General features: G+C 71.4%; 49 protein-coding genes (2 of these 49 cut by a window edge). 22 read left to right on the forward strand and 27 right to left on the reverse strand.

Translation table 11 applies throughout. The features are described from left to right. Positions 1–915, reverse strand: partial view of a family 20 glycosylhydrolase gene (locus tag ACFXJ8_RS26980; RefSeq protein ID WP_379646753.1) — the 5' portion only. The gene continues 669 nt to the left of window position 1, outside the view; only the first 915 of its 1584 coding nucleotides appear in the window; the start codon lies at positions 913–915; its stop codon lies beyond the left edge, outside the window. Positions 916–1031: 116 nt separating this feature from the next. Here ACFXJ8_RS26980 and ACFXJ8_RS26985 point away from each other — a divergent pair, with 116 nt between their 5' ends. From ACFXJ8_RS26985 to ACFXJ8_RS27010, 6 genes are all read left to right on the forward strand, one after another. Next, positions 1032–1415, forward strand: a complete 384-nt coding sequence (locus ACFXJ8_RS26985; protein ID WP_379646754.1) for a hypothetical protein — start codon at positions 1032–1034, stop codon at positions 1413–1415. Next, on the forward strand, positions 1412–2353 hold the full coding sequence (locus ACFXJ8_RS26990; RefSeq protein ID WP_379646755.1) for an NAD-dependent epimerase/dehydratase family protein: 942 nt from the start codon (positions 1412–1414) through the stop codon (positions 2351–2353). The genes ACFXJ8_RS26985 and ACFXJ8_RS26990 overlap by 4 nt, the downstream gene beginning before the upstream one ends. 417 nt (positions 2354–2770) lie before the next feature. Next, complete coding sequence (locus ACFXJ8_RS26995) at positions 2771–5971, forward strand: ATP-binding protein (protein WP_379646756.1); 3201 nt, start codon at positions 2771–2773, stop codon at positions 5969–5971. Between the two features lie 62 nt (positions 5972–6033). Beyond that, entirely contained in the window at positions 6034–7371 is a 1338-nt protein-coding gene (locus tag ACFXJ8_RS27000) for an FAD-binding oxidoreductase (RefSeq protein ID WP_379646757.1), read from the forward strand. Between the two features lie 5 nt (positions 7372–7376). Further along, a complete protein-coding gene (locus ACFXJ8_RS27005) occupies positions 7377–8549 on the forward strand; it encodes an acyl-CoA dehydrogenase family protein (protein ID WP_379646826.1) in 1173 nt (390 codons plus the stop codon). Positions 8550–8645: 96 nt separating this feature from the next. After that, positions 8646–9191, forward strand: a complete 546-nt coding sequence (locus ACFXJ8_RS27010; RefSeq protein WP_379646758.1) for a flavin reductase family protein — start codon at positions 8646–8648, stop codon at positions 9189–9191. A gap of 673 nt (positions 9192–9864) precedes the next feature. On the opposite strand, the gene ACFXJ8_RS27015 is transcribed toward ACFXJ8_RS27010, so the two are convergent. The 5 genes from ACFXJ8_RS27015 to ACFXJ8_RS27035 form a co-directional block, all read right to left on the reverse strand. After that, positions 9865–11295: an N-acetylmuramoyl-L-alanine amidase gene (locus ACFXJ8_RS27015; protein WP_379646759.1), complete on the reverse strand. Its 1431-nt coding sequence runs from the start codon at positions 11293–11295 to the stop codon at positions 9865–9867. A gap of 125 nt (positions 11296–11420) precedes the next feature. Continuing rightward, positions 11421–12773: an alpha-L-fucosidase gene (locus ACFXJ8_RS27020; RefSeq protein WP_379646760.1), complete on the reverse strand. Its 1353-nt coding sequence runs from the start codon at positions 12771–12773 to the stop codon at positions 11421–11423. A 9-nt stretch (positions 12774–12782) separates the two neighbouring features. After that, entirely contained in the window at positions 12783–13601 is an 819-nt protein-coding gene (locus ACFXJ8_RS27025; protein ID WP_379646761.1) for a carbohydrate ABC transporter permease, read from the reverse strand. Continuing rightward, positions 13591–14427 (reverse strand): carbohydrate ABC transporter permease, encoded by an 837-nt coding sequence (locus tag ACFXJ8_RS27030; protein ID WP_379646762.1) that lies wholly within the window; start codon positions 14425–14427, stop codon positions 13591–13593. The genes ACFXJ8_RS27025 and ACFXJ8_RS27030 overlap by 11 nt, the downstream gene beginning before the upstream one ends. Next, positions 14424–15728: an ABC transporter substrate-binding protein gene (locus ACFXJ8_RS27035; protein WP_379646763.1), complete on the reverse strand. Its 1305-nt coding sequence runs from the start codon at positions 15726–15728 to the stop codon at positions 14424–14426. Before ACFXJ8_RS27035 ends, ACFXJ8_RS27030 begins: the two co-directional genes overlap by 4 nt. A gap of 93 nt (positions 15729–15821) precedes the next feature. Here ACFXJ8_RS27035 and ACFXJ8_RS27040 point away from each other — a divergent pair, with 93 nt between their 5' ends. Both ACFXJ8_RS27040 and ACFXJ8_RS27045 read left to right on the forward strand, forming a co-directional pair. Next, on the forward strand, positions 15822–16961 hold the full coding sequence (locus ACFXJ8_RS27040; RefSeq protein ID WP_379646764.1) for an ROK family protein: 1140 nt from the start codon (positions 15822–15824) through the stop codon (positions 16959–16961). Between the two features lie 106 nt (positions 16962–17067). Then, entirely contained in the window at positions 17068–20679 is a 3612-nt protein-coding gene (locus ACFXJ8_RS27045; RefSeq protein ID WP_379646765.1) for an AAA family ATPase, read from the forward strand. A gap of 181 nt (positions 20680–20860) precedes the next feature. Here the strand turns inward: ACFXJ8_RS27045 and ACFXJ8_RS27050 are convergent, their stop codons facing one another. After that, on the reverse strand, positions 20861–21508 hold the full coding sequence (locus ACFXJ8_RS27050; protein WP_379646766.1) for a class I SAM-dependent methyltransferase: 648 nt from the start codon (positions 21506–21508) through the stop codon (positions 20861–20863). 11 nt (positions 21509–21519) lie between these two features. After that, complete coding sequence (locus ACFXJ8_RS27055) at positions 21520–22479, reverse strand: NAD(P)/FAD-dependent oxidoreductase (protein ID WP_379646767.1); 960 nt, start codon at positions 22477–22479, stop codon at positions 21520–21522. 76 nt (positions 22480–22555) lie between these two features. Here ACFXJ8_RS27055 and ACFXJ8_RS27060 point away from each other — a divergent pair, with 76 nt between their 5' ends. After that, complete coding sequence (locus ACFXJ8_RS27060) at positions 22556–23167, forward strand: helix-turn-helix domain-containing protein (RefSeq protein WP_379646768.1); 612 nt, start codon at positions 22556–22558, stop codon at positions 23165–23167. A gap of 51 nt (positions 23168–23218) precedes the next feature. Here the strand turns inward: ACFXJ8_RS27060 and ACFXJ8_RS27065 are convergent, their stop codons facing one another. Continuing rightward, the gene (locus ACFXJ8_RS27065; protein WP_379646769.1) at positions 23219–24361 is read right to left on the reverse strand and encodes a mandelate racemase/muconate lactonizing enzyme family protein; all 1143 of its coding nucleotides are present in this window, start codon (positions 24359–24361) and stop codon (positions 23219–23221) included. A 148-nt stretch (positions 24362–24509) separates the two neighbouring features. Here ACFXJ8_RS27065 and ACFXJ8_RS27070 point away from each other — a divergent pair, with 148 nt between their 5' ends. The 7 genes from ACFXJ8_RS27070 to ACFXJ8_RS27100 all read left to right on the forward strand — a co-directional run bounded on the left by ACFXJ8_RS27070 (position 24510) and on the right by ACFXJ8_RS27100 (position 34082). After that, the gene (locus tag ACFXJ8_RS27070; protein ID WP_379646770.1) at positions 24510–25481 is read left to right on the forward strand and encodes a LacI family DNA-binding transcriptional regulator; all 972 of its coding nucleotides are present in this window, start codon (positions 24510–24512) and stop codon (positions 25479–25481) included. Positions 25482–25571: 90 nt separating this feature from the next. Beyond that, positions 25572–26936 carry an ABC transporter substrate-binding protein gene (locus ACFXJ8_RS27075; RefSeq protein WP_379646771.1) on the forward strand — a complete coding sequence of 455 codons (1365 nt, stop codon included), beginning with the start codon at positions 25572–25574 and terminating at the stop codon, positions 26934–26936. After that, positions 26933–27856 (forward strand): carbohydrate ABC transporter permease, encoded by a 924-nt coding sequence (locus ACFXJ8_RS27080; RefSeq protein ID WP_379646772.1) that lies wholly within the window; start codon positions 26933–26935, stop codon positions 27854–27856. The genes ACFXJ8_RS27075 and ACFXJ8_RS27080 overlap by 4 nt, the downstream gene beginning before the upstream one ends. Next, positions 27853–28698, forward strand: a complete 846-nt coding sequence (locus ACFXJ8_RS27085; protein WP_379646773.1) for a carbohydrate ABC transporter permease — start codon at positions 27853–27855, stop codon at positions 28696–28698. Before ACFXJ8_RS27080 ends, ACFXJ8_RS27085 begins: the two co-directional genes overlap by 4 nt. Before the next feature lie 21 nt (positions 28699–28719). Further along, the gene (locus ACFXJ8_RS27090) at positions 28720–31038 is read left to right on the forward strand and encodes a hypothetical protein (protein ID WP_379646774.1); all 2319 of its coding nucleotides are present in this window, start codon (positions 28720–28722) and stop codon (positions 31036–31038) included. After that, entirely contained in the window at positions 31035–33239 is a 2205-nt protein-coding gene (locus ACFXJ8_RS27095; RefSeq protein ID WP_379646775.1) for an FAD-dependent oxidoreductase, read from the forward strand. Before ACFXJ8_RS27090 ends, ACFXJ8_RS27095 begins: the two co-directional genes overlap by 4 nt. Before the next feature lie 3 nt (positions 33240–33242). Then, the gene (locus ACFXJ8_RS27100; RefSeq protein WP_379646776.1) at positions 33243–34082 is read left to right on the forward strand and encodes an NAD-dependent epimerase/dehydratase family protein; all 840 of its coding nucleotides are present in this window, start codon (positions 33243–33245) and stop codon (positions 34080–34082) included. 16 nt (positions 34083–34098) lie between these two features. Here ACFXJ8_RS27100 and ACFXJ8_RS27105 read toward each other — a convergent pair whose 3' ends face one another. Genes ACFXJ8_RS27105 through ACFXJ8_RS27115 form a run of 3 tightly spaced genes read right to left on the reverse strand, consistent with a single transcriptional unit; the run spans position 34099 to position 36322 of the window. Next, complete coding sequence (locus ACFXJ8_RS27105) at positions 34099–34575, reverse strand: MSMEG_0567/Sll0786 family nitrogen starvation N-acetyltransferase (RefSeq protein ID WP_379646777.1); 477 nt, start codon at positions 34573–34575, stop codon at positions 34099–34101. A 7-nt stretch (positions 34576–34582) separates the two neighbouring features. Continuing rightward, positions 34583–35686, reverse strand: a complete 1104-nt coding sequence (locus tag ACFXJ8_RS27110; protein WP_379646778.1) for an MSMEG_0568 family radical SAM protein — start codon at positions 35684–35686, stop codon at positions 34583–34585. 60 nt (positions 35687–35746) lie between these two features. Next, positions 35747–36322 carry a hypothetical protein gene (locus tag ACFXJ8_RS27115; protein ID WP_379646779.1) on the reverse strand — a complete coding sequence of 192 codons (576 nt, stop codon included), beginning with the start codon at positions 36320–36322 and terminating at the stop codon, positions 35747–35749. Between the two features lie 174 nt (positions 36323–36496). On the opposite strand from ACFXJ8_RS27115, the gene ACFXJ8_RS27120 reads away from it, so the two are divergent. Beyond that, positions 36497–38023: an FdrA family protein gene (locus tag ACFXJ8_RS27120; RefSeq protein WP_379646780.1), complete on the forward strand. Its 1527-nt coding sequence runs from the start codon at positions 36497–36499 to the stop codon at positions 38021–38023. A gap of 8 nt (positions 38024–38031) precedes the next feature. Next, positions 38032–39132 (forward strand): MSMEG_0565 family glycosyltransferase, encoded by a 1101-nt coding sequence (locus tag ACFXJ8_RS27125; RefSeq protein WP_379646781.1) that lies wholly within the window; start codon positions 38032–38034, stop codon positions 39130–39132. Here ACFXJ8_RS27125 and ACFXJ8_RS27130 read toward each other — a convergent pair. The 6 genes from ACFXJ8_RS27130 to ACFXJ8_RS27155 form a co-directional block, all read right to left on the reverse strand. After that, positions 39114–39476, reverse strand: a complete 363-nt coding sequence (locus ACFXJ8_RS27130; protein ID WP_379646782.1) for a nitrile hydratase accessory protein — start codon at positions 39474–39476, stop codon at positions 39114–39116. The genes ACFXJ8_RS27125 and ACFXJ8_RS27130 overlap by 19 nt on opposite strands. After that, a complete protein-coding gene (gene nthA / locus ACFXJ8_RS27135; protein ID WP_379646783.1) occupies positions 39473–40054 on the reverse strand; it encodes a nitrile hydratase subunit alpha in 582 nt (193 codons plus the stop codon). The genes ACFXJ8_RS27130 and nthA overlap by 4 nt, the downstream gene beginning before the upstream one ends. After that, positions 40051–40725 (reverse strand): nitrile hydratase subunit beta, encoded by a 675-nt coding sequence (gene nthB, locus ACFXJ8_RS27140; protein ID WP_379646784.1) that lies wholly within the window; start codon positions 40723–40725, stop codon positions 40051–40053. The genes nthA and nthB overlap by 4 nt, the downstream gene beginning before the upstream one ends. Positions 40726–40823: 98 nt before the next feature. Beyond that, positions 40824–41312, reverse strand: coding sequence for an MSMEG_0572/Sll0783 family nitrogen starvation response protein (locus ACFXJ8_RS27145; protein ID WP_379646785.1), 489 nt, complete (start codon positions 41310–41312; stop codon positions 40824–40826). 14 nt (positions 41313–41326) lie between these two features. Beyond that, on the reverse strand, positions 41327–41572 hold the full coding sequence (locus ACFXJ8_RS27150) for a hypothetical protein (RefSeq protein ID WP_379646786.1): 246 nt from the start codon (positions 41570–41572) through the stop codon (positions 41327–41329). After that, the gene (locus ACFXJ8_RS27155; RefSeq protein ID WP_379646787.1) at positions 41569–42900 is read right to left on the reverse strand and encodes an FAD-dependent oxidoreductase; all 1332 of its coding nucleotides are present in this window, start codon (positions 42898–42900) and stop codon (positions 41569–41571) included. The genes ACFXJ8_RS27150 and ACFXJ8_RS27155 overlap by 4 nt, the downstream gene beginning before the upstream one ends. A gap of 103 nt (positions 42901–43003) precedes the next feature. Here ACFXJ8_RS27155 and ACFXJ8_RS27160 point away from each other — a divergent pair, with 103 nt between their 5' ends. Then, a complete protein-coding gene (locus ACFXJ8_RS27160; RefSeq protein ID WP_379646788.1) occupies positions 43004–43594 on the forward strand; it encodes a helix-turn-helix domain-containing protein in 591 nt (196 codons plus the stop codon). 7 nt (positions 43595–43601) lie between these two features. On the opposite strand, the gene ACFXJ8_RS27165 is transcribed toward ACFXJ8_RS27160, so the two are convergent. From ACFXJ8_RS27165 to ACFXJ8_RS27190, 6 genes are read right to left on the reverse strand one after another with little or no spacing between them, the layout of a single operon-like run. After that, on the reverse strand, positions 43602–45008 hold the full coding sequence (locus tag ACFXJ8_RS27165) for a DUF1116 domain-containing protein (RefSeq protein WP_379646789.1): 1407 nt from the start codon (positions 45006–45008) through the stop codon (positions 43602–43604). Further along, positions 45005–46522 (reverse strand): lyase family protein, encoded by a 1518-nt coding sequence (locus tag ACFXJ8_RS27170; RefSeq protein WP_379646790.1) that lies wholly within the window; start codon positions 46520–46522, stop codon positions 45005–45007. Before ACFXJ8_RS27170 ends, ACFXJ8_RS27165 begins: the two co-directional genes overlap by 4 nt. Further along, positions 46519–47430, reverse strand: coding sequence for a 1-aminocyclopropane-1-carboxylate deaminase/D-cysteine desulfhydrase (locus tag ACFXJ8_RS27175; RefSeq protein ID WP_379646791.1), 912 nt, complete (start codon positions 47428–47430; stop codon positions 46519–46521). The genes ACFXJ8_RS27170 and ACFXJ8_RS27175 overlap by 4 nt, the downstream gene beginning before the upstream one ends. After that, positions 47427–48761, reverse strand: a complete 1335-nt coding sequence (locus ACFXJ8_RS27180; RefSeq protein WP_379646792.1) for a lyase family protein — start codon at positions 48759–48761, stop codon at positions 47427–47429. Before ACFXJ8_RS27180 ends, ACFXJ8_RS27175 begins: the two co-directional genes overlap by 4 nt. Next, positions 48746–49633 (reverse strand): hypothetical protein, encoded by an 888-nt coding sequence (locus ACFXJ8_RS27185; protein ID WP_379646793.1) that lies wholly within the window; start codon positions 49631–49633, stop codon positions 48746–48748. The genes ACFXJ8_RS27180 and ACFXJ8_RS27185 overlap by 16 nt, the downstream gene beginning before the upstream one ends. Beyond that, the gene (locus ACFXJ8_RS27190) at positions 49630–50397 is read right to left on the reverse strand and encodes a phosphosulfolactate synthase (protein ID WP_379646794.1); all 768 of its coding nucleotides are present in this window, start codon (positions 50395–50397) and stop codon (positions 49630–49632) included. Before ACFXJ8_RS27190 ends, ACFXJ8_RS27185 begins: the two co-directional genes overlap by 4 nt. Positions 50398–50445: 48 nt before the next feature. Here ACFXJ8_RS27190 and ACFXJ8_RS27195 point away from each other — a divergent pair, with 48 nt between their 5' ends. Together ACFXJ8_RS27195 and ACFXJ8_RS27200 are read left to right on the forward strand one after the other, a co-directional pair. Beyond that, on the forward strand, positions 50446–51399 hold the full coding sequence (locus ACFXJ8_RS27195) for an AIR synthase related protein (RefSeq protein ID WP_379646795.1): 954 nt from the start codon (positions 50446–50448) through the stop codon (positions 51397–51399). 172 nt (positions 51400–51571) lie between these two features. Continuing rightward, positions 51572–52084: a hypothetical protein gene (locus tag ACFXJ8_RS27200; protein WP_379646796.1), complete on the forward strand. Its 513-nt coding sequence runs from the start codon at positions 51572–51574 to the stop codon at positions 52082–52084. Here ACFXJ8_RS27200 and ACFXJ8_RS27205 read toward each other — a convergent pair. The 3 genes from ACFXJ8_RS27205 to ACFXJ8_RS27215 form a co-directional block, all read right to left on the reverse strand. After that, the gene (locus ACFXJ8_RS27205; protein WP_379646797.1) at positions 52074–52463 is read right to left on the reverse strand and encodes an Imm7 family immunity protein; all 390 of its coding nucleotides are present in this window, start codon (positions 52461–52463) and stop codon (positions 52074–52076) included. The genes ACFXJ8_RS27200 and ACFXJ8_RS27205 overlap by 11 nt on opposite strands. A 66-nt stretch (positions 52464–52529) precedes the next feature. Beyond that, positions 52530–52952 carry a hypothetical protein gene (locus tag ACFXJ8_RS27210; RefSeq protein ID WP_379646798.1) on the reverse strand — a complete coding sequence of 141 codons (423 nt, stop codon included), beginning with the start codon at positions 52950–52952 and terminating at the stop codon, positions 52530–52532. 38 nt (positions 52953–52990) lie between these two features. Then, on the reverse strand, positions 52991–55582 hold the full coding sequence (locus ACFXJ8_RS27215) for an ATP-binding protein (RefSeq protein WP_379646799.1): 2592 nt from the start codon (positions 55580–55582) through the stop codon (positions 52991–52993). A 111-nt stretch (positions 55583–55693) separates the two neighbouring features. On the opposite strand from ACFXJ8_RS27215, the gene ACFXJ8_RS27220 reads away from it, so the two are divergent. After that, positions 55694–56611, forward strand: partial view of an alkene reductase gene (locus tag ACFXJ8_RS27220; RefSeq protein WP_379646800.1) — the 5' portion only. The gene runs 147 nt beyond the window's last position; the window shows 918 of its 1065 coding nt (coding positions 1–918); its start codon is at positions 55694–55696; its stop codon lies beyond the right edge, outside the window.

Raw genomic sequence — 56611 nt, forward strand, 5'->3', positions numbered from 1 at the left:
CGGCATACCGAACGCCTCGTCGCCGCCGACGTGCAGGAACGGACCGGGAGTGAGCTCGGCCAGCTGGCCGAGCACCTCGGCCACGAAGCCGTCCGTCGCCTCCGCCCGCGGGTCGAGGTAGCGCAGCAACTCGTGGACGGGCTCGTCCACGCCCGCCAGCTCCGGCCGCGCGCGGATCGCCGCCTGGGTGTGTCCCGGCATGTCGATCTCGGGGACCACGGTGACGAAGCGGGCCGCGGCGTAGGCGACCAGCTCGCGGTAGTCGTCGCGGGTGTAGAACTGGGCGCCGTCGCCGTTGCGTGAGCCGTCGCCGCCCGGCCAGTTGCGCTCGTCGGTCAGCTCGGGATGGCCTGCGATCTCCAGGCGCCAGGCCTGGCTGTCGGTCAGGTGCAGGTGCAGCACGTTGAACTTGTACACGGCCAGCAGGTCGATCACGCGCTTGACCTGGTCGACGGGGAAGAACCTGCGCACGACGTCCAGCGCCAGGCCGCGCCAGCGCAGGGCCGGGCCGTCGACGACGCGCACGCCGGGAACCTCCAGGTCCTGGCCGACGAGCTGGGCGAAGGTCGTCGCCCCGCGAAACAGCCCTTCGGCCGACTCGGCGCTCACCGTGGCGCCGTCCGGGCCGACCAGCAGCTCGTAGCACTCGCGCGCCCGGTCGGGCCGGTCCAGCGGATCCACACCGCGCGCCTGGACGGGGGCTTCGGCCGGACCAGGCCGCAGGAGCAGGTCGGCGCTGCCGGTTACCTGGACGGTCGGCTCCACGCCGTGCAGCCGGGCGAGCAGGTCCGCCACGACCTCGGCGAGCCCGAGCAGGTCGCCGGACGGCACGCCGATGCGCGGGCGCGGGCCCAGGCTCATCCCGGGCGGTGAGGGGGTGAGTTGCTGGGGTGCGGGGACAAGCGGGAGGGTCATAAACATTTCCTACCACATGGTAAGAAATCATGTGATCAGGGTCACCGGCGGCCGATGTCACATCCGTTCCAGCCCGCTCCGTCTCTTCCGCGTAGCCGAACGAGAGAGGAGTAATCGTGCGAGATCTCTTCATCAAGATCGCCGTCGTCGTCTCGGCGGCGACGATGCTGATCACCGGTGTGTGGATGCGCGTCAATCCCGCCGGTTTCGCCGCGTGGGCCAACTGGCCCAACCATGTGCACTTCCTGCACGACGCCGGGGTGTTCCAGATGGGCATCGGCGTCATGATGCTCAGCGCCCTGTGGTGGCGCGACGTCATCGCCGTGGTGCTGACCGGCTTCGTCTTCGCCAACACCTTTCACGCGATCAACCACGCGCTGGACCGCCCGCTCGGCGGCGGCCACGACTCGGACTGGTGGAACCTGGCGATCTTCTCCGCGCTGGCCGGGATCGCGCTGGTCGCCCGCCTGCGCGGCGTACGGAAGGGGCAGCGCGCATGAGAGTGCTCCTCGCGGGCGCCACCGGCACCCTTGGCACCGAACTGGTCGGGCAACTGCTCGAGGCCGGCCACGAGGTCCTCGGCCTCACCCGGTCACAACGCGGCGCCGCCAAGCTCGGCGCCGGCGGGGCGAGGCCCGTCGTGGCCGACCTGATGGACCACGACGCGCTGATGGCCGCGCTCGACGGCCACCGGGCCGACGCGGTGATCCACCAGGCCACGGCCATCACCGGCATGCCGATGTTCCACCGCGACCTGTACGCGACCGACCGGCTGCGCGACCAGGGCACGGCCCACCTGCTGAAGGCCGCCCGGCGGGTCGGCGCGCGCCGGTTCGTCACCCAGTCGTTCTTCCTGGGGTACGGCTACCGCGACCACGGCACGCAGCCGGTCACCGAGGATCACCCGTTCGCCGAAACAGGACAGGGCGCGGGCTACGACGTGCACATGCGGTCGATGCGCGCCAACGAGCGGCAGGCCTTCCACACGCCAGGGATCGAGGGGATAGCGCTGCGCTACGGCATGTTCTACGGCCCCGAGGTCTCCACCTGGAAGCTCATGGACCTGGCCAGGAAACGCCTGCTGCCCGCCGTCCGGCCGACGGGTGTCGTCTCGCTGATCCACATCCACGACGCGGCCTCGGCCACCGTGGCCGCGCTCGAACGGGGCGCGCCCGGCCGGCCGTACAACATCGCCGATGACGAGCCGGTGGCCTTCGACGAGTACGTCGGCGCGCTGGCCAGGGCCGCCGGGGCGGGCAGGCCGATGCGGCTGCCCGGCTGGACGTTGCGGGCCACGCCCTACCTGCACGCGATGATGGTGGGCACCCGCATCAGGCTCTCCTCGGAGCGGGCCAGGCGCGAGCTCGGATGGGCGCCCGCCTACCCCAGTTACCGTGAGGGGCTGCCGACCTGCGCCATCCGGGTCACGATGACCTGACCTCTTCGCGACCTGACCTCCCAGTGGGCTGCCTGCCGCTCCGGAACTCGCACCCTGACATGAAGAGCGGTCGCGGCTACAGCTTGTTGATCCAGACGGGGTCGGCGCAGCGACGGACGTGCTCGGTGGTGGTGCGCATCGAAGACGGCGATGCGGCTGAAGAAGGTGCTGCGGGCGCGGCCGGCGAGCAGGCGCGGCAGCAGGCGGGCGGTGCCGGACTGCCACAGGATCCAGTCGGTGGCGCCGCCCTTGCGGCGGACACGGCCGCGCTTGGCCTCCAGGGGTCCCGGTAGCAATCGCGGAAAATCCAACGAATCTAATAGCACTGGAGGAGTTCTGACGGGAGGGCCGGCTCGTCATCGACACGGCCACGGGATAGCAGCCTCCGGAGGGCTGGACCGCTACCAGGGGAACCACATGCCTAGTGACAGGAGCAGGGGGCGTGGCGAATCGCCGGCGCGGCTCGAGGTCCGGCTGCTCGGTGCGGTCGATGTCATCTTGGACGGCCACCGGCTTCGCGCCTTCAACTCTCTTCGCCTGCAGCGCTTTCTGGCGTTGATCGCGTTGCGGAGAGACCTGCAACACCGCTCCCGGCTCGCGTTCGAGCTCTGGCCCGACTCCGACGAACATCAGGCGCGGACCAACCTCAGAAAGCTGCTGCACGACTTCCGCCACTCCCTTCCCGACATCGGCGAGTTCGTCCAGATCGACACCGAGATCGTGCGGTGGATTCCGACGGGGCCGAGCGGGGTCGACGTGTTGAGGTTCCGCGATGCCATGGCTGCTGGCGATCTCGAACTCGCGGCGCGCCTGTATGCGGGCGATCTCCTCCCGGCTTGCTACGACGACTGGGTCATGGACGAGCGAGCGAAGCTTCGAGCCGAGGCGCACGGGGTCCTCGTGCGGCTGGCAGACGAGGCTGCCGGGCGCCACGACCACGAGGCTGTGATCAGGTACGCCCAAGGCGTTCTCGACCTGGAGCCAACCGACGAAGCGGCCGTTCGACTCCAGATGGAAGCACAGCTGGCGCGCGGTGACCGAGGCGCGGCGCTGCGCGCCTACCATCGCTACGCGCAGGTGCTCGATCGCGACCTCGCGGTGGAACCGGGCGAGGCCATCGCGGCGATGTACCGACAGCTCCGGGCCAACACACCCGACCGCGAGGAACGGCAGGGCGAGGAAACAGCCCCCGTGGCCGATGTGCCGTTCGTGGGCCGCGACCTCGAGCTGGACCAGCTCATCCAGGCATGGAACGCGGCGCGGGAGGGCAGAGCGCATCTCGTGTTGGTCTCCGGCGAACCGGGGATCGGGAAGTCCCGTCTCGCTCTGGAGCTGGGACGTCGCGTTCAGGCCGCGGGACACGTGGTGGCTTCGGCTCGAGCGTACGAGGCGGCGGGCAGACTGCCGTGGGGCCCAGTCGTCGACCTGCTCCGATCGGATGCTCTCCGCAGCCACATCGACACGCTGGGCACGGTCTGGAGGGCCGAGCTCGCTCATCTCCTCCCCGAGCTCCTCGAGGCTTCCCCGCCACCCGCACCGAGCCGGTCGGGCGACCTGGCTCAGCGCCATCGGTTGTTCGATGCGGTGAGCCGGGCCATCGTCGGCGACCGCCCCCGTCTGCTGATCATCGACGACCTGCAGTGGTGCGACGTCGAGACCATCGAATTGATCGGCTTCGTTGTCCGTTCCGGACCGACGGCACCCGTCCTCATTGTGGGTACCGTCCGCTCGGAGGAGGTCCCGGAACATCATCCCCTGGTCGGGCTCGTCGCCGCGTTGGGCCACGACAAGGCCGTAACCACCGTGCCCGTCGAGCCGCTCGACGAAGCCACGACCGCGACGCTCGCTGCCCGGCTACGCAACGCGGACACGATCGATCCGGAACTGGCGGCACGACTCTGGGCGGAGACCGAGGGCAACCCACTCTTCATCGTCGAAGTGCTTCGAGCCGGGGTCTGCCCTGAGGCACGTCAGCGGGCGCTCACTCCCACGATGCGGGCGGTGCTGAGCGCTCGACTGGGCCAACTCCCTGGCGGCGCCCGGCGGCTTGCCGAGGTGGCGGCGGTCATCGGTCGCTCCTTCTCGGTCGATCTGCTGGTCTCGGCTACCGGGCTCGGTGAGCCAGAGCTCGTCGACGATCTCGACGAGCTCTGGCGTCGACGGATCATCCGCGATCAGGGGCTGACGTACGACTTCAGCCACGACAAGCTTCGGACGGTCGCCCTGGAGATGCTCAGCCCAGCTCGTCGACGCCGACTTCACCGGGCCGTCGCCGAAGCGATCGCGGTCGAGTTCCGCCATGACCTTGACGCGGCCAGCCCGCAGCTGGCCGCACACTACGACCAGGCCGGCCTGGTCCAACCGGCCATCGACGCCTACCGCGTGGCCGGAGCCCGAGCGGAGGCGGTGTCAGCCCTCGACGAAGCGGTCACCATGTTCCGGCGAGCGCTCTCACTGCTCGCGGAGTTGCCACCGTCACCCGCCCGTGACGCGCTCGAACTCGACATCCGGATCGCCCTCGGCTCCCCCCTGGTGGCCCTCGAGGGCTACGGCTCCCGCGGAGCGCACCAGCTCTACGAGCGCGCCCTTGCGCTCTGCCGCACGCTCCACCGAGCCGTGGACCCCCCGGTTCTCCGCGGTCTCGGCCTCGCCCGGCTGCAGGGCTGTCGCTTCGACGAGGCCAGTGAGCTCGGCCAGGCGCTCGTCGACCACGAGAGTCACGATCCGATCGCTCGGACCGAGGGACGGTATCTCCTCGGCGTGAGCGCCTTCTGGCGAGGTGATCTGGCGAGGGCGCGTCAGTACCTTGAGGGCGCCATCGAGGCTTATGACGTGTCCCATCGCCGTGAGCATCTGGCGTTGTACGCCCAGGACCCGAAGGCGGTCTGTCTCGTACGGCTGGCCTGGGTCGACCTGTGGGCGGGAGACGCCGGCCGGGCCGACACGAGGGCCCGCTCCGCTCTTGAGCTGGCCGTCGATCTCGATCATTTTATGACGCTGTGGTACGTCCTCACCTACGCGGCGATCACCGCGGCCGAATCCGAGGATCTCGTCCGCCTCGCCGAGCTGCTCGGGGATGCCGAGCTCCTGGGGAAGCGTCTTCCGATGCGCTACCTCGTGATCGTCGGAGACGCCCTCCGGGGCTGGCTGGACGTCTGCGAGGGCTCACCCGGGGGCATCGACAGGATCGTGCGATCGGTGGCGCGCTCGCGCACCGAGGGGGAGAGCCTCCACCTGACCTACACGCTGCTGCTCCTCGCTCGCGCTCGTGGCATGGCCGGCGAACTCCGCGAAGGACGAGCCGCAACACGCGAGGCACTCTCGTTGTCACACCGCCGCAACCAACGCTATCTCGAGGCCGAGCTGTGGCGAGTCGACGGTGAGCTGGCGTATCGCAACGGAGAATCGGAAGCCGCCGCGTCGCTGCGGAAAGCGGTCGAGGCCGCCGAGGCGCAGGGCGCGAGCTGGTTGGAGCTTCGGGCTCTCCACTCCTTGGCTAGTCGATACCCCGATCAGGCGCTGCGGGAGCAACTCGGGGATCTCGTCGAGACCATCCCTTCAGGCCACGATCTTCCTGCGTTCCGGGCGGCCACCGGTCTTCTGCACGACTCCGGCTGAAAGGGAACGCTTCGGAAACGCCCGCCCGTGCATCCTGGGTGACATCGAGCGAGGAGCACGCCATGAGCGACACGATCAAGGCATTGACTGAGACGGTGCGGGGTCGCGTCATCACCGCCTCGGATCCCGACTACGACGACGCCCGCGCGGTCTACAACGCCATGCACGACCGCAGGCCCCGCGCCGTCGTCCAGTGCACGGATTCGGCCGACGTGATGGCCGTGATCGCCGTTGCCCGCGACAGCGGCCTCGACCTTGCCGTTCGGGGCGGGCGCCACAGCGTTCCCGGATTCGGGACGGTGGACGACGGGCTGGTCATCGACCTGTCGCCGATGAAGGGCGTGCGGGTCGACCCGGCCAAGAAAGTCGCCCGTGTCGGGGGCGGCGCGACCTTGGGCGATGTCGACCACGCGACCTACCCGTTCGGCCTGGCCGCGCCCGGCGGGATCGTCTCCACGACCGGGGTGGGCGGCCTGACCCTGGGGGGCGGCATCGGCTACCTCACCCGCAGCGTCGGGCTCTCCATCGACAACCTGCTCTCGGCCGATGTCGTGCTCGCCGACGGCCGGCAGGTCACGGCCAGCGACTACCAGAACGAGGATCTGTTCTGGGCGCTGCGCGGCGGCGGTGGCAACTTCGGTGTCGTCACCGGCTTCGAGTTCCAGCTCCACGAGGTCGGTGACGTCGTGGGCGGCCCGCTGTTCTACGACTTCGACGATGCCACGCAGGTCCTGGAGTGCTACCGCTGCTACATCGACGAGGCGCCCGAGCAGCTCGGATGCTTCTTCGGCTGGCAGGTCGCACCGCCACTGCCGTTCATCCCGGCAGACCGGGTCGGGGATCTGTTCTGCGTGCTGGTCACGTGCTGGAACGGTCCCCATGACGAGGCCGAGCAGATCGAGGTGATGCCGTTCCCGACCCTGCAGAGCGCCTTCGACGATCTCGTCCCGAAGGGCATGCACCACTACTGGAAAGCGGACTTCGCCACCGAGCTCACCGACGAGGCGATCGCCGCTCACGTCCGACACGGTAAGCAGACGCCCAACGTGAGCTCGTCCATGCATCTCCACCCGATCAACGGCGCGGCGCAGCGAGTCGGCGCCGACGAGACCGCCTTCGGACACCGGGACAAGAGCTTCGCTCCGGTGATCGTCGGGGTCTGGCCAGACCCCGACGACGACGAGGCCAACACGAAGTGGGTGAGGGACTACTACGCAGCCATCCATCCCCACTCGGGCAGCGAAGGTGGCTACATCAACTTCATGTCCGGCGACGACGACCACCGTGCCGCCGAGAACTACGGCGCCAACTACGAGCGCCTCTCCGCCGTGAAGGCGGCCTATGACCCGGACAACCTCTTCCACGTCAACCAGAACATCACTCCGGCGAAGGGAAGGTGAGCGTGATGCATGGGGGACCCGACACAGCGCTGATCGACGCCGCACGCGAGATCGCTCCGATCGTCCGGGAGCACAGCCGACAAGCAGAGCAGGAACGACGCCTGTCCCAGCCGGTCTTGAAGGCACTGCGCGAGACCGGTCTCCTGCGCATGACAACTCCTCGTTCACTCGGGGGGTTGGAGACCGACCCCGTCACCCGCGCCCTCATCGGTGAGGAAGTCGGCCGCCACGACTCCGCTGCGGCGTGGACCTTGGAGAATCCTCTGGACTGGGCCTTCTTGTGCGCCCGTCTGCCCGACGAGGGAGCCGAGGAGATCTACAGTCGCGGAGCGGACATCCTGATCGCCGCCCAGTTCGGCCGCCCTCTGAAGGCGACCTCGACCAACGGCGGATACCGCGTCTCGGGTCGAGCCCCGTTCGTCAGCAACTGCTATGACGCCGACTGGATCTCGTCGACGGTCCTCGTGGACGAGGACGAATCCGCCGAGGACGAGCCCGAGATGCGCATGGTCTACTTCCCCAGCGAAGAGTGCGAAATCATCGATACGTGGGACGTCATGGGAATGCGGGGCACGGGCAGCAACGACATCTCGGTGACCGACGTGTACGTGCCCGCATCCAGAACCTTCCCGATGGTGCCGGACTTCGAGCCCGGATCCCACTATCGCGGCCCGTTGTATCGACTCCCGGTCGTGGGCGCGGCGGCGGCCGGCATCCCGACGCCGATGCTGGGGGTGGCGCGACGAGCTCTCGAGGAGGTGACCGAACTCGCTCGGACCAAGACTCCGGTGGCATCGAGCGGCCCACTGAAGGAACGCGCGTCGGCCCAGCTCCAGCTGGGCCGAGCGGAGGCGATCCTGCGCTCAGGGCGCTTGTTGCTCCTCGACACCCTGAGCGTAGCGTGGCAGAGATGCATCGACGGTGAAACCCACTCGCTAGAGCAGAAGGCGGACATCCTGCTCGCGATGGCCCACGCGATGAGCAGCGCCGTCCAGGCGGTGGAGCTCGCGTGCAGCATCGCGGGAACGACGGCATTTCGAGCCGCCAGCCCATTGGAACGTTGCTTCCGGGACGTCCAGACCATGAGACATCACGTCTTCGCCTCTGAGCAACGTTATGGGACCTTCGGTCAGATGTGCCTCGGCGTCCCACCGGACTTCCCCGTGGTCGCCTTCTAGCGGGCCGGTATGCCCCGGCCGGGCGGCTGCCGACCCACGATCCAAGAGGTGGACACCATGCCCGCAGCGACATGCGGAACCTCGGAGAGGCCCAAGGTGGACCCAGACAGGTTCCGGACGCTGATGCGGCGGTTCGCGACCGGCGTCACCGTCGTGACCTGTCCGGGACCCGACGGCCCGGAGGGCATCACCGTGAACGCGTTCACCTCGGCGTCCCTATGCCCGCCGCAGGTGTTGGTGTGCCTCGGCCGCAGGTCACGGACCCTGCGTACGATCCTCACCGCAGGCAGGTTCGCCGTGAACGTGCTCGGCTGGGAGCAGCGCGAGCTGGCGACCCGTTTGGCGGTCTCGACGCGAACGCCTGCCCAGCGGTTCGCGGGGATCCGCGAATCCACCCTGGTGACCGGCTCACCTGTTGTCCCCGATTCGCTCGCCGTCATCGACTGCCTGCTCGCGCACGTGTGGCCCTGCGGTGATCACATGTTGCTCGTGGGCGACGTCGTAGGGGGATCAGCCGGGCGCGTCGACGAGCCGCTCCTGTTCTACGAAGGCGGATTCCGTATGTCCGCGATATCGGGGAGCGGCGCGCTGGGCCACCGCCACCTCAGCACGGTCCCCACCCAGTCCGAGGACACCGCGTAGTCCGGCATAACCGCACCTCAGGGGCTATTCCGTGGTGGGGCTCGCCGGTCACCGGCACCGTGAATTCGCCGTGAAGGGGCTGTGGCCAGGCCGACGCGGTTCTAACCCATCGTGCGCGGTCGGTTGCCTTTCCCGTCGAGCCACAGCGTGTCGGATTCGTCGCTGTGGGGGCCGGTCGTCCCTACGTGCTTCACATCGATCTTCGCCTCCTTCTTGATCACGCCCACCAAAGGCGTGTTGACCCTTGCCGCTCCGTGTGCGTCGGCAAATCCTGAAGGAGCTGGAGGCCGGGCCCTGTTCGCAGAGTTCGAGGTTGACCTCCTGCGGATTCACGCGCCACGGATAACGTGCGTGAACGGGCGCAGCGTACGTTTCGTTCCGCCACACTCTGAACCCCGTGACCGGGGGTCAGGTGTTCGTCAGGACGTGCAGCGCCGGCTCGCTGGACCGGGCGGTCGTTTGCCGTTCATCCGGGCAGGGCATGAACGGCCAGGAGGGAGCACGTCGTGGCGAGCCTCGACGGCCTCGGGTTCGTCCCGGCCATGCTTCCCCGAGTCCCGAGTGCTCCCCCGGCCGTGCGTGCGGCCCGGCTGGGCAGGAGCAGAGCCCGGGACGGCTACGGTGCCCCGCCCACTCCCCGTGAGGGAGTGTCGCGGGGCACCGCCGTGGCAGGTTATCCGCAGTGCTCGAACGGGCTGTCGTAGCTGGACGAGCCCGCCTTGCCGCCCCACTTGACGCACTTGTCGGCCGCTGCGGCCCGTACCGGACCCGCGTAGTAAGCGAAGTTGCCCGAGTCGGTGACGCGCGGGCTGCCCTGCACCTCCAGGTAGGCGGTGGTGGCCGTCGGCGTGCCCAGCGAGGTCTTCTTGAGCGTGGCCACGCAGTTGTTGCCGTTGGCCGTGTTGTACAGCAGGTACACCGTGCCCGCCGTGCCGAGCGCCGCCGAGTCGATCACCTTGTAGCCGCTGCCGCACACCGACTCGGGGGTGTGCGGGTTGCCGCCGCTGCCGCCGGTGACGTAGCCCATGTACCTGGCCCAGTCCCAGTGCGGTCCTGGGTCGGTGTGGTCGGCCTGCGGCACCTGGTTGTGCCCGACGATGTGGGTGCGGTCCTTGGGGATGCCGTACCGGTCGGCGATGTTACGGGTCAGCGCCGCCGAGGCCCGGTACATCGCGTCGGTGAACCAGGAGGCGTTGTCGACGAAGCCCTCGTGCTCGATGCCGACCGAACGCCGGTTGTAGGTGCCCGCGTGGAAGGCCCTGTCCTTCTCCCTGACCATCTGGGTGATGTCACCGTCGGAGGAGCGCACCACGTAGTGCGCCGAGGTCGGGTTCGGCCTGGGCCCGGTCTGGAACCAGGAGATCGTCCCGGCGTAGGAGCCCTGCGCCACGTGAATGACGATCCGGTCGATCACGTCACTGGCGGGCCGGTTGGAGACGGCGTAGTTGCTGGTGTGGGCGGGCGCCCAGTGGGCCGACGGGTAGTCCACCGCGGCGGCCGCGAGGGTGCGGTTCGGGTCCGGCGCGTCGGCGTAGGCGCCGCGGTCGGGCTGGATGGAGCGCGCCTGCACGGTGACGTTCTCGCCGTCGGGGGTGGCGGCCTCGACGCCGTCGGCCAGCAGCTCGTAGACGGTGTCGGCGTACAGCCTGGCCACCTCGGGCGAAGCGGCGTTGCCGTACCTGGCCACCGCCGGATACCACTTCGCCGGGTCCTTACGGGCCGCCGCGTCCAGGCCGAGCTCGTCGGCGTAGCCGCGCAGGACGGCCGCGCCGCCCGCGATGTTGGCCGCGTCGTCGATCTTCAGCGTGGCGACGGGCTGGTCGGTAAGCGTGGCCGCCCGCTCCAGCGTGTCCGCGGTGGGGTTGCTGACCAGGTGCATCACGCCGTAGCCGCCGCTGGCGCTGGGCTGGCCGTCGTGCCCGTCCAGGTGCGTCTCGGCGTAGGCCAGGCTGACCAGCAGGTCGCGCGGGACCTCATAGGTAGTGGCGGCCCTGTCGAACGCCTCGCTCATCCGGTCGGTCGCGGCGGCGGCCGGCGCGATGAGGCCCGGCGCGAGGCCTAACAGCAGGACCAAGCCCGCGGTGAGCCCTCCTGTGAGTCTCATGCGGCTCCTTTCGGTGGTGCGGGGTAGGCGCAGCCGATCTCTCGGACGGCTCTTGTGGATCAAGACTGCGCGCAGCCCGTACAAAGAACATCCAGACTCGGTACAGCCCCCGCTGAGGGCGGCGATCAGCCGGTGGCCCGCAAGGTCAGCACGGCGGCGGGCAGCCCGCGCAGCCCTGGCGGGATCGTCACCTGGCCCGAGGCGTCCACGACGGCGGGCGTGTCGCCCCACGAGGCCGTGGCCCGCGCGCGCTCGACCAGGTCCTCCGCGAGCCGAACCTGTCCCACCGCCGGGTCGAGGGCGATCAGGTGGAGCCTGCCGTCGGGGCTCGCCGTATAACGGACCGGAGGGCCGACCGGCTCGGCGTAGCGGAGCCACGGCCTGGTGCCGTAGATCGCCTCGCCGTGCGCCTTCAGCCACTCGCCCAGGCGGCCGAGCCGCTCGACCTGCTCCCGCGGCAGCGAGCCGTCGGCTCGTGGCCCGATGTTGAGCAGCAGGTTGCCGTTCTTGGCGACCGTGTCGGCCAGCAGCCGCACCAGGTCCGCGTGGCCGATGAGGTGACGGTCGTCCTCGGCCCTGTTGTAGCCGAACGACGTGCCGAGCCCGCGCGTGGCCTCCCACACCCAGGGCGTGGCCCGCTCCTCCGAGTGGTACTCGCGCGTGCGGTACCCCAGGTGCGGCACCCCCCACCGGTCGTTGACCACCCCGTCGGGCACCCGCTCGTAGTAGCGCTCGAACAGCGCGCGCAGGCTGAAGGGGCCCTCCGCCTTGCCCGCGTCGGGCCAGTCGACGTCGTTCCACAGGATGTCGGGCGCGTGCCGGCCGACCAGCTCCATGACCTGGTCGAAGCTGTAGCTGGCGAACGCCTCGTCGTTGCGGCGCAGGGTGAACAGGTCGGTGACCGATCGGATCGGCGGGAAGTCGGAGACGTGCCAGTCGAGCGCGCCGGAGAAGTAGAGGCCGAGGCGCAGCCCCGCCTCCCGCGCGGCCCCTGCCAGCTCGGCGACCAGGTCTCTGCGGGGGCCGCGGCGCGCGCTGCCGAAGGACGTGGTGGCGCTGTCCCACAGGCAGAAGCCGTCGTGGTGCTTGGCCGTGGGCACCACGTAGCGGGCGCCGCAGTCGGCGAACAGCCGCATCCATTGGCGCGGGTCGAAGGCCTCGACCGTCCAGGAGTCGGCGAGGTCCTCGTAGGAGGTGCCCACGCCGTACTCCCGCTCGTGCAGGAGGCGGGTCGGCGAGCCGGGGATGCGCACAGTGTTGGCGTACCACTCGGCGTACTGGTGATGGTGGTAGTCCAGCTCCACCGGCACGTGCTCGCCGGGCAGCCGGGGCCGCGCCCAGGCGGGGATGGAGTACAGGCCCCAGTGGACGAACACGCCGAACTTGGCGTCGCGATACCAGGAGGGCACCTCGCGCTGGGGGTAGGCGGGCGCGTCGGGTCCGAGGTCGGGTCCGACACGTCTGTCGAAGGTGAGCATGCATTCCTTTCAGCGGCCGGCCAGGCCGGCCGCGGCGATGCCCTTGACCAGGTGCTTCTGCAGCGCGATGAGCAGCAGCAGGGTGGGCAGAAGGGAGACGATCGAGGCGGCCATCACCAGGTGCCACTCGTTGCCGTTCTGGCCGAAGAACAACCGCAGGCCGAGCGGTACGGTGCCCCGCTCGGTGACATCGTTGATCATGATGAGCGGCCAGAGGAAGCTGTTCCAGTAGGTGATGAAGGTGAAGACGGCCAGCACGCCCATCGCGGGCCTGGCCAGCGGCAGCATGATCTGCAGGAAGGTTCGCAGCTCGCCCGCGCCGTCGATCCTGGCCGCCTCGCGCAGCTCGCGTGGCACGCTCCTGAAGAACTGGCGCAGCAGGAAGGACCCGAACGCGGTGAAGGCCCAGGGGAAGATCAGCGACTGGTAGCTGTCGACCCAGCCGAAGGCCTGCATGAGCAGGAACATCGGCACGACCAGCACCTCCTGCGGCACCATCAGCGTGGCCAGGAACAGCAGGAACACCCCTTCCCTGCCCCGCCAGCGCAGCGCGGCGAAGGCGTAGGCCGAAAGGGCCGAGGCGGCCAGCACGACGAGGGTTCCCGCGCCTGCCACGAGCACGCCGTTGAGGATGTAGCGGTGGAAGGGCACGTAGTCGAAGACGTCGGCGAAGTTGCGCCAGCGCAGCTCCGAACCCAGCAGGGAGGTCGTGGCGAACGTCTCACCCGGCGGCTTGAGCGCGGTGGCGACCGCGAAGATCAGCGGATACAGGAAGGCCAGCGCGACCGCGGCCAGCAGCACGTGGGAGACGACGGATCTAGCTCTCATAGTGCACCCAGCGTCGTTGGCCCACGAACTGCACGGCCGTCACCAGCAGAATGATCGCGAACAGCACCCAGGCTCCCGCGGCGGCCAGGCCGAGGTCGCGCGACTGGAACCCCGCCTGGTAGATGTTCATCACCAGCGTCGAGGTGGCGTTGCCGGGGCCGCCGGCGGTGAGGATGTACGGCTGGGTGAACACCTGCAGCGCGTTGATCACCGTCATGATCGTGGCGAAGAACAGGGCGGGCGACATCAGCGGCAACTGCACGCTGACCAGCCTGCGCAGGCCGCTCGCCCCGTCGATCGCGGCCGCCTCGAGCACCGGGCGGGGCAACTCGTTGATGGCCGCGGAGAAGACGATCATGTTGTAGCCGAAGCCCTGCCAGACGCTCATGGCCACCACCGACAGCAGCGCGGTCCGCCCGTCGGCCAGCAGGTTCGGCTCGCGCCCGACCATCTGGAACAGCAGCTTCCAGATCACCGCGTTGGCCACCATCGGGGTGATCGCCGGGATGAAGAACAGCACCCGCCACAGGTTCTTCCAGCGTGAGCGGTTGATCCAGAACGCCAGCGCGAGCGCGAGCACGATGTTCAGCGGCACGTACAGGCCGGTGAAGACGAAGGTGTTGCGCAGCGCCGCGACGAAGGTGGGGTCGGCGCCGAACAGGTACCGGAAGTTGTCCAGCCCGACGAACTCGCTCGTGCCCAGCATCGGCCAGCTGAACAGGCTCATCACCACCGCCATGCCCACGGGGAAGAGCGTGAACAGGCCCAGGCCGAGGACGCTCGGGGTGGCGAAGGCCAGCGCGCTCCACTGCTCGCCGCGCCTCACTGTCCGCGCGCGCCTTGCTGCTGGATCGTGGCCAGCGCGTCCTTCGCGCCCTGCGCCCCGGTGTAGGTCTGGATCAGGTGCTGGGCCATGAGCTTGTTGACGGTGTCCCAGTTCTTCGTGGTGAACAGCGGCACGCCGCCGGCCAGGCCGTCCCTGATGGCCGCCATCGCCTGCCGTACCGCGCCGGCGTTGGCCTGGTCCTGCTTGACGAGGAACTGCTCGTAGACCGCCTGCTGCTCGGTGCGGGCGGGAAAGCCGCGGCCCACCCCGGCCAGGTACGTCTGCGCCTCGACACCGGTCAGCACCGAGACCGCCTTGACGGCCTGCTCCTTGTAGGGGCAGGACTTGGCCACGCCGAATCCCGAGTCGGCGATGTAGGTCTTCGAGCCGCCAGGCCCGGCCGGCAGCGGCGCGAGGCCGACGGCGAACTTCGCGTCCTTGAGCGCCGAGCCGACGTTCCACGAGCCGTCCACCGCCATCATCGCGTTGCCGTTGAGGAACTGGGTCTCGCCCCAGCCGCCTTCGGATGAGCTGGCGGGCACGCTGCCGGCCTTGCTCCTGGCCAGGCCGGCGTACCAGGTGAGCGCGTCGACCATGGCCTGGCTGTCCATCTGCAACTTGAGGTCGCCGGTGATCGGGGTGGCGCCGTTGTAGGTCAGCAGCATCGAGAGCATGTGCAGGTCGGACAGCGACATGCCGAAGCCCGCCTTGCCGTCCTTCGTCAGCGCCTTGGCCGCCTTCTCGAAGTCGGCGATCGTCCAGCCGGCCTTCGGCTCGGCCAACCCGGCCTTGGCGAAGGCGTCCTTGTTGTAGTAGACGAGCATCGAGGCGAGGTCGTACGGCAGGGCGAGCTGCTTGCCGTCGAGCTTCAACGCCTCCAGCGCGGCGGGCGCGAACCCCTGCCCGGCCGTGAGCGGCTCCATCAGGTCGGCGTAGGCGCCCAGCCGCAGGCTCTGCAGCGAGACGATGCACGCCTGCTTGCCCGCGGCGAACTCGGTCTGCAGCTTGGTGAAGTAGTCGTTGAACGGCGCGGTCCGCAGCTTGATCCTGATCTTCGGGTCCTGCCGCGTGACGAGCTGCGCCAGGTGGTCGAGCTGGGCCTTCTCGTCCTCGCTGCCCGCCCACATCTCCCAGTCGAGCGTCACGACGCCGCTGGAGTCCTTGGTCCCGCCCGCGGCGTCCGACGCGCCGCTCGCGCCGCAGCCCGTGGCGGCCGTCGCCAGCGCCACTCCCGTGGCCAGCCCCTTGGCCAGCCCCGTGGCCAGCCCCTTGGACAGCACGGCCATCCTGCGCATTCGCATGAGCCTCGCCCCTAATATTTTCGGTGACGAATTTAATGTGCTGCCGACCCTAGGCTTGATCAGGGAGAGCGTCAAGAGAGGAAGAATGGCGATATGTCGCGCTATCCGGGTCCCGTGCCACGGGAGGATCTGATCCGAGCGGAGATCCTCGCCCTGTGCGGATCTCAGACGCTCAACCGATCGCAGATCGCCGGCCGGCTCGGGCTCGGCGCCGCCACCGTGACCGAGCACACCCGCCGCCTCATCGAGCTGGGATTCATGCGCGAGCTGGCCCCGCAGGTCAACGGCCCTGGGCGGCCACGGGTGCCGCTGGAGGTGGTGGCCGACGCCGCCTACACCCTGGGCCTGCGCGTGCACCCCGACCACCTGGTGGGCGTGCTCATGCGGCTCGACGGCAGCGAGGTGCGCCGCTTCACACTGCCCTTCGACCCGGCAGGCGACCCGGTCGAGCAGCTGTCGAAGGTCTGCGAGTCGGTGCTGGCCGATCCGGCCTCGGGCGCGAAGGTGCGCGGGATCGGGTTGGCGCTGCCCGGCGTCATCGACCCGGCGGCCGGCAGCCTGCGGCTCTCGCCCCGCCTGGGCTGGACCGGCCTGCCGCTGCGCCCCCTGCTGGCCGCCCGCCTGCCCGTGCCCGTCCTCATCGACAACGACACCAGGGCGAGCACCACGGCCGAGCTGCTGTTCGGCACCGGCCGCGACCACGACGACTTCCTCGTGCTGGCCATCGGCGACGGCGTCGGCATGGGCATCGTGCTGGGCCGGCGCGTCCACCGCGGCCCCGACGGGGTGGCGGGCGAGTTCGGCCACGTGCCGATCGGCCCCGACGGGCCCGCTTGCGTGTGCGGCCGCCGCGGCTGCCTGGACGCCTACCTGGCCACCTACGCGCTGATCTCCGAAGCCCACGCGCGCGGGCTGGCCGCCGCCGACCTGACCCTCACCGATCTGGTACGGCTGGCCGAACGCGACGCGCCCGGCATCCGCGACCTGCTGGCCGAGCGTGGCGCCATCCTGGGCAGAGCCGTGGCGGGAGTGGTCAACGTGCTGGCCGTACGGGCGCTGACGGTGATCGGCGAGAGCCACGTGCTGTGGCCGTACCTGGAGCCGGGCTTCCGTCCCGCGGTCGAGGGCGGCGTGCTGTCCGCCCTGGAGATCGGCGTCCGGCAGTGGGACGACAGCGCGCACGCCCGCGGCGCGGCCTGCCTCGCGCTCGCCACGACCGTCGCCTCACGCTGAGACACCCCAGGGCGTCGAGGCCTCCCGCCTGCGTGGCACCGATCCTCCGCCGCCGACGCCCGGCGCGGTGATCGTCCATGAGCTGGGCTGACGTAAGCTCCCGGCCATGGATCGCCCGCGCCTGCCCGACCACCTTCAGCTGCTGCTGTCCGACGAGCCCGTCCTGGACCTGTACTCCTACGGGCCGTGGCGGGTTCCGGACGGGCTGTACGCCGAGGTCCTGGCACGGGCTATCACGTTGAACGGCGATCCCGCCGCCGAGGCGCTCGCGGTCGAGCTGCCGGACTTCTTCGCCGAGGACACCACGGTGATCGGCGCCGAGCTGTGGTACCTGCTGCAGTTCCTCGTCGGGTCGGTCGCCTTGTGCGGAGGGACCGCCTGCGACCTCGCCTACGAGACGATGAGCGACTTCGTGCTCGACCCGCGACGGCCCAATCGCGGCTGGACGTGGTCGTCGGCCGACACGCCGTTCCTGCCGCCGGCGTACTGGCTGCTGGATGGCACCGGCGACGACCCGGAACTGCGCGAGCTCGCCTTCGGGCTGGCGCGCCGGTGCCTGGACGTCTTCGCCGGCATCGAGCCGCTCGAACCCCGGCGCAGGGCGCTGATCGCGCTGCACGAGCGGCGAGCGGCCGATCCCGCGCTGGCCGAGCAGGATCTTCTCGCGCCGCTGGAGGCGTTGCCGGGGCTGTGGGCCGAGCGGGCCGATCCGGCGCTGCTGGCCGTCCTGCCCGAGCTACTGGGGCCCGCCGGGCACCTGGACTGGGCCTGTTCCGGATTCCTCGCCGCGCACACCCATCTCATCGAGAACGTGCCGGGGGCGGCGAGCGCGGGGCCGCTGCCTGGCACCGCGCTCACGTTCGAGCACGAGGTGACGCTGGCGTGCCTGCTCGCGCAGGCCGAGATCGCCGAGGTGCCGGCCGAGCTCGTGATGAGCCTGGGCATGTCGAGGTTCACCCAGGTGCAGCAGGTGTTCTCCCGGATTCGGGAAGGGTTCGACGCCGACGGCTGGCACGCGCTGGTGCGCTCGTGGCTGGCGCGCGGGGTGCTGGCGGGCGAGGCCGACGCCTGCCGCGCCTGGCTTGACATGGCCATCAGGGTCACCGGCGCCGTCCAGGGATTGCCGGGGGCCGCCGTGAACCCGGAGAGCTCGCTGCCGGTCAGCGCGTTCCAGCGCGCCCTGCGCGTGCTGTGCGGGCCGCGCAGGGCGGTCAACCCGCTGCTGGCCCGATTCGTCGCAGGCCGGACACCTGTGGCGGAGCCCGCCGTCGCAGGCCGTACACCCGATGCGGGCCACGCCGTCGGAGACGGGACACGTGTCGCGGATCCCGCTGTTGGAGACTGGACGCCTGTCGCGGACCCCGCCGCGGAGCTGGTCGGGCAGCCGGAGCTGGCCGCGGCCGTCCGCACCGCGGTCGAGGCCAGGTGGCGCGGCGGCAAAGAACCGGCCAGGCTGCTGCTGGCCGGGCCGGACAGCACGGGCCGGATGACCGCGGTCGACATCCTGCGCCGCGCCTTCGCGAAAGCCGATGGCCCGCCCGAGGTGGTCTACGTCTCCGACCAGGTGTTCGCGAACATGAACGCCAGCGAGGCCGCGCTGCACCTGCTGTCGCGAACGCGCGAGCTCACCGCCGGCGACCTGCTGGTACTGCAGGGGCTGGACCGGATCGGCGCCTACGCCCGCTGCGGGGCCGTGGCCCTGGAGGAGCTCCGGCGGGTGCTGCGGCAGCAACCGCACCTGCACGTGGTCGCGACCTGCGGGGCGGGCGGCGACGCCAGGGTCGCGCAGGCCAATCCGGCGCTGCGCCACGACTTCCACGTCGCCCGCACCCGCGAGTTCACCGAGGCCGAACGGGCGGAGCTGTTCCGGCGGGCGGTCATCAGGCGCGGCGCGGCGGCCTTCGACGACGCGGCCGACCGCGCGGCCCGGCTGGCGGGTGTGGCGAACCTGCGCGGCGCCCGCCTCATGGACCACCTCGCCGAACAGGCCGTCGCCTCCGCCCGACGGCGCGGCTCCGACAAGGTGACCAGCGCCGACCTGCCCGCCTCCCCCGGCCGGCAGCGGACCGGGCTCGACGCGCTCCTCGGGCTGGAGCCGGTCAAGGCGGAGGTCGCGCTCGTCATCGCCGAGGCGCGGGCGGCGAGACTACGGCGCGAGGCCGGGATGCCCGGGCTCGCCCGGCCGCCGCACCTGGTCTTCACCGGCCGGCCCGGCACCGGCAAGACCACGGTGGCGGGCATTGTCGGCCGGACGCTGGCCGAGTTCGGGCTGCTGTCCTCGGGTCATCTGGTCACCGTCGACCGGGCCGACCTGGCGGGCCAGCACATCGGAGAGGCCACGGTCCACGTACGGCGGACTGTCGAGCGCGCCCTCGGCGGCGTGCTGTGCGTCGAGGACGCCGGCAATCTCGCCCGCCCCGGCCTGGACATCGACAAGGCACGCAGCCGCGACATCCTCGACGCGCTGCTCGCGGAGATCCAGGCGCACCACGACGATCTCGTGGTCGTCCTCTGCGGACCGGAGGGCGCGGTCAACGGTCTGCTGAAGTCGTCCCCCGAGCTGACCGAGTACTTCCCGAAACTCGTGCGCTTCCCCGACCTCACCGGCGACCAGGTGGTCGCCCTCTACGAGATCAAGGCCGCCGAGGCCGGATTCACCCTGCGCCAAGGCGTGCCGGACAAGGTGGGCCGGATCGTCCGATCGGCGCGGCCCGAAGCGGCGGGCGCCCGGCTCGCGCTGCGCCTGCTGGAGCGGTCGGTGGCCATGCAGTCGCGCCGGGTGCTGGCCGACGGAGTGATCGACGGCGACGAGTCGCTGCACGAGATCCTCGTCGAGGACGTGCCCGACTCCGCCCGCGACGGCGTGCGCGCACAGCAGGAGGGCGACCCGCTCGCCTCGATCGACGCGCTCGTCGGGCTGGAACCGGTCAAGCGCGAGGTACGGCTGCTGGTGGCCGAGGTCAAGGCCGACCGGCTGCGCAGGTCGGCGGGCCTGCCGACCACTTCCCCCACCCGGCACCTGGTGTTCACCGGAAACCCCGGCACGGCGAAGACGACCGTCGCCAGGCTGATCGCCGCGGCGTACGCGCAGCTCGGGCTGCTGTCGTCCGGCCACCTGGTCGAGGTCTCCCACGCCGACCTGATCGCCGAATACCTCGGCCAGACCGCCCCCAAGGTACGCGCCGCGGTCGAAAGCGCCCTCGGCGGCGTGCTGTTCATCGACGAGGCGTACGCGCTCACGCCCGGCACCATGAGCTCCTACGGCCCGGAAGCGGTCGCCGAACTGCTGCGCCTCATGGAGGAGCACCGCGACGACCTCGTCGTGATCGCCGCCGGATACGACAACCGCATGACGGACTTCCTCGCCGCCAATCCCGGCCTCGCCTCGCGCTTCCCCACCACGGTGCGCTTCCCCGACTACTCCGAGGACGAGTTGGTCGCCATCTTCGAGACCATGGCGTCGACGGCCGGTCTCGTCCTGGACGGCGGCACGCGCGAGGAGGTCCGCCGGGCGCTGCGGGCGATCCCGCGCGGCGAGTCCTTCGGCAACGGCCGCGTCGTGCGCAACCTCCTCGACCGCGCGGTGGCGCTCCAGGCCGAACGCATCCTGGCCCGGCAGGACGCGACGGCCGAGGACGTGCGAACGCTGCGGCCCTCCGACATCGTCACGAACCCGTCACACCTGCCCGAGGAGCACGGGACCGGCCAGTACCTCTGAACCGCGCGCCGTCACCCCACGCACGGTCACCTCACGCACCTTCACCGAGACGACCCGGCTAAGCGGGCCGTCGACCGCCCCCGGAACCGGCCCGCGCGCCGGGCCGACAACGGGTTGGTGCTGCGGCGGGTGACGCCTCGGCCCGCCCGAGGCGTCACGCGCGCACACCGGCCCGGCGCCTTTACAAAGTAGATTCCGTAGCAGAACGTCTGCAGGCTCGAAGGACGGCGTCGCGAACGGTGATCTGGTGGCCGTCGTGAGCGGTGGCCGATCGGGTCCTGGTCTCGGCGACGACGATCTCCCACCGGCCGGGGTCGAGGCTCGCCGCGATCTCCTCGGCGGTGAAGTGCACCCTGGGCGCCGAGGCGTGCGAGACGGCGGGCTGGGGCGCTGACGGGTGGTGGCCGACGATGAGGAGCGTGCCGCCCGGCGCGACCGCCGCGGCCAGGCGGCGGAACAGCGCCTCGCGCGATCCCGCCGGGTGCGCGTAGTGGGTGGAGACCAGGTCGAAGTGCTCCTCGGCCGGTGTCCATTCGGTCAGATCGGCCTCCACCCAGTCGATCCGCTTCGCGAGGTCGGCGCCGAGGGTTTCGGCGTGCTCCCGCGCGCGGCCCAGCGCGGTGGCGGCGATGTCCACCGCCGTCACCCGCCAGCCGTGCGCGGCGAGCCAGATGGCGTCGGCCCCCTCTCCGCAGCCCGCGTCCAGCGCCGTGCCGGGCGGCAGATCCCCGGTCTCCGTCACGAGTTGCGGATTGGGCCGCCTGCCGTGGGCCGCGGCGTGGCCGCCGTAACGCTCTTCCCAGTACGCCTTGCTGAATTCTTCAGACACGATGGTTCCTTTCACCCGCTGTACCGAGCCGCGACCGCCTGCCGAGTCTCCTCGGCGACCAGGTCGGCGTTGATCTGGGCCGCCGCGGCAGCGCCCGCCGCCGCGGCCGTACCGACCTGGGCCATCAGATCGGTGGCGTTGCCCGCCACCCACACCCCGGGTGCTTCGGTACGGCCGGCCGCGTCGGCGGGAATGTGCTCCCCGGCTCCCGACGGATGTTCCACCGGCTTCAGGCCGAGCGCCGCCAGGAATCCGGCGCGCGTCGTCATCCTTGACGAGACCGCCAGCGCCTCGCGATCGACCACCGTGCCGTCGCTCAGCCGTACCCCCACCAGGCAGTCTTCGACGATCTCCAGGGACGCCACCTCGCCGTCCACCACGCTGATGCCGCGGGCGGCCAGCTGCTCCGCCTCATCACCTGCCAGCGGCGGCATGGTGTGGGCGAAGAAGGTGACGTCGTCGCTCCACTGCCGGAACAGCAGCGCCTGGTGCACCGCCATCGGCCCGCTGCCCAGCACGCCGATGGCCTGGTCACGGACCTCCCACCCGTGGCAGTACGGGCAGTGGAGCACGTCCCTGCCCCACCGCTCCCGCAGTCCCGGGATGTCCGGCAGCTCGTCGACCAGGCCGGTGGCCACCAGCAGCCGGCGCGCACGAACGGTCCGGCCGTCGGCCAGCGTCACCGCGAACCCGCTGTCCTCGCGGGCCACGGCGCCGACCTCGCCGGTCACCACCTGCCCGCCGTACTGGCGGACCTCCGCCCGGCCGCGCTCCAGCAGCTCGGCCGGCGACATCCCGTCACGGGCCAGCAGCCCGTGCACGCCCGCGGCCGGGGCGTTGCGCGGGGCGCCCGCGTCGAGCACCACCACCGAACGGCGGGCCCGAGCCAGCATCAGCGCCCCGCTCAACCCTGCAGCGCCACCGCCGACCACCACCACGTCATAGCTGTCTCTCAGCTGATCGGTCACCATGACCACCTCCGCGACCACTATGCGAGCCCCAGGGCGAAGACGGCAAACTTCTTTGCCGATCTGGCAAAATGGGTGGATGGACGACGACCTCGACCAAGCGCTCACCGCGGTCGGACCCCGGCTGCGCGCGCTGCGCCGCCAGCGCGAGACCACGCTGACCGACCTGTCGGCGACGACCGGCATCTCGGTGAGTACCCTCTCCAGGCTGGAGTCCGGCGCCCGCCGGCCGACCCTCGAACTCCTGCTCCCTCTGGCCAGAGCTCACGGCGTCACGCTCGACGAACTCGTCGGCGCGCCACCCACCGGGGACCCGCGCGTCCACCTGCGCCCGATCACCCATCACGGCATGACGATGGTGCCCCTGACCCGCCGAGCCGGCGGCATCCAGGCCTACAAGATCGTGATCCCGGCCGGCAGCCCTCGAAGGGAACCCGATCCGCAGAGCCACGAGGGCTACGAATGGCTCTATGTCCTCAACGGCCGGCTGCGGTTCGTGCTCGGCGAACAGGATCTGGTGCTCTCGCCCGGCGAAGCGGCGGAGTTCGACACCCGCGTACCGCACTGGTTCGGCGCCACCGGCGACGAACCGGTCGAGTTCCTCAGCCTGTTCGGCAGGCAGGGCGAGCGCGCGCACCTGCGCGCCCGCTCCAGGCCGAAATCCCTCCCCGAACCCCCCGACCAGTGGTGACTCCGGGCACGAGCCGGTCGCCGATCCTCCGCCGCCGTGGACACGCGGTCGTCACCAGTTGGTGAAGGCGCCGTCCGAGGAGCGCAGGTGCGGGCGCTCCGCGGCGACGGCCTGGTACCGCCTGGCCGCCGCCCTGTCGATGTCGACGCCCAGACCCGGCAGATCGGGAAGCTCGACCCTGCCGGAGTGGATCACCGGTCTCGCGGTGAACAGGGCGTCGATCTCGGGTTCCGGCTGCGCCTGGTGCTCCTGTACTGCGACGTTCGGGCAGGCGAGATTGAGGTGGAGCGAAGAGGCGGCGGTGACGGGGCCGAGCGGGTTGTGGGTGGCGAGCTTGATGAAGTGGGCCTCGCACATGGCCGCGATCTTCTTCGCCTCGGTCAGACCGGCCGCGACCCCGACATCGACCCGCGCGTAGTCGATGAGGTCGCCCTCCACCAGGCGCTGGAACTCCCACTTCGAGCCGAACTGCTCTCCCGCCGCGAGCGGAACCGCCGTCCGGGACCGGAGCATGCGGTAGCTGTCGAGGCCCTCGCTGCGCAGCGGATCCTCCACGAAGTACGGCCTGGCCGCCTCGATCTCGCGGCACAGGGTGAGCGCCTCCGGCGGGTCGAGCCTGGTGTGGACGTCGAGAATGAGCTCGACGTCGTCGCCGACCGCATCGCGCATCCGATGGAACAGGGCGATGCCTGCCCGCATACAGGCACGCTGATCGAGTACGCCGTCGGGCTTATGGGGAACGGCGAAGCGCAGATGCCGCCACCCCTGCTCGACCAGCGCCCGCGCCCTGTCCAGGAAGCGCTCGAGGTCGTGGTAGTCGTCGCCCAGGTGCGTGTAGGCCGGGACGTGATCCCTGACCCGGCCGCCGAGCAGCTCGTACACCGGCACACCCAGGGCTTTGCCCCTGATGTCCCACAAGGCCACGTCCACGGCCGCGATCGCCGCCGACAGGAACCGGTCGGCAGGGAAGAAGCCGCGCCGGAACATCACCTGCCACAGATGCTCGATCCTGGTCGGGTCCTCGCCGACGATCAGTTGGCCGAGGTGCTCAAGGCCGCCCGCGACCGCTTTCTGCCGCGACCTGATGCCCACCTCGCCAAGGCCGTGGACGCCCTCGTCGGTGTCGAGGACCAGCAGCATCATGCTGTCGCCGTGGTCAGGCAGCGTGAGGAGTTCCCAGCCGGTGATCTTCATGAAGCGCTCCTGTGAAAACGTTCCCGAGAATCTCAAGAACGCATCATGACATCGTCACACGATGTTGGATAGGTCCTGTTTTTTGGCTCTTGACGCATCCCGGTAACGTTTGCGAGCATCCTCCGTACCGGCGACCCAGGAGGCTGAAGTGGCGGTAACGATAAAGGATGTGGCGGGTGCCGCCGGAGTTTCCGTCTCGACCGTCTCCCGGGCGTTCACCGCACCCGACCAGGTGCAGCCGCGGACGCTGCAGCGCATCCTCGACGCGGCCGCCAAACTCGGCTACGCGCCGAATCCGGTCGCCCGTTCGCTGCGCGGCGGCAGGACGGGCTCGCTCGGGCTGATCATTCCCGACATCGGCAACCCGTTCTTCCCGCCCATCTTCAAGGCGATGCAGGCCAGGGGCCGGCGACAGGGCTACACGGTCCTCGCCGCCGACACCGACGAGCGCGAGTTCGACGAGCTCGAGACCATCGCCGCCGTCTCCAAGAGGGTCGACGGCCTGATCCTGTGGGCCTCGACGCTGAGCGAGGAGCGGCTGCGCGAGCTCGCGGCGGAGATCCCTGTCGTCCTGGTCAACCGGCACCTGCCCGGCATCCCCGAGCTGCACATCTCGCTGTCGGCGGGGATCGCCCAGGCCGCCGAGCACCTCAAGGCGTACGGCCACACCCGCTGCGTGTTCGTCAACGGCTCGCGACCCGAGCTGAGCCGCGGCAAGTCCATCAGGCAGTCGTTCGAGTCGCACGAGATGTCGCTCACCGAACTCGGCCCCTACGAACCCCGCTTCGAGACAGGCGTGCACGCGGCGACCCTGGTCGCCGCGGGCGATGCGACCGCCGTGCTCGCGCACAACGACCTGGTCGCTCTCGGCGTGCTGCACCAGCTCGCCAAGCTCGACGTCAGGGTCCCCGGCGACGTGAGCGTGATCGGCATCGACGACACGCTGCTCGCCGCCACATCCACCCCGTCGCTCACCACGATCAGGATCTCCGCCGACGAGATCGCCACCCAGGCCACCGACCTGCTCATCGACACGATCGGCGGCCGGCGCGAGGGGCAGGTGGTCGAGATCGGCTCCCGTCTGATCCCCCGCGCGTCGACGGGCCCCGCCCCGCGCTGACTCGCGTGCCGTGTGGTCCGGCGAAACCGGATTCCGGCATGCACTCCTACATCCCTTTCATCCTGCTATGACCTAATTGCGGGAGTCATCATGAAGTACACCGCCGCTCTCCTCGGCTGCGCCGTCCTGGCCACGACGCTCGCCGCGTGCGGGTCCTCCTCCTCGTCCGGCGGACCTGACCCGGTCGTGATCCGTGTCCAGGGCATGCCGCCCGCCACGGACAAGCCGGGCCTGGCCCAGTTCAAGCAGATGGTCGCCGACTTCCAGCGGAACAATCCCGGCATCAGGGTCGAGGGCTCGACGACGACGTACGACCCACTGACGTTCTCCGCGAAGCTCGCGGGCGGCAGGGTCGAAGAGGTCATCAAGGTCCCGTTGACCGAGCCGCAGGGGCTCATCGCCCGCAAGCAGGTCCAGCCGCTGACCGCCGAGCTCGGCAGGTGGGCGCACTACAAGGAGTTCAACCCGCAGGTCCTGCAGCCGCTCACAGACGGCTCCGGCCAGGTGTACGGCGTGCCGCAGGCGCCGTTCGCACAGGGGCTGGTCTACAACCGCGACCTGTTCGCCAAGGCAGGGCTGGACCCGGACAAGCCTCCGGCCACCTGGGACGAGGTTCGCCAGGCCGCCAAGCAGATCACCGCCAAGACCGGTAAGGCAGGCTTCGTCCACGAGTCGAAGAACAACCAGGGCGGCTGGCAGCTGGCCATGCTCACCTACGCGCACGGCGGCGACATCGAGAAGGACGCCGGCGGCAAGTACGTGGCCGCGTTCAACGCCGAGCCGACGAGGAAGGCGCTGAACCTGCTCAAGGACATGCGCTGGAGCGACGACTCGATGGGCAGCAACCAGCTCAACGACCAGAACGACGTCATCAAGCGCTTCGCCGCCGGCGAGATCGGCATGTACATGGGCACGCCAGGCACCTACCGCCTGGCGAAGATGACCTACGGCATGCCGGACACCGACGCGTTCGGCATCGGCGCGCTGCCCCAGGCCGGCGGGAACGCCACCCTCACCGGCGGTGACGTCTACCTGGTGCCCAAGTCGGTGAGCGCGGACAAGGCCACGGCGGCGGTGAAGTGGCTGCTGTTCGCCTACGCCCAGCCCGCCTACGACGTCACAGCCGCCGCCGAGCGGGCCAGGCAACTGGCCGCCGATCCGAAGTCGGCGGTCGGCGTGCCGACGCTGCCGATGTTCGACGCCGCGCAGCAGGCGAAGATCGACGAGGCGATCAAGCCCTACGTCAACGTGAAGCTGGAGCACTTCAAGCCTTGGCTCGACGGCACGTCCGCGCTCACCCTGCGCCCCGAGCCGCCCATGCTGGCTCAGCAGGTCTACGCGGTGCTCGACACAGTGGTGCAGGCGGTGCTGACGAACGAGGACAGCGACGTCGACGCGCTGCTGGCCCGGGCGGAGGCCGACGTCAACGCCAAGCTCGCCACCGCCCAGCGATGAACGGCATCACCGCTGCCCGTCCGGTCGTGAAGGTGGCGCACCGGCGCGGGACCCGGCGGGGCAGGGGGACGCTCACCGCCCTGGTCTTCCTGCTCCCCGCCCTGATCGTGTTCGGCGCGTTCTCGTGGTGGCCGATCGTCCGCGGCCTGCTGATCAGCTTCCAGCGCACCAACCTGGTCGACCCGGCCGAGTGGGTGGGCCTGGCGAACTTCGCCACCCTGTTCGCCGACCCGCTGCTGGGCACCGCGGTCGGCAACACCCTGCTCTTCGTGGGACTGGCCCTGCTGATCGGTTTTCCCGCGCCCCTGGTGCTCGCGGCCGTGATGTCGACGGTACGGCGCGGCGCGGGGGTCTACCGCTTCCTCGTGTACCTCCCGGTCGTCATCCCGCCGGTGGTCGCGATCCTGCTCTGGAAATGGTTCTACGACCCTGGCCACGGCCTGTTCAACGAGCTGCTCGGACTCGCCGGGCTGGGCCCCTTCCCCTGGCTGGACTCCCCCGACAGCGCGATGCTGAGCCTGGTGCTGCAGTCGACCTGGGCCGGGATGGGCGGCGCGGTCCTCATCTATCTCGCGGCGATCGTCGGGATCCCGTCCGAGCTGTACGAGGCGGCCCAGATGGACGGCGCCTCCATCAGGGCCAGGATCTGGCACATCATGCTGCCGCAGCTGCGCCCGGTGATCGGCCTGCTGCTGCTGATGCAGCTCATCAACACGATGCAGGTGTTCACCGAGCCGTACGTCTTCACCGGCGGCGGCCCGGAGAACGCGACGCTGACCGTGCTGCTGCTGATCTTCCGTTACGCCTTCCAGGACGGCGACTACGGCCAGGCCGCCGCGCTGTCGTTCCTGCTGGCGATCGTTCTGGGCCTGCTTTCCGCCCTCTACCTGCGGGCCACCCGGAGCTGGAGCGCGTCATGATCTCAGCGGTCGAACGGCGCCGCCCCGCCGTACGGGCGGCCCTGCGCTCCATCCACTGGCTCACGCTGGCCTTGCTGGTGGCCATCGGTGTCGGGCCGCTCTACATGATGGTGAAGGGCGCGCTGTCGCCCGCCAGCGACCTGATCGCCGACCCGCTGACGCTCTGGCCCGCCGACCCGCGCCCGGAGAACTTCGCGACCGCCTGGGACGATCTCAGCATCGGCCACTACCTGCTCAACACCCTGCAGGTGGTCGGCGGGTCGTGGGCGGTCCAGCTCGTCGTCGCGGTCACCGCCGGGTTCTCGCTGTCGGTGCTGCGGCCGTGGTTCGGCCGCTACGTCTACGGCGCGATCCTGGCCACGATGTTCGTGCCCTACACGGTGTCGATGGTCAGCCTGTTCCTCACGGTCATCGACGTGGGGCTGGTCGACTCCTACTGGTCGATCTGGCTGCCCGCGGGCGCGAACGCGTTCAACGTCCTGCTGGCCAAGCGGTTCTTCGACGCGCTGCCCTCCGAGCTCTTCGCCGCCGCCAGGATCGACGGGGCGACGACGTGGCAACTGCTGACGAGGATCGTGCTGCCGATGAGCCGCCCGATCGTGGCGGTCATCAGCCTGCTGGCCGTCATGCACAGCTGGAAGGACTTCATCTGGCCGCTCGTGGCCATCACCGACCCGGACAAGCAGCCGATCAGCGTCGCGCTGGCCAATCTGGCCGAGCAGGCGCCGCAGGACGAGCTGATCGCCGCCATGGCGATGGCGATCGCCCCGCCGGTGCTGGTGTTCCTGGTCTTCCAGAAGTACATCGTCGCCGGTCTCGGATTCACCGGCGTCAAGGGCTGAACCCTCGCGAAAGGCACCCCCATGCCCGACATCTCCCGCCGGTCCCTCATCCAAGCGTTCCCCGTCGCCGCAGGAGCGGCGATCGCGGGCGCCACCCCCACCGCCGCCCTCGCCTCCGGCCCCGCCACTGTCGCCACCACCGTCACCACCACTGGCACCACCACTGGCACCACCACTGGCACCACCACTGGCACCGCGCCGATCACCATCGAGGCCGACGGCATCACGCTGGTGGCCGAGGCCGACGGCAGCATCCTGGTCAGGGACCAGGCCGACCGCATCAGGCTCAGCCACTTCATGATCAAGGACAGTGTGCTCGGCCAGCAGCGCACCTTCGGAGGCACGCCCTCGGCCGTCACACTGCCGGACGGCACGCCGGCCATCCGGGTCGACTACAGGATGTCCGCGTCGGCACAGGCCGTCACGGTGCGTGGCCTCTTCACGGTCTCGGCGCGACGCGCGCACCTGCGATGGGAGGTGAGCGGCAGCACGACGCTCACCCCGAGCGGCTTCATGTTCGCCAGAACGGTGCTGAACCCGTCGGCCGCCGAGCGGTACCGGCCGGTGACCAGGTGGACGCGGGACCCCAGGGGCGGCGTGCCGTACGAGATCAACGACGGCGCGCTCTACCAGGAGACTTGGGCCGACACGCAGGCCTTCTTCAGGCTGGCCAGGACGACGCCCGGATTCACCAACGCCACCTGGATCCACGCGCCCGGCGACGCGGGCAACGTGACGACGGCCGAACTCGTGCTCGGCGCCATGCGGCCCGCGGCCGCGAACACGATCGCCGCGTCGGTCCCGCTCGGCGTCGACGCCTGGTCGGAGCAGCCCTTCGGCCTGTACGGCCCGGCCGCGCCGCTGGAGCTGAAGGCGCAGGTCGTGAACGGCGGCGCGCAGGCCCGCCAGGTGAAGCTGACCTGGTGGGCACGTGACTTCAACGGGCGCGAGCTCGCCCACGGCGACCTGACCAGGACGCTTGCCCCCGGCGCGATCTGGGACGAGTCGTTCACGATCAAGGGAGCGCCCCAAGGGATCGTGTTCACCGAGGTCAAGGCCGTGTCGGGCGGCGACGAGGCGTTCGCGAGGACGAACCTGGCCACGCTCGCACCGCACGCCTACCAGGCGGAGGGCAGGTTCGGCATCGCCAACTACGCCTGGATGCTCGTGCCGGACAAGGCGTCGGTCGGCACGCTGATGCAGAAGATCGGCGTCAAGTCGGTACGCATCGCCTACGAAGGCGCGCCCGGCCACTCCCCCGCCGAGCTCGACGCGCTCGGCATCCCGCACAACGTGCAACTCGGCGGCGTCATCTTCAACGGGACCGCCGAGCAGATCTCCGCGTGGGCCGATGATCGGGCGGCCATCGCGCGCGCCTCGGGCGCCCGCTACTTCGAGGTGGCCAACGAGCTGAACAATCCGTGGATGCAGGGGCAGAGGGTGCCCGAGTACATCAGGGACGGCCTGCGCCCCGTCCACGACCGGCTCAAGGGTTCCGGCATCAAGCTGATGAACTGCGGTCTGGGCGGCATGGACCATGTGTGGACCGCGAAGTTCAAGGAGGCGGGCGGCTGGGACCTGATCGACGCGTTCGCCTTCCACCCCGGCAGAGGCAACTTCACGCCCGACTACGCGCCGCCGCCCGAGGAGTGGGAGCTGGGAGCGAACGGGTCGTACTGGAACTTCCTCGGCGCGCTGCGCAAGGCCCGCCAGACGGTGGACGCCTACGGCGGCGGCAAGGAGCTGTGGCTGACCGAGGCCTACGCCTGCACCAGGCCCAACCGGTGGTGGAACGACACCCACCGCCAGGCGGCGGAGAACGTGCTGCTCACGCTTGCCCTGGCGGTATCGGAAGGAGTGGACGGGCTCAACTGGTACCAGCCGCACGACAGCACGATCCACCACCCGCAGGAGGCCGACCCCGCCAACCCCGAATACCACTTCGGGCTGTTGAACCGCGACACCAGCGCCAAACCGGCCCTGCTGGCCTACGCGACCGCGACCAGGGCACTGGAGGGGGCCACGTTCGTCCGCTGGCTGACCTTCCGCGACCCGGACATCAAGGGTCTGCTGTTCGACACGTGCGCCATCCTCTGGACCCGCAAGGATGGCTATGTCCTGAACGCCGACCACGGAGCCGACGAGTTCCACCCGCACCCCGAGGCGTGGGTGGATCACTGGCCCACCAAGACCCGCCTGAAGGTTCGCGCCACCGGATCGGCCGTGCGCGAGGTCGACTGCATCGGCCAGGAACGCTCGATCCCCGTCCTCGGCGGCAAGGCCCGGCTGAGGCTGGACGGCGCGCCCCGCATCTACTACGGATTGAGCCTGAGCCGATGAGACAAGAGACCATCAGCAGCGACATCACCGTGGTGGGCGGCGGGCTGGCCGGGGTCTGCGCGGCGATCGCCGCCGCCCGGCTCGGCCGTACGGTCGCCCTGGTCAACAACCGGCCGGTGCTGGGCGGCAACTCCAGCAGCGAGGTCAGGGTCTGGGTGTGCGGCGCGACGGGACACGGCAAGAACCATCACGCCCGCGAGGGCGGCATCATGGGCGAGCTGTTCCTCGAGAACCAGTACCGCAACCCGCACGGAAACCCGTACTTCTGGGACACCACGGTCCTCGACTTCGTCCGCGCGGAGCCGAACATCTCCCTCTTCCTCAACACCGACGTGCGCACCGTCTCCGCGTCACCGGACGGGATCTCGTCGGTCACCGGCTGGATGATGGGTTCGGAGCGGCTGATCGGCTTCGAGTCGCCGATCTTTCTCGACTGCACGGGCGACGGGCTGGTCGGCCACCTGGCGGGCGCCTCGTACCGGATCGGGCGCGAGGGCCGCGACGAGTACGGCGAGCCGTGGGCGCCCGCCGAACCCGACGACATCACGCTCGGCAGCACGCTGCTGTTCTACACCAAGGACGCGGGCGAGCCCGTCCGCTACATCCCGCCGTCGTTCGCCAAGGACATCACCCGGACCTCGATCCCCGAACGAAGGATCATCAAAGCGGGTGACAACGGCTGCGCGTACTGGTGGATCGAGTTCGGCGGCGAGCTCGACACCGTGCACGACAACGACCGCATCCGCGACGAGCTGTGGTCGGTGATCTACGGCATCTGGGACCACATCAAGAACTCCGGCCGGTTCGACGCCGACACGATGACCCTCGAATGGGTGGGCGCCCTGCCCGGCAAGCGGGAGTATCGCCGCTTCCTCGGCGACTACGTGCTCACCCAGCACGACGTGCTCGGGCAGACGCCGTTCGAGGACAGGGTGGCGTTCGGCGGCTGGTCGATCGACCTGCACCCGCCCCAGGGCATGTACGCCACCGAGGCCGGCGCCAGGCAGCGCTACGCCGACGGCGTCTACCACATCCCCTACCGGTCGCTGTACTCGGTGAACGTGCCCAACCTGCTCATGGCCGGGCGCAACATCTCCGCCTCCCACGTGGCCTTCGGCTCGACGCGGGTGATGGCCACCTGTGCGACGATCGGCCAGGCGGCGGGCACCGCGGCGGCGCTCAGCGTCTCCTCCGGCCTGCCCCCGCGCCATCTGCCGGTCGGCGAGCTGCAGCGCACCCTGCTGCGGCAGGACGCCTCCATCGTCGGCCTGGCCCTCGACGATCCCGTCGACCTGGCCGGCGCCGCCACCGCGACCGCGTCGAGCACGCTCACCCGGCTCGTGGTGGACGCCGCGGCCGACACCTGGCCGCTAGAGGCCGACGCCGGGATCGTCCTTCCCGCCGACCCCGCCCTGAGCGGGGTCCGGCTCCTGGTCGACGCGGCCGAGGACACGTCGCTGACCGTCGAACTGCACGACCCCGTGCTCGGCCAGAACTACGTGCCGCGCGAGCTGGTCACCACCCGGGTCATCGCCCTTCCCGCGGGCGAGAAACAGTGGATCGACCTGGGCGTGGACTGGCGGCCCGACACCCCGCGCAACGCCTTCCTCGTCGTCAAGGCCGACCCGCTCGTCTCGCTGCACCTCGCCGACCAGCCGACGCCGGGGGTGCTCTGCCTCACCCGTGTCCCTCTGCGGCCCCAGGACGAGTCTCCCCAGCCGCTGCGGGAATGGAGCGACGCGGGGCTGCTGCGCCGTACGTTCTGCCTGGAAACGGGGCGGACGCAGGCGTTCGCTCCCGGCAAGGCCCTCGACGGCTACCAGCGGCCCTACGCGGGCCCGCACCTGTGGGTGTCCGGCGCCGTGCCCGCCTCGCTCGACCTGCGCTGGCCCGAGCCGGTGACGATCGGACGGGTCGAGGTGATCGCCGACGACGACGTGAACGAGGACCTGATCAACCTCCACCACCACCGCACGCCGTTCGAGGTGATCCCTACGCTGGTGCGCGACTACCGCGTCGAAGCCCTGGTGGGTCAGGCCTGGCGGCCGGTCGCCGAGGTGCGCGCCAACCGCCGCCGCCGCAACATCCACCCCCTGGCCGCGCCGGTGACGACCGACGGGTTGAGAATCGTGGTGGAGTCCACCAACGGCGCGCCCTCGGCCCATCTGGTCGCGATCCGCGCCTACGCGCCGGAGGAGTAGCGGGTGAATCGAACACTGGTGACAGGGGCGGCGGGCCGCATCGGACGGATGGTGCTCGCCCTGCTGGCCGAGCGCGGCACCGAGGCCGTCGCGCTGGTGCTGGAGGACCCGGGCGACCTGGCCGCCGGTCACGTGGTGGAGGGCGACGCGACGGACCCGAAGGCGGTGCGGGCCGCGCTCGAGAATGTCGACGCGGTCGTCCACCTGGCGGCGATCCCCACCCCCGAACGGCTGCCGGCCGAGCAGGTGTTCGCGGTCAACACGCAATCCACCTTCACCGTCCTGGAGCAGGCCGGGCTGGCGGGGGTGCGGAGGGCGTGCTTGGCCAGTTCGATGGCCGCCGACGGTCTGGCCTTCGCCGCGCGGCCGCTCCACCCCGCCTACGTGCCGGTCGACGCGGACCTGCCCGGCCAGGCCGAGGACCCCTACGCGCTGTCCAAGCAGACCGACGAGTTGACGGCGCGGATGATGGCCCGCCGGCACGGCATGGGGGTGATCGCGCTGCGCCTGCCGTACGTGGGCGGCTTCGAGGAGCGGCTCGTCGCGTTCGCGGCACGCTGCGCGGCCGACCCCGGACTGCACGCGCCCGGTCTGTGGGCCTACCTGGAGACCCGTGACGCGGCCCGCGCCTGCCTGCTCGCGCTGGAGGTGCCCGGGCCCGGCGCGCACGTGGTCACCGTCGCCGCGCCCGAGACGCTCGTTCCGCACCCGACTGAGGAGTTGCTGCGCCGCTACCACCCGGAAGCGGAGATCCGCCGGCCGCTGCCGGGACGGACGGTCCCCGTGGATCTGTCGGCCGCGCAGAGCCTGCTCGGCTTCACCGCCGAACACCGCCTTCCCTAGGAACCCTCGGCCTTCCCTAGGAACCCTCGGCCCGGGGTCGCAGGTCGATCGCCATGGGCTGGTGCGGCAGGTTGACGTAGGTCTCCACCTCGCCGTCACAGTGCCAGCCCAGGCGCTGGAAGTAGCCCACGTTGCGCAGCTGGATGTGGGCGACCATCACCAGGCCGCCGCGTTCGGCCGCGGTCCTGACCGCGTAGCGCACCAGCGGCGTTCCGAGGCCATGAACACGATACTCCGGCAGGACGGCCAGGCGGTCGCCCTGCCAGCGCTCGCCGGCCGGATCCAGCGGGTAGAGCCGGACCGCTCCCCCGATCGTCGTGCCCGCGTAGGCGACCACGTGGATGGTCAGCGGGTCGTCGTCGCGGGCGTCGCGGTCGGAGCCGTCGAAGACGTGCTGCTCCTCGACGAAGACGCGGTGCCGTACCGCATGATGGGCCGCCAGCTCGGCGGGGGTGGCGGCCGGGCGGCAGGCTGTGGTGAGCGTTTCGAGCATGGCACCCTCAGGCGGCCGGACGCGGTCCGATGTGGAGCAGCGGCTCCATCGAGCTCAGGCCCGAACAGGCCTGGCAGCGGGCGCAGCCTGCCTTGGTGGTGGCGGACGTCATGCCGCGCCTGGCCATGTAGGCGAGGACCTTGGCGTAGATCGGCCGCGTGTAGGAGCGCGGCGGCGGCTTCCAATCGGCCATGGGAGTGCCGACCACCGGGCGCAGCGGCACGATGAACGGGTAGACGCCGGCGTCGACGGCTCGCCGGCAGCCGTCGACGGTCAGCTGGGGGTCCTCCCCCATGCCGAGGATCACGTACGTCGAGACCTGCCCGGCGCCGAAGACGGAGACGGCCCGCTCCCACGCCGCGAAGTAGCCCTCGATGCCGGTGCGCGCCTTGGCGGGCGCGACGCGCGCCAGGACGGCGGGGTCGAAGGTCTCGATGTGGATGCCGACCGAGTCGATGCCCATGGCGCCCACCTGGTCGATCACGTCCAGGTCGAGAGGCGGCTCGAACTGCGCTTCGACGGGGAGCCCGCTGGCCTGCTTGACGGCCTGGCCGCAGCGTCCGACGTACAGGGCGCCGCGGTCGGCGCCGCGGGTGCTGCCGGTCGTCAGAGTGGCGTCGACGGCGCCGTCGAGGTCACGGGCCGCGACCGCCACCTCGGCGAGCTGCTCGGGTGTCTTGCGGGCGATGGTACGGCCGGCCGCGAGCGAGAGGCCGATCCCGCAGAACCGGCACTGGTCGTCGTTGCCCCAGTAGGCGCAGTGCTGCACGACCGTGCTCGCCACCGAGTCGAGATGCAGCAGGGCGATCTGCCAGTACGGCACGCCGTCGGCGGTGGTCAGGTCGTAGAAGCGGGGCCGGCGCTGGGCGGCGGCGTCGGCCAGCCGTACCCCGTCGCGGTAGATGCCGTAGCCGTCGTCCTCGGCGCGCAGCACGTACGGCGAGTCCTTGGCGACCCCCTCGGTAGGTGCCGTGACGGCATGTCCCCCCACCCAGAGCATCCCGCAGTCGGTGGGCCCGGCGCCGCCGGTGCGCCGCTCCATCTGTGCCTCGAGCCGCAGGCCCCGAGCCTGGAGGTCGAGGATGAGCTCGCTGACGTCGGTAGCCGTCACGACAGGCACCTCCCGTGCCCTACCACCAGATCAGCCGATTCTACCAAAATAGGATTGGCGTTAACTTTCCGACGCGAACGCCTGCCGTACCCGCTCGATGGCCGCGAGCCACGCCTCGCGCGAGGTGAACTCCTCCACGTGTACGGCGTCGCCGGTGACCTCCAGCCGGTAGGTGATGACCGGCTCGGCGACCACCGAGCGGACCATGATGCTGCCGGTCGCCAGGTGCATCTCCACCCACTGCGCCCGCCCGCCGCGCCAGGCCGCGTCGTCGGGCTCCTCCAGGACTGCCCACTCCTGCCCGGCGGCCCTGGCCTGTTCGACCGACCGCTCCCCCATCGAGGTGAGCAGTTCGCGGAAGCGCTGCGACATCGCCGCCTCGATCACCAGCTGGGCGTCGAGCCCGTCCATCGGCACGTCCAGGCTGTCGAGCCAGCCGCCCATCTCCGCTTCCACGGCGGCCAGTGCCGCGGGGTCGCCGACGTCGGCGAGGCGCCGGGCGAGCGCGCCGACCAGCCGCAAAGCCCGCTGGTAGCGCTCGGCGTCGACCATCGCGAGCGGGAAGAGCCGGTCCTCGGCGGCTCGCAGCCGCCGGGCCAGCTCGGTGTACTCCGGAGGGATCCGACCGCTTGGCAAGGCTTGTCTCGTTCACTATGGTCAGTGTGACAAGTCGGATCCTAGACGGCATTCGGGTGATTCGCCAGAACGGCGAAGGGTGGAGCCCGTGCACAGCACCGCGGTCGTCGCGCTCGGCGGGAACACGTTCACCCGCCGGGGCCAGGCGGGCGCGCCCGCGGGCCTGGGGGCGGCGTGAAAGCGGCCGTGCGCGTGCTGCGCGACACCTACCTCGACTCCGTCCTCCAGCTCCTCGGCGCCCGGGCGATGCTCAGGGCCGACGGGGTGGAGTGGGCGACGGCCGTGATGGCGACCGCGGCCAACCTCGACGCCCTTAGGCACGAGGGCTTCGATCCCCCTGAGGCGGGCCCCAACGATCTGGTCTTCGCGGTGCGTGCCGCCGACGAGTCCGACACGGCGGCGGCCTTCGCGGACGGCGAGCGGGCGATGTTCGCCGCCCACGGAGGCGGGCCGGACGAGCGAGCGTTGTCCGGGGCTGACGGGGGCGAGCGGGCGACGTCCGGAGCTCACCCGCGCTCTCTGGAAGAGGCGTTGGACCGCCAGCCCGGCAGCACCGTCGCCGTCGTCTCCGTCCCGGGCGACTACGCCGCCCTGGAAGCCCACAAGGCGCTCAGCCACGGCCTCGACGTGCTGCTGTTCAGCGACAACGTCTCCGTCGCCGACGAGATCGCGCTCAAGGAGCATGCCGCGCGGCGGGGCCGCCTGCTCATGGGGCCCGGCGCGGGTACGGCGCTGCTCGCGGGGGTCGGGCTCGGTTTCGCCAACGTGGTGCGTTCCGGGCCCGTCGGGGTCGTCGCGGCGGCCGGCACCGGCGCTCAGGAGGCCATGTGCCTGCTCGACCGCTGGGGCGTCGGCCTCTCGCAGGTCATCGGGGTGGGCGGGCGCGACCTGACCCGCGCCGTCGGCGGGCGGATGACCGCGCGGGCGATCGAGGCGCTCGACGACGACCCGGCGACCGAGTTGATCCTGGTCGTGTCCAAGCCGCCCGACGTGGAGGTGGCGCGGCGGGTGATGGCCGCCGCGCGGAAGACCCCGCTCGTGGCCGCCCTGGTGGGGATGGAGGGCGGCCTGCCGGGCGCGCACGTGGCGGACACGCTCGAAGGCGGCGTCGTCAAAGTGCTGGAACTGCTGGGCAGGCCCGTTCCCGACCTCGACCGGCGGCACGGCCCGAGCGTGGCGGAGGCCGTCGCCCGTCTCTCGCCGGAGCGGACCACGGTGCGCGGCCTGTTCTCCGGCGGCACGCTCTGCTACGAGGCGATCGTGCTGCTGAGCCGTACCGTGGGGCCGGTGTGGTCCAACACGCCGATCGACCCGCGCTACGGCCTGCCCGCGCCGCCGGGCTCCCATGTCTGCCTGGATCTCGGGGAGGAGGAGTACACCAGAGGCAGGCCCCACCCGATGATCGACCCGGAGGCACGCGTGGAGCTGCTGCGCGAGAGTGGCCAGGACGTCGCCGTCGTGCTGCTCGACGTCGTGCTCGGCCATGGCGCGCACCCCGACCCGGCCGGGATCCTTGCGCCCGAGCTCTCCCGCCTCGACGGCCCGCAGGTGGTGGCCTACGTCCTGGGCACGGAGCTGGATCCGCAGGGCTACCAGGAGCAGGTACGGCGCCTCGCCGAGGCCGGATGCGTGGTCACCGAGACCGCCGCCCGCGCGGCGCGCACCGCGGCGGCGATCGCCACCAGGCGGGCCGCCCCATGAGCCGCCCCATGAGCCGCGTCGCGCTCCTGACGTACTCCACCAAACCGCGCGGCGGGGTCGTCCACACTCTCGCCCTGGCCGAGGCGCTCGCCGACCTGGGCGTCGACGTCCACGTCTTCGCCCTCGGCACCGAGGGCTTCTTCCGCCCGCTGAAGGTGCCGTTCACCCTGTTCCCCGTCACGGTCGAGACCGACTCCCTGGAGGAGAAGGTCTTCGCCTCGGTCCACGCCATGGTCACCGGGCTGGCGAAGGTCGCCGGTGACTTCGACATCCTGCATGCCCAGGACTGCATCTCTGGGCGGGCCGCCCCGCAGGTGCACGACCGGGTGGTGCGCACCGTGCATCACGTCGACCGGTTCTCCACCCCTGCCCTCGTCGACTGCCAGCGCAGGGCGATCGTGGAGCCCGGCCACGTTCTGGTGGTCAGCGAGCACTGGCGGCGCGTGCTGCTGCGGGAGTACGGCGTCGCCGCCCAGGTGGTCCGCAACGGCGTCGACCCGGCCCGCTTCCCGCCGGTGAGCGCCGAGCGACGGGCCTGCCTGCGCGCGACCGTCGGCGCGCAGGACCGGTTCTTGCTGCTGGCCGTCGGCGGCATCGAGCCGCGCAAGGGGAGCAAGACGCTTTTCCGCGCCCTCGGCCTGCTGCGGGGACGGCGTCCGGTGCTGGCGATCCTGGGCGGCCAGTCCTTCCGCGACTACGAGGCCTACCGCCGTGAGGCGCTGGCGCTGCTGCCCCCTCTCGGCCAGGACGTGGTGCAGGTCGGGACGGTCTCGGAGGAACTGCTGGGCGCGTGGTACCGCAGCGCCGACGCGCTGGTCTACCCGTCGATCGAGGAAGGCTTCGGCCTGGCCGCGCTGGAGGCGCACGCCGCCGACCTGCCGGTGGTGGCCAGCGATCTGCCGGTGTTCAGGGAGTTCCTCACCCATGGCAGGGACGCCCTGCTGCCCGCCGTCGGCGACCCGGTGGCGCTCGCCGAGGCGATCGAGCAGGTCATGACCGACGAGGCGCTGCGCGCCACCCTCGTCGCCGGCGGTCGCACCGTGGTGCCGCGCTTCACCTGGGCGGCCTCCGCCGCCCGGCATGCCGAGATCTACCGGTCGATCACCTGATCGCGCCCTGGAATGCCGGTCGCGGTCATGTGGTCGTGCCCGGCGGGCCGGGCGGCCAGCCGGGCCGCCCGCTCCCCCACCTCACCCTCGGTCACCTCGCCCTTGACGAGCAGCACCTGTTCGAGCGCCTCGAACCAGCAGACGTAGTACCCGGCCTCCGGCTCGGCGGCGATCCGCGCGATCAGCACCTGACGGAAGTCCTCCCAGTCGAAGGCGCCCGCCTGACTGGCCGCCATCGCCAGGCCGAACGCCCGGCCCTCCCACGGCTCGGCGAAGACGAGTTCGCCGTTGGAGCGCGGCGGCGCGGCCGGGCTGCCGACGTCGAGGCGGAACGGGAGCGTCATGTCGTCACCTGGGCGACGCCCACCATGGCATCCCGGGTGACGAGCGGGACGAGCTGCTCCTCGGAGTACTCCTCCGTTCCCGCGGGCCTGACGGGGAGCACGAAGTAGCGCACCTCGGAGCTGCTGTCCCACACCTGGATGTCGACGTCGCCCGGCAGCCGCAGGCCCATCTCGGCCAGCACCGCCCGCGGCTCACGGACCATCCTGGAGCGGTAGGCCGGATCCTTGTACCAGGAGGGCGGCAGGCCCAGCAGCGGCCACGGGTAGCAGGAGCACAGCGTGCAGACGACCACGTTGTGCAGGCGGGGGGTGTTCTCGACGACTACGATGTGCTCGCCCTGCGGCCCCTTGAACCCGAGTTCGGCGACGGCGGCGGTGCCGTCGGCGAGCAGCCGCCGCCGGTAGTCCGGGTCGGTCCACGCCCTCGCCACGACGCGCGCGCCGTTGAGCGGGCCGACGTCCGTCTCGTACATCCGGATGAACTTGTCCATGACCGCCGGATCGACCAGACCTCGCTCGACCAGCAGTTCTTCGAGCGCCTCGACCCGCAGGTCGATCGGCACCCGCTCGTGCGTCATGGCGCCTCCTCCAGGTAGTCCTCGTAGAGGTCGACGTGGACCGCGAACGGCTCGGCGTCCGGGCCGAACAGCTCGGCGGAGTCGAAGCGCACCGCGTACACCCACTGGGCGTTCTCGCCCTGGAAGTGGGCGTTGGTGTCCGGCAGGACCTGCGCGGGCTGGACGATCGCGACGCGGCCCGTGCGCCCCATCACGTACCTGGGAAGGCGCGTGTGCCCGGGCGGGTCGAAGACCTTCGCGCGTACGGCCGAGCCGACGGCGAACCGGGGTGGCGACGACACCTCCCGCAGGGGGCCCGCGGCGGTCGGGGTGTAGTCCGGCTTGTCCGGCGTCGGCGGCCCAGGCTCGTCGACCGAGCCGCCCAGGAGGTTGGCGGCGCGCGCCTCCACGGTTCCCGGCGCGATGATCGAGCTGTCGAGCAGCAGGTTCTCCGCGCCGTGCAGCCACCGGCCGTAGTAGCCGTCGTCCAGGTAGTCCCGCCGGTCGAGGCGGTTCATCGCGTGCCGGAAGGCGTCGAGGTTGGTTCCGGACAGCCGCATCGACAGCAGGGCGAGCGCGAAGGCGCGGGCCTGCCATCGCGCCGCGAAGACCGGCTCACCGGGTTCGGGGACCGTCACGGGGCCCCAGCCCTCGGTGCCGCCCATGTCGTGAATCCCGGTCGCTTTGCTCATCGTGGCCTCCCACGTCTGCGCAGGACGAAAGCGAGCCCTCACCTCGGACGTCGGGCGGGCGAGAGCGGGCCCTCAGACCGGCAGCTCAAACAGGCAGCTCAAACCGTCCATGTGTTCAGCTGGAACGCGCCTTCCTTCCACGCGGTGAGCGCCGAGTCGAGCACGTCCAGCGGGTTGAACGGGGTCACGCCCGGGATCAGGTCGTCCTCGCGGAACCCGTAGAGCGCGCCCATCGCGAACCGGCAGGCGTAGATCGTCGCGCCCTCCTTGAGGAGGGTCTTGATCTGGTTGTTGATCGCGAGGTGTCCGGGGAAGGCTTCCTGGCCGACGCCCGGGTAACCGCGTGTGCCCGAGGCGAGCAGCACGCCGGGGCCGTACAGGATGATGTGCACATCGAAGCCCTTGCGCACCAGCCGGGTGGAGGTGAGCAGGTTGACGAGGGCGACCGAGCCCTCGTACGGGACCGTGTGGATGAAGATGAACGCCTTCTGCCCCGGTTCGGCTTGGATGTCGGGGAACACCTTCTCTTCAGGGTTGTAGAGGGTCTCGCCCTCCTGCGGCAGAGTGGTGGAGACGGTCTTCGGCATGTGAGCTCCTTGGACTAGATGGCCGGGCCGACCGGCCTCGTCGGCGTGGACCAGTGCTTGCGGTGGCTGCCGGGCATCGCGGCCAGCAGCCGGCGGCGGATCGGCCAGGGCGTGAGCCGGTAGATCGGGACGAAGATCCGGCGCCAGAAGAAGGAGCCGCGGGACGGCGGCGGCCGCTGGCCGTGGGCGCGCGCCACCCGCGCTTGCGCGTCCCTGAGCAGGTACTGCTGGGCGTTCTCTCGCAGCCACCGCGTGATCATGACGCCACTCCGGCCTGCGCGGCCGTGACGATGGGCTCGTTGAGCGCGCCGATCGGCGGCGAGTAGACGTTCTCCATGGCGGCCAGGTCGTGCAGCGTGATGCCCTTCTTGATGGCGAGCGCCAGGAAGTCCGCGCGTTCCTTGATGCCCTCGCCGCCGACCAGTTGCGCCCCGATGAGGCGCAGGGTGCCGGGTTGGGCCAGGAGCTTGACCGTGACCGGCCTGACCCCCGGGTAGTAGCGCGCCCTGGAGATGCCGGTCGCCTTGCCGATCACGAACGGGATGCCCAGCGCCGTCGCCGCCACCTCGCCGAGCGCGGCCCCGCCGATCATCCACGCGCCCGCGACCATCCCCCACGGCACATAGACCGGCTCGTAGGCGCGGTCCCCGCCCGCGGCGTTGGTGCCCGCCACCTTGCCCTGGGCGTAGGCGTGGCTGCCGGTGAGCCCCTGCAGGGGCAGGCCGCCGAGGCCGTGCGGGATCTCGCAGACGTCGCCCGCCGCCCACACGTGCGGCGCCGACGTGCTCATGTGGTCGTCGACGACCAGCCCTCCGGTCGAGCCCGTCCTGAGACCGGCGGCGACGGCCAGCGCGTTGTTGGCGACCTTGTGGGTCGCCACCACGACCAGTTCGGCGGGCAACTCGCCGGCAGAACTCATCACAGCGCGGACGTGGCCTCGCTGGTCGCCGAGGAAGGCCTGGAGCTTGGTGTCCCAGTGCATCGTCACGCCCATTTCGGCCCACGACTCCTGGACCGGGGCGACGGTGTCGGGATCGCACAGCTCGCCGAGCGCCCACGGGTGCGGATCGATGACATGGGTGTCGATCCCGCGATGGGCGAGGGCGGTGACCATCTCCAGGCCGAGGGGCGAGGCCTCGAGGACGACCGCGTGCCGTACGCTGTCGAGGATCTTGTCCCATTCCATGGCCCTGCGGATGTTCTTGACGTAGTAGAGGCCGCCGAGCTCCTCGCCCGGCACGCCGGGCGGCTTGTAGTCGAAGCCGGTGGCGACGACCAGCGCGTCGTAGCCGACCTCGCCTTCGCCCTCGATCTCGACGGTCCGCGCCGCCGGGTCGAAGGAGCGGGCGGTCGTCTCGTACCTGACGTCGATCCCCGCGTCGGCGTAGGCCTGCTTGTCGGCCAGGAAAAGCGCGGAGAAGTCGGGGATCTCCTTGCCGTGGACGTACGGGATGCCGCACGGGCTGTAGCCCACGTCCTCGAACTGGGTGTAGACGATCACTTCCGTCGAAGGGGCGGCGGCCTTCGCCGCACCCGCCGCTCCGATGCCGGCGGCGCCGCCGCCGATGATGACCACCCTCCGTGCCATGGACTCAGCTCCCGCCCGTACGGCACAATATCCATACATTATAGAGGACTTCGCGTTGACTATCCTGCTTGACGGTTCGCGAAGTCGATGACAAGGGGATGGCATGACCGAGGCGGGCGAACAGGGTCAGGTCGACGAGATCGTCAGCCAGATCGGTCCGAAGCTGCGCGGTCTTCGCCGAGCACAGCGCCACTCGTTGCAACAGCTGGCGGCCATCAGCGACGTCTCCGCCGCGGCCATCCACAAGATCGAACGCAACGGGATGGTCCCGACGATCACCACGCTGCTCAAGCTGGGCACCGCCCTCGGCGTCCCGGTCAGGTACTTCGTCGAGGAGGACGAGCAGCCGCCCGAGCCGGTGCACCACACGCCGCGCGACCGCCGCCCGACCGTCTACACGCCGCACGAGGGGCTGGCGCTGGCCGGGATCAGCGGCTCCTACCGGCAGTTCCAGACGGCGGCGGCCGTGGCGACGGTCCTGCCGGGCGCGTCGAGCGGTGACAAGCTCATGCAGCACCCGGGCGAGGAACTGGTCCACGTCACCGAGGGCGTGCTGACCTTCAAGATCGGTGAGCGGACCTACGCGCTGGCCGAGGGCGACTCCCTGCACTTCGCGGGTGAGGTGCCGCACCACTGGGAGAACGAGGGCGACCACCCGGCCAAGGCGATCTGGATCGCGCTGCGCAACGGTTAGGCCGCGGTCATGGCGGGGCGCGGTGGGCCCGCGCCAGGGCCAGCAGCGCCTGGCGGAACGCCGCGAAGGGCGCGCTCGCCACCCCCGCGCCCACCTGGCCGGCGCCGGAGCTGACGTGCAGGATGCCGGTGTTCACCCGCGGGGTGATCCCGGTCTCGACGACCCTGCGCACGTCCACGCCGAGCGGTGTGCCGCGGAAGTCCATCGTGGGCAGCGTGAACCTGGTGCTCTCGGCCGCGCAGATCCGGCGCGTCTCGGCGGTGGCGCTGGCGGCGTCGGCCATGGAGCCGCCCAGGAACGCGGCCACCGCGGGCGATCCCGCGCTCGCCGAGCCGCCGAGCCCGACCAGTTCGAGCACGGCGCTGTCGCCGATGTCGGGCGCGCCGTCCCGCGGGCCGTACCCGGGGTGGAACAGCGCCGCCTCCACCGGGGGGCTGTCGGCGACGAACCAGCGCCGGTCGCCCGCCAGTTTCACGCCGTACGTGGTGCCGTTGCGCGCCATGGTCGTGACGATGCTGGAGCCGGGGACACGCCCGGCCGACAGGGTGAGCGCCTTCGCGCTCGCCATGGCCATGGTGAGGAAGAACAGGTGGTTGGCCGACAGGTAGGCGCTGAAGGCGGCCACGTCCGCGCTGTCGCCGCCGAGGGCGGCGATCGCGGGCAGCATCGTGCGCAGCACGATGCCGGTCGAGGCCTGGACGCGCATGTGGACGTCATCGCCCATCTGCACGCCCTGGGCGGCGATCGCGAACGTGTCGATCGGCCCCGTCCGCGCGACGATCTCCTTCAGCATCGGACCGGCCACCGTACGAAGGAAGACCAGCCGCTCGATCGCGGCGGGAGATTCCCTGCCCAGCCAGGCCACATCACCTGAACCCTGGCCCAGCGGCGCGAACGCCCGCGTTCCGCCCGCGGGATCGTCCACCACCCAGACCGGCGCGCTCGGCCCGAGCGCGGTCGCCAGCGGCACCACGGTGTCGTGCTCGTTGGCCGCCGAGAGCGTGACCTCCCCCGAGGTCAGCAGCCGCTCGGCGGTGCCCGGCTCGTCGGCCCAGCCTTCGGCGACGACCGCCGCCCGCATCGAGCGCCGCAGCGGATCGCACACCTCGGCCCACGCGATCGGCGGTCCCGCGTGCAGGAGCGAGCGATCGCCCATCCCGGGGACCACCTCCATCGCCGGGCGGACGTCGACCACGTACGGCACCTCGCGGTCGAGTCTGCGCAGCACCTCGGCGTTCGCCGCCTCGAGGTCGGCCGCGTACACGTCGGTCAGCGCCCGCACCAGCTCCGGATCGCCGTGCGCGGGCGGCCGCGCGTCTACCTGGACCACCGCCGCGCCCTGCGCCGCCACCGCGTCGGCGAACATCCGCAGCCCCACGTTGACGACCCGCGCCTCGCTCGGCAGCTCGATCATGGCGCCTCCCTGCCGAGACTCATGGCGCGGGCGCGGATGGCCTCCTCCGCCGCGTGGACGGCCGCGCGGCGCGCCGCCGCGTCCGCGCTCAGCCCGGCGGCCTGCTCGCGGACGCGTTCGATCATCGGGGTCACCGCCGACGGCGCGGCCCCGCCCAGGGCGGTGCGCGAGCCGACCAGGGCCTCCGGTGTGAGGCTCTCCCGCAGCTCCGCGTCGTCGAGGCTCCAGCGGGCCCCCGCGACCTCGGTCGCGGCGCGGGCGATCGCCTCGGCGTCCAGCGCCGCGCCGTGCCGTAGCGCGTGCTGGACGACCCGGTGGGCGGTGCGGTAGTCGGCGTGGAAACGCAGCATCAGCAGCTCCGCCAGGTCGGCGGCCTGGGTACGGCCGGTGGCCAGCGCGGCGCGCATGCGTGCGGCATCCGCCTCGATCGTGCGGACCACTCCGGTCGTCAGGCGCGTCACCCGGTGCGCGAGGTCGAGGGCGCGGGGCAGCTCGCCGTACAGATAGATGAGGTTGTCGCTGCGGGCCGACGGGGTCTTGGTGACGGCGGTCAGGCCGGTCAGGCGGCCCACCATGACGCCCGCCGAGCCGCGGACGACCGTGAGGGCGTAGGGGTTGCGCTTGTGCGGCATGGCGACGCTCGGGCGGCTGTAGGCCTCGGCCGGCTCGACGAAGCCGAACTCGGCGCTGGCGAAGATCTCCAGGTCTTCGGCGAGCTTGTCCTGGGTGAGCAGCAGGCTCGTGGCCGCGGCCAGGACGTGCGTGAACGGGTCGGTCTGCCACATGGCGTCGCGGGTGTGCGCGATCGCGTGGTCGAAGCCGAGCGCCCGCGCCGTGGCGTCGCGGTCGTCGAGGATCGGCGAGCCGTTGGCCGCCCCCGAACCGGCCGGGCTCGCGTTGACGTGGCCGAACTCGGCGGCCAGCCGTACGGCGTCGCGCAGGACGGGGTCGGCGAAGGACAGCAGGTAGTGCCCGAAGGTGGTCGGCTGCGCCTGCTGCAGGTAGGTGTAGTCGGGCATGAGCGTGGCCAGGTGCCGTTCGGCCTGGTCGGCGAGCGTCGCGGCCAGGGCGCAGGCGGCGTCGACCAGGTCGAGGATCTGCCCGCGCACCCGGATGCGGAAGGCGGTGCGCACCGCCTCGCGGCGGGTGCGTCCGGCCCGCAGCCACCCGGCGTCGTCGCCGATCCGGGCGAGGAGCAGGCGTTCACGGGCCGCGTACGGCTCGCCGCACCGCGGGTCGTACCCGACGGCCTCGGCGGGCATGGCGGCGAGGTCGAGCAGCGCGCCCAGCAGCGGGCCGCGCGCTCGCTCGGGCAGGATCGCCCGGTCGGCGAGCTCGACGCAGTGGGCCAGGTCGGCCAGTCCCAGCGCGTGATGGAGCCACGGCGCGTCGGCCATCTCCCAGGCGTAACCCGCGGCCACCAGCTCCTCCGCGGGCTCGAAGGCCGTCGCCCCCGCGATCAGCTCTGGGTCGCCGGTCATGCCGCCCGCCACCAGCTCCGGATCGTCGGTCATGGCGCCGCTCCGGCCAGGAGCTCCAGTGCGCCGGGCAGGCCGCCGGTGTGCCAGAGCACGATGGGAGCCGTCTCGCCCCGCGCCCGCAGTCCCGCGACCGCGGCCAGCGCCTTCGTGCCGTACTTGGCGTCGAACAGCACGCCGTCGCCGCGCAACGCGCGCAGCATGAGGTCCGCGTCCCGATCGTGGGACTGCCCGGTGGCGTCGACCAGCTCCCAGTCCGTGACCTCCGCGACGCCCATGCGCGCGACGAGGTCGAGGATCTCGCCCCTGATCTGGTGCAGCGGCCTGCTCACCGACACCCCGTGGACGCGCCACCTCGCCCCGATGGCGGCCCGTCCGGCGAGCAGCCCGGCGATCGACGCCCCCGATCCCACCGGCAGTACCACGACCACGTCGTCAGGGTCGGCGACAGTCAGCTGCGCGGCCAGCTCCCGCGCGGCACGCGCGAACCCGAGCGCTCCGGTGGGCGTGGCGCCGCCACGGGGCATCGGGTAGGGCGCCCGCCCTTCGTCGCGCAGCCGGTCGGCCCGCTCGTCGATCAGCTTGTCGAGTGCGGCCCGGTCGGAGCCGGTGTGGAGCACCTTCGCGCCGGAGCACGCCGCCATCCGCACCGTGAGGGGCGCCGGTTCGCCTGCCGTACCCGAGACGAGCAGCTCGCACTCGAGGCCGCACACCGACGCCGCCAGCCCAGCCCCGGCGATGAAGTTGGATCCCGGGCTGCCGCCGGTGACCAGGACGTCGGCTCCGCGCGCCAGGGCGTCGCCCACCAGGTACTCCAGGGCTCGCGCCTTCGCTCCGGCCAGCCCGAAGCCGCTGAGGTCGTCGCGTTTGAGATAGAGGCCGTCGAGCGCCACCCGCTGCAGCGGCGTGGGCAGCAGGGCCAGCGGACGGCGCGGCGGGTTCATCGGGCGGCTCCGGGAGTGCCGCGGGCGACCACCGCGTCGACCATCGCGGACGCCGTGCCGAGCTCAGGGCTCGCGGTCCAGGCGGCGAGGTCGGCCGGGTCGGCCACGCCGCGGGCGGCGAGCACGCTCACCAGGTCGGCGGAGTGCGCCTCCTGTAGTGCCTCCTGCAGCAGGTCCTGGGCGCGGTGCTTGCCCACCCGCCGCGACAGCTCGGCCAGGACGCGTTCCGACGCCCACCGGTGGCCGGTGCGCCGGAGGTTCTCGCGCATGCGGCCGGCGTCGACCACGAGGCCGTCGACGAGGTCGGCCGCCAGAGACGCGGCCGTGCCCGCCGCGAGCGTGACGTCGGGCAGCGCCGCCCATTCCGCCTTCCAGGCGCGTCCGTCACGTTCGTGCCCGCCGGTCATGCCCTCGACCAGGACGCCCGAGGCCGCTCTTGCGAGCCGGGCGAGCGTGTCGAGGTGCTCGCTGATCTCGGGGTTGCGTTTGTGCGGCATGGTGATGCTGCCGACTGCGGCCCGCGCCGTACCCTCCGACAGTTCGGCGATCTCCGGTCGCTGCAGCTCGTAGACCTCGTTGCCGATGCGGGCGAGCGTGGCGGCGGCCATGCTCATGACCATGCCGAACTCCGCCACGCGGTCGCGGGCCGAGGTCCACGACACGAGCGGGTCGCGCAGCCCGAGCCGGGCGCAGAACAGCTCCCGCAGCCGCGGGCCGTACGGCTCGAAGAAGCCCAGCACGCCGACCGCCCCCGCGAGCTGGCCCACCGACCAGCGCGCGTCCCCCTCACCGAGCCTGACGATGTGGCGTCCGACCTCGTCGGCCCAGGTCGCGACCTTGAAGCCGAAGGTGATCGGGGCACCCGGCTGGCCGTGCGTGCGCCCGCTCATGACCGTGTCGCGGTGTTCGGCCGCCAGGCGCAGCAACGACCCGTGCGCGCGGATCAGGTCGTCCCTGACGAGCCGCCCGGCGTCCCGCATCACCAGCCCGAACCAGGTGTCGGTCAGGTCCTGGACGGTGGCGCCGTAGTAGACGTACTCCCGCGCGGGCTCGGGCAGCAGCCGTTGCAGCCCGCGGATGAGCCCCAGGGTGGAGTGCGACGTACGCCGGGTCTCGGCGGCCACGAACGCCAGGTCGAGGCGCTCGGCTCGGGCGTGTTCGGCGATCTGCCCGGCCGCCGCGTCGGGGATCAGCCCGAGCTCGGCCTGTGCGGCGGCCAGCGCGGCCAGGATGTCCAGCCAGGTCTGCATCCGCCGCTCGAAGATGGCGCTGAGCTCCGGCGTGGTCCACAGCTGCGCGTACTCCGGCGATTCGGTCAGACGGGTCGCCATGACGGCTCCCATCGGCGCGCCACGATCCGCAGCGCCTCGCGCACCTGTTCCAGGGTGGCGCCCCAGGGCACGACGACGGCGCCATCGGCCTGCTCGATCCGGTCCTCGAGCAGGCAGCACTTGGTGAGAGTCGGGACGCGCGGGTCGCGGGCCCGCGACCTGGGGCAGATCTCCACACTCTCGGCCTGCATGCCGTAGAACCACTGGTGGATCTCCCGCGACCGCGCGCAGCCGAGCAGCGTCCACTCCTGGAACTCGGGCCGCTGGTCCAGGTAGAGGGTGGAAGCACCGGCGACACTCACCCCCGAACCACCGCACGGCAGCAGATAGCGGGCGGCCGGCGCCCGCGAGGCGAGCGCCTGGAAGCCGACGGTGTCGGCCACTGGCTCGATCGGCGGCAGGTCCTCGGCCACCTCCAGCAGCCGCCGCACCTGGTCGAGCAGCTTGGGCGGCTCCGGCGGCACGATCTCCTGTACGGCCAGCCGCAGCGGCTCGGGGTCCACGATGAAGCTGACGTGTCCGTACCTGCCTTCGACCACGACGGCCCGCACGCCCGGAGCTCGCGAGAGCGCGATCCGCGCCATCGTGGACGGCACCGCCGTGTCGGCCTCGGGCGCCCGGACGAACGCGCACTCCCCCGGCGGCCCAAGCACCTCGACCGAGACGATCGGCGAGAACAGCGGCTCGTCCGACTCCTTCACCACCCGCAGCAGCGCCGTACGGTCGCCGTCGTCGCGGACCACGAGGAAGCGGGTGCGCCGGTAGGCCTCGCGCCCCAGGAGGAACCGGCGCAGGCCGGACTCGGTGAGCGGGCCGCGCACGCGCGCCACCGCAACGCCCCGGTAGGCGCTCGGGACCAGGTTGGGCGTCATGGACGCTGGTGGATCGAGAGCGCGGCGGTGTCCGCGCGCAGTCCGAGCCGGAGCGTGGCCAGCGGGAGCACGTCATCGGGCGCGATGTTGGCAAGGTTGACGGCGGGGCCGAACCGGTTGACCAGCCAGGCCTGCTGGGCCGTGCGAGGTGCCTCGAACATCACCCTCTCGACACCCGCGGCGCTGACGGCGGCCTCGATGATGTCCGGCCGGGGGTGGCCCGAGCCGTCGTAGATGCCGACCGTGCCGCTCTCGCGGCCTTCGGTGACGATCCAGGTGGCGCCTGCGGCCAGGTCCTCGCCGATCTCGTCGCGCCACTGGGCGGCCGACAAGGGTGCTTCGGCGTCCTTGACGCCGGTCTCGGCGAAGACGACGAACGCCTGGGTGGCCTTCTTGATGAGCTCCCGCTTGTCGTCCAGGGCCATGTCGACGACTCCGCGGGAGACCTCGACGGCGTCGAATCCGACGCTCTCCGCCCAGGCGAGGCATTCGTCGGCCCGGCCCTGCGCCCAGGCGATCTCGAGCAGGGTGCCGCCCAGGCAGCTGGTGACCCGGTGGGCCCGCAGGAGGCGGAGCTTGCGGCCGAGACCGCGATCGAGGTAGGCGATGCCCCAGCCGACCTTCCAGACGTCGATGTGCTCGCCGGTCAGCTCGAGCGCCCCGGCGGCGGCGTCGGGGGTGAGGCCCCTGTCGAGGACGTGGGTGCGGCCTGACTCGCGTGGCTTGCCGGCCACGGTGGGTAGGGAGAGAAAGCCAGGTCCCACGTTGTCTATATTACGATGAGCGTTTACTTTCCGACAAGAGGTGGCCGTATGGCCGAGCTCGACGAGGTCGTCGCCGCGGTGGCGAGCAGTCCGGCGATCATGGCCAAGCGCGCCATCGGGCTGGTGTCGGAGGTGCTCGGCGCCTCCGAATGGATCGCGGGTCCCGGCGACGACGGCGCCGCCGTCGAGGTGGGCGGCACCACGGTCATCGCCTGCGGCGAGGCGCTGTGGCCCCCGTTCGTCCGCGCCGACCCTTTCGGCGCGGGCGTGGCGGCCGTGCTGACCAACGTCAACGACGTGGCCGCGATGGGCGGGGTGCCCGTGGGGATCGTCGACACGGTCGTCGCGGACGAGGCCACCGCTCGCGCGGCCCTGGAGGGCATGCGCTACGCCTCGCGGCTGTACGACGTCCCGATCGTCGGCGGCCATCTCACGATCTCCGACACCGCCCCGTCGATCTCCGCCTTCGCCGTCGGATCGGCGCGGGCCCTGCTGTCGGCCACCCACGTCCGTCCGGGACAGGACCTGGTCATGGCCGCCTGCGTCGAGGGCACCATGCGGGACGACTTCCCGTTCTTCCCCTCCTTCGACGAGCGCGGCTCCGATCTCGCGGGGGATGTCCGCCTGCTGCCGGAGATCGCGGACAAGGGCCTGGCCGTGGCGGCCAAGGACATCAGCATGGCGGGCCTGGTCGGATCGCTGGCCATGCTGCTCGAATGGGGGGCCTTCGGCGCCGACGTGGACCTGGCGGCGCTCCCCCGCCCCGAGGGCGTCCCCCTGACGATGTGGTGCACCTGCTTTCCCTGCTACGCCTTCCTGCTGACCTGCAAGCCCCATCACACCGGCTCCTGCGTGCGCGCCTTCACCTCGCGCGGCCTGGCGGCGGCCAGGGTCGGCGGCGTCGACGGGACGGGGACGATCGTCCTGAGCGCCGGCGGTCGCTCGCTGCCCGCCTTCGACCTGAGAGCCCGGGGGGTGACCGGCCTGGCCCGCCCCACGTGACTCCTCCGCCATTCCCGGCCTGACCAGCGCCAACCGGCGCGCGCCCATCGCCGGCCTGCCCGACTGGAGCAAGGCAGGCTACCGGGGCGGTGCCGCCCTGCCCGGGCCCGCCGAGGCGCACCCCGACGCGGCCTGCCACCTCACCCCGCAGGAACTCGCCGCCCAGTACGGCGTGCGCGCCGACGGCAGCGACGCCAGCACCGGCCTCCAGTCGGCCATCGACGCGATCAGGACGACGTGCACACCGACCGCCGGATACACCAGGCTCTCCTCCATCACGATGCCGCCCGGCCGGATCGTCGTCACCAGACAGCTCGCTCTCGACGCCGACTACCTGGTGCTCAGGGGCGCGGGCATGGCCCGGACGGTGCTCGCCTTCCGTCCCGGCACCGACACCCGCTGGGCCGGAAACGAGACCGTCGACTACACCGGAGCCGGGGTCAACGCCTCGATGACCGACGCGTCGGGCTCGCTGTTCCTCAGGAGCACGGGTTCCGGCGGGGAGAGGCTGCTGTCGCGCGGCGGGACCGACGACCTCGCCGTCACCGGCAGCGGGCGCCACATCCGTCTGTACGGCACCAGCCGCGGCACCCCGTACGGCTACTCCCTCTGGGAGTTCGAGGTCTACGGCACCACCGTCGTCAACGCCAGGACGGGCCTGACCAACATCCCGGTCACCCCGTAGGCCACCCCTCACGGCCCCCGGGATCGCCCGGGGGCCGTGTTGTCGGCCAGGGGTCCTCCAGGGTGGGGATCACCGGCGACAGCAGCGGGTCGGCGTGCTCACTCACCTCGCCGCGCGCCAGCCGGAAGACCCGGAACCCGTTCGGGTGGGAGCCCTCGTCATCCCACACGTGGAGCAGCCCGTAAGAACCGGGCGCGATCCGTCCGACCCGCTCGAACAGCGCGAGGAGCACCGCACCCCACCCGCCGTCGCGGTTGGGCTGCCCGGCCAGATGCAGGAACGGCGTGCCGTTCATCCAGCGCAGGTCGACCAGCCCGTAGTCGCCCAGCTCGGCCAGGCAGGCGCGGACCTGCTCCATGCCGTTCCAGCCGGCCGTCACCGTCGTCCTCGACGCCTGCCGTGTCGCGGATGGTCACCCACCCGTGATACTCGAACATGCGGCGATTCAGTCCGGCGCCCAGTACTTCTCGAGCGCCTTCTCCAGATCCCGCACCACCGGGCTCCAGGAAGCCGGCAGCGTGTAGCGGCTGACGCGGTGGCCCCGGTAGGCGATCGTGTACTTGATGAAGTCGGCCCCCTGCGGCTGGGCCTCGGAGCGCCCGAGGCGCAGGCGCTTGAGGTGGCCGCGCAGCGTCCGCATCTCCTTCGGGGTCAGGCACTTGTCCACGGTCGGCCCGGTCCGGCGTGCCAGGCGTGCGCACCCGTTGGTGTACACGGTGACGCGGTCGTCGAAGCCCGCGAAGCCGCCTTGCCGGTAGAGCGTGACCAGCGTCTTCGTCTTGGGGGTGAGCGCCTGGGCCGGTGGCGCGACGCCCGTGCTCAGCGAAAGGAGCAGGGCCGGTAGGAGCGCGATTCGCCAGATCCTCATGTCCCTATGACGTATCAGATCGCCGAACGGCTCACCGTCTAGTCCAGATCGAGGGCGGCCAGTTGGCGCCGGGAGGTGACGCCGAGTTTGGGATAGGCCTTGTACAGGTGGTGCTCCACGGTTCGCGCGCCGAGGAACAGCCGTGCCGCGATCTCCCTGCTGCTGTGGCCCGCGGCTGCCAGCCGTACCACCTGGAGCTCCTGGGGGGTGAGCCGGTCGAGCAGGTGCGGCGCGGTGGCCTGCGCGGCGGTGGCGCCGGACTCGCCCGTCGCCCGCAGTTCGGCGCGGGCGCGGTCCGCCCACGGGGCGGCGCGCAGCCGCTCGAAGGTCTCCAGCGCCGAGCGCAGCGGCACGCGGGCGTCGGCTCGGCGGCGAGCCCGGCGCAGCCATTCGCCGTAGAGCAGCTCGGTGCGGGCCCGCTCGAAGGGCCTGCCCGCGCCCTCGTGCAGCCGCAACGCCTGCAGGTGGTCGTCCTCGTCGTCGCTCAGCAGCGCCCGGCATCGCAGTGCGACCGCCTTGGCCCACTGCTGGCCACTGGCCTGCGCCCAGTCCTCGAACCTGCGCAGCGGCTGCGCGGCCCGTTCAGGCCAGCCCAGTCGTACCGCGGCCTCGACCTGGTCGGCGCCGGCGACGATGAGCTCCACGGCGTTGCGCCCCGGGCCCGACCAGGCCGTCTCCAGCCGGTGCAGCGCCGGCTCGTACCTGCCCGTCCCCAGCTCCAGCAGCGACAGCGCGATGTCGCAGGTCGCCTTGTCCTCCTGCGGCGCCTCACGGGCCAGCCTCCGGCAGCGCTCCTCGTCGCCCTCGATGGCCGCGATCCGCGCCGCCACGCCGTTGAGCAGAGCGACCCGCTGTTCCAGGCCGGTGTCACGGGCGATCGCGACGGCCTCGGCCACCGTCGCCTCGGCGTCGCCGTGCAGTCCTGTCCGCACCTGGACCTGGGCCAGCAGTTGCAGCGCCTGCGGCAGGGAGCCGATGCGCCCGTGCTCCCGCAGCCGGGTCACCTCCGCCGCGGCCAGCGCGAGGGTGCTGGCGTCGGCGCCGAGGATCACGCCGCTGTGCAGCATCCGCGCGGCGTCGTCGCCGTCGGCGCCGGCGAGGTAGCGCGCCAGCTCCGGCAGTCCGTGGGCGTAGTCCTCCTCGACCAGGTGCGCCAGGCCGCGCACCATCAGGTCGTCGGCGCCCATGGCCGTCAGCCGCTCGGCCGCCGCACGCACTGGGTCGGGGTCGCAGGAGAACCAGGCGTAGGTGGCGCTGGTGCGCAGCATGGCGACGGCCTGCTCGGGTTCGGCCGTGGCCGCGCCGTCGATCAGCAGCTGGGCGGCCTGTTTGCCGTCGCCGAGCTCGAAGAGCGCGGCGGCGCGCACCTGTGTGGCTCCTGATCGTTCGGCCAGTTCGGCGGCCTGGCCGGCGTGCCCGCCCGCCAGGGCGGCGGCCGCCGCCACCCCCAGCAGCCGGGCCTGCTCGGCGGGCTCGGGGGCGAGCCTGGCCGCCTGCTGGTAGAAGCGCGCCGCCGACGTGTACGCGGTGCGGCCGGCCGCTCGATCCCCCGCTGCGGCGAGCTCGGCGGCGACGTCCGCGTCCGGTTCGGCCGTCGCGGCGGGCAGATGCTGGGCGCGGCATTCCGGCGAGGGAGCGAGCTCGAGCATGGCCCGGTGTACGGCGACGCGCCTGGCCAGCGGCGCTCCCTGGTAGGCGGCGGTGGCGATCAGCGGATGGCGGAAGACGAGACGGCCTTCGTCCTCGCGGACCAGCCCGGCCCGTTCGGCCTCCTCCAGGTCCTCGAGGCCGACGCCCATCAGCTGACCGGACCGCAGCAGCAGCGGCAGGTCGCCGCGGCCCTCGGCGGCCGCGATCAGCAGCATCAGCCGCGTCCGCTCGGGCAGCGCGCCGATCTGGTCGCGGAAGGAGGCCAGCACCCGGTCGGCCACCCGCAGGTGCACGGCCCCCGTCGGGTTGCCCGGCTGCGCGGCGGCGAACTCGATGAGCGCCAGCGGATTGCCCGCGGACTCGACGATGACCTGCTCGCGCATGGCCGGCGCGAGCCCGTGCGTGGTGAGCAGCAGGGTCGCGTCGTCCGCGGCCAGCCTGGAGGGCCGCAGCTCGGTCAGCCCCGGGGCGGTCAGGCCCTCCTCCCGCGTGGCGAACACCATCGCGACGCCCTCGGCGGCCAGCCGCCTGGCCGCGAACAGCAGCGCGTCGGCGCTGGCCCGGTCGAGCCATTCGGCGCTGTCGACCAGGCACAGCACGGGGCCGCGCTCGGCCAGGTCGGCCAGGAGGGTGAGGACGGCCAGGCCCGTCAGGAACCGGTCGGCCGCCGGCGCGGAAACCGTGCCCAGCACCGCCCGCAACGCGGCGGCCTGCGGCTCGGGCAGCGCGTCGAGCTGGTCCTGCACCGGCCACAGCAGCTGGGCCAGACCGGCGAAGGGCAGGTCGGCCTCGGGCTCGATGCCGGTGATCCGCATGACGCGCACGCCCGTCGCCGACGCCTCACGGTCGATCCAGTCGAGCAGCGCGGTCTTGCCGATGCCCGCCTCGCCACGCAGCACGAGGGCGCCGCTGCGGCTGTCGCGGGCCGCCCTCACCAGCTCCTCCAGCGCCGCCTGCTCGACGGCCCTGCCGTACAGCACGAATCCCGCCCCCCGCCTACGTAACCAGACCAGTAGACCTTACTGATTCGGGCGAGAACGCTTCGCTCCTACCTTCGTGGCGTACCGATTCGCCGTGAAGAAGAGGATCTGATGAACGAGTTTTTCGAGCCGGTGACCGTGGGCAAGCTGGATCTGCCCAACCGCCTGTTCATGGCGCCGATGACCCGCAGCCGCGCCGTCGGCGGGCTGGTGACCGAGCTGGCGGCGGAGTACTACGCGCAGCGTGCGGGGGCGGGGCTGATCATCACGGAGGGCATCCAGCCGTCCGTGATCGGCCAGGGCTTCATCGGCACGCCGGGGCTCCACTCACCTGAGCAGGTGGCGGCCTGGCGGCGGGTGACCGACGCCGTCCACGACCGCGGCGGGCGGATCTTCGCGCAGTTGATGCACTCCGGCCGGGTCGGCCACCCCTGCCTGTATCCGGACGACGCGCTGCCGGTGGCGCCGTCCGCGATCGCGTCAGGTGAGCAGATCTACACCGCCGACGGCCTGCTGGACCACCCGACGCCGCGGGAGCTGAGCGAGGCCGACATCGCCGCCACCGTCGGGGACTTCGTCGCCGCCGCCCGCAACGCCATCGAGGCCGGTTTCGACGGCGTGGAGTTGCACGGCGCGAACGGCTTCCTGATCCACCAGTTCCTGTGCGGCAGCGCCAACGCCCGCACCGACGCCTACGGCGGGTCGATCGCCAACAGGATCCGCTTCGCCGTCGAGGTCGTCGCGGCGGTCAGCGACGCGATCGGCCCCGAGCGGGTGGGCCTGCGGATCTCGCCCCGCAACCCCAACAACGGCATCCGCGAGCGGGACTCCGCCGAGCTGTACGACGCGCTGGTCGAGGCGCTGGCGCCCATCGAGCCGGCCTACCTGCACATCATGGAGTGGGACAGGGAGCTCACCCAGCGGATTCGCGCCGCGTGGCCCGGCACGCTGGTCCTCAACCCCTACGCGGGCGAGCAGCAGTCCACCCCTGACTACGCCGCCGCGGCCCTGCGCGAGGGCCTGGCCGAC

The sequence above is a fragment of the Nonomuraea sp. NPDC059194 genome, assembly GCF_042754765.1.
Classification (GTDB): Bacteria; Actinomycetota; Actinomycetes; order Streptosporangiales; family Streptosporangiaceae; genus Nonomuraea.

Bases quoted from the DNA above. Each gene is read 5' to 3' on its own strand.
- ACFXJ8_RS26990 (WP_379646755.1), top strand. From the start codon at position 1,412: ATGAGAGTGCTCCTCGCGGGCGCCACCGGCACCCTTGGCACCGAACTG.
- ACFXJ8_RS26995 (WP_379646756.1), top strand. From the start codon at position 2,771: ATGCCTAGTGACAGGAGCAGGGGGCGTGGCGAATCGCCGGCGCGGCTC.
- ACFXJ8_RS27000 (WP_379646757.1), top strand. From the start codon at position 6,034: ATGAGCGACACGATCAAGGCATTGACTGAGACGGTGCGGGGTCGCGTC.
- ACFXJ8_RS27005 (WP_379646826.1), top strand. From the start codon at position 7,377: ATGCATGGGGGACCCGACACAGCGCTGATCGACGCCGCACGCGAGATC.
- ACFXJ8_RS27015 (WP_379646759.1), bottom strand. From the start codon at position 11,295: ATGAGACTCACAGGAGGGCTCACCGCGGGCTTGGTCCTGCTGTTAGGC.
- ACFXJ8_RS27020 (WP_379646760.1), bottom strand. From the start codon at position 12,773: ATGCTCACCTTCGACAGACGTGTCGGACCCGACCTCGGACCCGACGCG.
- ACFXJ8_RS27025 (WP_379646761.1), bottom strand. From the start codon at position 13,601: ATGAGAGCTAGATCCGTCGTCTCCCACGTGCTGCTGGCCGCGGTCGCG.
- ACFXJ8_RS27035 (WP_379646763.1), bottom strand. From the start codon at position 15,728: ATGCGAATGCGCAGGATGGCCGTGCTGTCCAAGGGGCTGGCCACGGGG.
- ACFXJ8_RS27040 (WP_379646764.1), top strand. From the start codon at position 15,822: ATGTCGCGCTATCCGGGTCCCGTGCCACGGGAGGATCTGATCCGAGCG.
- ACFXJ8_RS27045 (WP_379646765.1), top strand. From the start codon at position 17,068: ATGGATCGCCCGCGCCTGCCCGACCACCTTCAGCTGCTGCTGTCCGAC.
- ACFXJ8_RS27055 (WP_379646767.1), bottom strand. From the start codon at position 22,479: ATGGTGACCGATCAGCTGAGAGACAGCTATGACGTGGTGGTGGTCGGC.
- ACFXJ8_RS27060 (WP_379646768.1), top strand. From the start codon at position 22,556: ATGGACGACGACCTCGACCAAGCGCTCACCGCGGTCGGACCCCGGCTG.
- ACFXJ8_RS27065 (WP_379646769.1), bottom strand. From the start codon at position 24,361: ATGAAGATCACCGGCTGGGAACTCCTCACGCTGCCTGACCACGGCGAC.
- ACFXJ8_RS27075 (WP_379646771.1), top strand. From the start codon at position 25,572: ATGAAGTACACCGCCGCTCTCCTCGGCTGCGCCGTCCTGGCCACGACG.
- ACFXJ8_RS27080 (WP_379646772.1), top strand. From the start codon at position 26,933: ATGAACGGCATCACCGCTGCCCGTCCGGTCGTGAAGGTGGCGCACCGG.
- ACFXJ8_RS27085 (WP_379646773.1), top strand. From the start codon at position 27,853: ATGATCTCAGCGGTCGAACGGCGCCGCCCCGCCGTACGGGCGGCCCTG.
- ACFXJ8_RS27090 (WP_379646774.1), top strand. From the start codon at position 28,720: ATGCCCGACATCTCCCGCCGGTCCCTCATCCAAGCGTTCCCCGTCGCC.
- ACFXJ8_RS27095 (WP_379646775.1), top strand. From the start codon at position 31,035: ATGAGACAAGAGACCATCAGCAGCGACATCACCGTGGTGGGCGGCGGG.
- ACFXJ8_RS27105 (WP_379646777.1), bottom strand. From the start codon at position 34,575: ATGCTCGAAACGCTCACCACAGCCTGCCGCCCGGCCGCCACCCCCGCC.
- ACFXJ8_RS27125 (WP_379646781.1), top strand. From the start codon at position 38,032: ATGAGCCGCGTCGCGCTCCTGACGTACTCCACCAAACCGCGCGGCGGG.
- ACFXJ8_RS27130 (WP_379646782.1), bottom strand. From the start codon at position 39,476: ATGACGCTCCCGTTCCGCCTCGACGTCGGCAGCCCGGCCGCGCCGCCG.
- nthA (WP_379646783.1), bottom strand. From the start codon at position 40,054: ATGACGCACGAGCGGGTGCCGATCGACCTGCGGGTCGAGGCGCTCGAA.
- nthB (WP_379646784.1), bottom strand. From the start codon at position 40,725: ATGAGCAAAGCGACCGGGATTCACGACATGGGCGGCACCGAGGGCTGG.
- ACFXJ8_RS27145 (WP_379646785.1), bottom strand. From the start codon at position 41,312: ATGCCGAAGACCGTCTCCACCACTCTGCCGCAGGAGGGCGAGACCCTC.
- ACFXJ8_RS27150 (WP_379646786.1), bottom strand. From the start codon at position 41,572: ATGATCACGCGGTGGCTGCGAGAGAACGCCCAGCAGTACCTGCTCAGG.
- ACFXJ8_RS27155 (WP_379646787.1), bottom strand. From the start codon at position 42,900: ATGGCACGGAGGGTGGTCATCATCGGCGGCGGCGCCGCCGGCATCGGA.
- ACFXJ8_RS27160 (WP_379646788.1), top strand. From the start codon at position 43,004: ATGACCGAGGCGGGCGAACAGGGTCAGGTCGACGAGATCGTCAGCCAG.
- ACFXJ8_RS27165 (WP_379646789.1), bottom strand. From the start codon at position 45,008: ATGATCGAGCTGCCGAGCGAGGCGCGGGTCGTCAACGTGGGGCTGCGG.
- ACFXJ8_RS27170 (WP_379646790.1), bottom strand. From the start codon at position 46,522: ATGACCGACGATCCGGAGCTGGTGGCGGGCGGCATGACCGGCGACCCA.
- ACFXJ8_RS27175 (WP_379646791.1), bottom strand. From the start codon at position 47,430: ATGAACCCGCCGCGCCGTCCGCTGGCCCTGCTGCCCACGCCGCTGCAG.
- ACFXJ8_RS27180 (WP_379646792.1), bottom strand. From the start codon at position 48,761: ATGGCGACCCGTCTGACCGAATCGCCGGAGTACGCGCAGCTGTGGACC.
- ACFXJ8_RS27185 (WP_379646793.1), bottom strand. From the start codon at position 49,633: ATGACGCCCAACCTGGTCCCGAGCGCCTACCGGGGCGTTGCGGTGGCG.
- ACFXJ8_RS27195 (WP_379646795.1), top strand. From the start codon at position 50,446: ATGGCCGAGCTCGACGAGGTCGTCGCCGCGGTGGCGAGCAGTCCGGCG.
- ACFXJ8_RS27210 (WP_379646798.1), bottom strand. From the start codon at position 52,952: ATGAGGATCTGGCGAATCGCGCTCCTACCGGCCCTGCTCCTTTCGCTG.